This window comes from Collinsella aerofaciens (genome assembly GCF_015670745.1).
GTDB lineage: Bacteria > Actinomycetota > Coriobacteriia > Coriobacteriales > Coriobacteriaceae > Collinsella > Collinsella aerofaciens_T.
The window spans coordinates 54,671-100,832 of sequence record NZ_JADPCH010000005.1 but is presented as its reverse complement, the minus strand read 5'-3'; the positions used below and the strand labels follow the sequence as shown (position 1 = coordinate 100,832).

The window sequence follows — 46,162 nt, the reverse complement described above, 5'->3', positions numbered from 1 at the left end:
CCATCGCGCCGAGAGTACTGCGGGGTCAGCCCGTGGGAGGCCAGGGCGCCGCTGACCGGTGGACGGCACCGAGCCGTCATCCAAGATGGAGAAGGGGGAGGCCTCGCGGCCTCCTCCTTTTTTGCGTTATATACACGTTGTACTTTGGGACCTAGTTCCCCCGTATGCGCTCTTACTGTTTGGCTGTATTTTGAGTCCTTCTAGTGTATTTGAGCGATAATTACTCGCATTGGCGTTAGGGAGGGCTTGATGTTTACCGTATTTGTCTTGGGCAATATTGCTTCGGGTAAGTCGACTGCCTGCCGCTATTTCGAATCTCGTGGCGCTATGCTAATCGATCTGGATGAGCTTGCAAAATCGCTGTATGTGCCGGGCTCTGATATCGTCAATGCTCTCGCGGATGAATTCGGTTGGGACATTTTGGATGAGGATGGCGGCATTCGCCGCAACATCCTCGCTTCTCGAGCTTTTGCTTCTCCTGATTCGGTCGCACGGCTCAATGGCATTGTGCATCCCGTTCTCATTGAACAGCTTTCGCTTAGGATTCTCGATCCGGTTTGTTGTACGGTTTCGTCTCCCCGTTATCCCTTTGCGGTGGTCGAGGTTTCTGCTCCGACTGGTTTTGAGGATGCATTTGGCTTGGCTGATGAAATTTTGGTCATCAGCGCCCCTTTGTCAGTTCGTCGCGAGCGCGCTATTCAACGTGGCATGGAGCCATCTGATTTCGATGCCCGTTCTCCTTGCCAGCCCGAAGAGTCTGCGCTGTGCAATCTCGCTACAACTGTGATTGACAATGCGGCAGACGATAACTCGCTCTTTGAACAACTGGACGCATGGCTTTCGTGCCATGGGTTCGGGGATGTAGTGGATAAGGAGGAGGCCGATGCCTAAGACACGTTTCCTTACGTGGTATCGCCTTATACCGCTGGCTACCGTTTTTGCCTTCGGCCTTATCTCATTCGTTTACTCGTATGCTCCTGCCGCTTTCTTTAAGCCGCTGTATCCGATTGACTACGAGGCGTATGTAAAGCAATCCGGTATTTCGCATAATCTGGATCCGTATCTGGTGTGCGCTGTCATTAAGTCTGAATCGAATTGGGATTCCGAGGCCGAGTCGAATCAGGGTGCTCAGGGATTGATGCAGCTGATGCCCGAGACTGCCCAGGATATGATCGCCAAAGGCCTTGTCGACGGTGGCGAGTATTCGGCCGACAACCTTAACGATCCGGCTACGAATATCGAGTTTGGCTGTGCGTATCTCTCGTATCTTCTAGCGTATTTTAACGGGTCGACTGACAGTGCCATTGCCGCCTATAACGCCGGCATGGGCAATGTCGACGGATGGGCGCAGCAGAGTACGTCGCTTCATAATGCAATCACCTTTCCCGAGACGCAGGCTTATCTGATCCGCGTCAATAATGCCTGGGTTCGATATAAGACTCTCTATCCCGATCGGTTCGTATAGGACTAAGCCCACCGCCTGCGTATACTGCAGATGTATGAGTTAGGAGTATCCATGGCGGAATTTGAAGTAGAACGCGTTGGTGGTGAACTTAAGCGCTTTGGCGTTGAGGGCGCTGATGTGCCGTTTAAGGTCGTGTCACCATACGAGCCCGCTGGTTCCCAGCCTAAGGCCATTGAGTCGCTTGTACGGGGCGTGAGGGACGGAGACCGCTATCAGGTTTTGCTGGGTGTGACTGGTTCGGGTAAGACTTTTACGATGGCCAAAACCATTGAGGCCTTGGGTAAGCCGACCCTTGTCATGGCTCCGAATAAAACGCTCGCCGCTCAGCTTGCGAGCGAGCTCAAAGAGTTCTTTCCCAATAACGCTGTGGTCTACTTCGTCTCGTACTACGACTACTATCAGCCCGAGGCGTATGTGCCACAAAGCGATACATATATCGAGAAAGACTCCTCGATTAACGAAGAGGTCGAGATGCTGCGCCATCAGGCGACCGCGTCACTGCTCTCTCGACGTGATGTGATCGTTGTCGCATCGGTCTCGTGTATCTATGGCATTGGCTCTCCTGAGGACTATGCGGGTCTGGCTCCAAACGTCGACAAGAAGGTGCCGCTCGAGCGCGATGACTTTATCCATGCGCTTATCGACATTCAATATGATCGCAATGACTATGACCTGGCGCGTGGCACGTTCCGCGTGCGCGGCGATGTTGTCGACGTGTATCCGCCTTATGCTGAGCATCCGTTGCGGTTTGAGTTCTTTGGCGACGAGGTCGAGCTGATTGCCGAGATCGATGAGGTCACCGGTGAGATGCTTCGTGAGTACGAGGCCATCCCCGTATGGCCGGCATCACACTATGTGACCGAGAAGCCGAAGGTCAAGGCGGCTCTGAAATCGATCAGCGAAGAGTGCGAGAAGCGCGTGGCGGAGCTCAAGGCGACCGACAAGTTGCTCGAGGCGCAGCGTCTGCAGCAGCGCACCGATTATGATCTTGAGATGCTCGAGACGATGGGCTTTTGCAACGGCATCGAGAACTACTCGCGTCATCTGGACGGTCGCAAGCCGGGTGAGCCGCCGTTTACCCTAATCGATTACTTTCCCAAGGATATGCTCTGCATCATCGATGAGAGCCATGTGACGGTGCCGCAGATTCGCGGCATGCACGAAGGTGACCGCTCGCGTAAGGTGACGCTGGTGGAACACGGTTTTCGCCTGCCCTCGGCGCTCGATAACCGCCCGCTTCGTTTCGATGAGTTTGAGGCAAGGATACCCCAGTTCATCTACGTTTCGGCAACACCGGGCGACTATGAGCTGCGGGTTAGCCAGAACGACGTTGAGCAGATTATTCGTCCGACCGGTCTGCTCGATCCCAAGATCGATGTGCGTCCGGTTCGCGGTCAGATTGACGATCTTGAGGACGAGATTCGCGAGCGCGTTGCCCGCAAGGAGCGCGTGCTGGTGACCACGTTGACCAAGCGCATGGCCGAGGACCTGACCGACCATCTGCTTGATGCGGGCATTAAGGTCAATTACATGCATTCTGATACGGCGACAATGGACCGTGTCGAGATCCTGCGAACGCTGCGCGAGGGCAAGATCGATGTTCTCGTTGGCATCAACCTGCTTCGCGAGGGCTTGGATCTTCCCGAGGTCTCACTGGTGGCAATTCTCGATGCCGATAAGGAAGGCTTCTTGCGCAACCGCCGTTCGCTGATTCAGACGATTGGCCGCGCGGCCCGTAACGCCGATGGCGAAGTCATCATGTATGCGGACGTTGTGACCGATTCGATGAAAGAGGCCATCGAGGAGACGCAGCGCCGTCGCGAGATTCAGATGGCATATAACGAAGAGCATGGCATTGTGCCCAAGACAGTGCGCAAGGCCATCAACGACATCTCAAGTTTTATTGCCGAGGCCGAAAAAACCGTGGGTTCCAAGGGGCGCTCGAAGGGCGATTCTCTTGGTCATGGCGCATTCTATACGCCCGATGAGTCGGGCGAGGGCGGCGTGCCGGAAACGGTGGCGCCCGAGCAGACATTTGCGGAGCAGTTGGAAGAACTGCCGCATGACGAGCTTGTGCGGATCGTCGAAACCATGGAAGAGGATATGCGCAACGCTTCTGCCGCCATGGACTTTGAGGAGGCGGCGCGCCTGCGCGATGCCGTCGTTCAGATTCGGGCGATGCTCGAGGGCGCGTCTGAGGACGAGACGATCGAGCGCTTACGTTCGCAGGCCCGCAAGGGTTCCACCTTCGCATCGGGCAGAAAACGCCAGGGTGCACGGTTTAAGAAATAGCGAACAGGCCCCGAGTTCCCTGTGGAGCTCGGGGCCTGTGTCTTTTGCGCGCTGGAATTCGTGCGTTAGAGGTCCGCGATCAGGGCTTCGGCACAACGGATGCCGTCGGTGGCCGCGCTCATGATGCCGCCAGCATATCCAGCTCCCTCACCACAAGGGTAGAGGCCCGGGGTCGACACGGCATGGCACGTTCGGTCCCGGGTGACAGTGACAGGTGAGCTCGAACGAGTCTCCACGCCGGTAAGAACGGCATCGGGACGGTCGTAGCCTCGTAGCTTTTTTCCGAGTAGGGGAAGTCCCAGGCGGAGCGACTCGACGATATGCTGCGGCAGGGCTTCGTCAATTGCCGTCCAGGTCACACCGAGCGGATAGGTGGGCTTTACCTTTCCGGGCGCCTTGCTGGCGCGTCCTGCGAGGAAATCTCCGACGAGTTGTGCCGGTGCGTTCCAGTTGGAACCGCCCAGGCGATAGGCGGCCGCCTCGCAGGCACGCTGGAGCTCGATGCCGGCGAGCGGGTCATCGTTGGGAAGGTCCTCAGGCGTGACGTTAACGAGCAAGGCGGCATTTGCGTTGCGTCCGTCGCGGGCATTGAGGCTAGCGCCGTTGACGCACAGGTGGCCCTGCTCGGAAGAGGCGGCGACAACCTGTCCGCCGGGGCACATGCAAAACGAGAACACGCTGCGGCCGTTGGGAAGATGGGCGACGAGCTTGTAGGGGGCTGCTCCGAGGGCAGGATGTCCCGCCAAGGCTCCATATTGGGCTCGGTCGATGTCGCGCTGCGGATGCTCGATGCGAACGCCCATGGCAAAGGTCTTTTGTGCGAGGGCCACGTTGTGGTCCTTAAGGAGCTCAAAAATATCGCGAGCAGAATGCCCGCAGGCGAGGATGAGGTGCTTTGTCTCGATTGGCTCGCAAGCGGCGTCTTGGGACGATTGGACATCAATACCGGTAATGGCGCCAGACGCGTCGATGTGAATGTCGACGAGCTTTGTTCGATAACGGACGACACCTCCGAGCTGCTCGATGCGCTGGGATATAGCGGTGACAACCGTGGGAAGGATGTCGGAGCCAATGTGCGGCTTGGCATCCCACAGAATATCGCGGGGCGCGCCCGCCTCGACGAAGGTTTCGAGGATAAGGCGATGGGCGGGATTTTTGGTTCCCGTATTGAGCTTGCCGTCCGAGAAGGTCCCCGCGCCGCCCAGGCCAAACTGGATATTGCTCTCGGGGTCGAGAATGCGCTCCTTTAGAAAGAGATCGATCGCATGCGAGCGGCGAAATGCTGGGTCGCCGCGCTCGATGAGCAAGGGCTTAAGACCCGCTTCGGCAAGGGTGAGTGCAGCGAAAAGGCCAGCGCATCCGGCGCCGACAACGACAGGGCATTCTTGAGGTGCGTCGGAGACGGGGGAGGGGAATGAGGGCCCATCGTCCTCTATCGCGCGTACGCGCGAGCGGTCACGCTCGGCGACGCTGTCGACCGCTTCTCGCTCGAGGTGGGGACTAGTCAGCTCAACACGAAAGCTCAGGATAAAATGGACGTCTCGTTTTTTGCGAGCGTCGATTGACTTGCGGTGGAGCTCGATGGACTTGATCTCGGAGTCCTTGCAACGTAGGACGCGCTTGGCGACTCGCTTGCCAACAATGAGGCAGGCATTTTCATCGCCGGCTTCATCGAGCGACGCGTTGACTTGGGTGATTTCGATCATCGAGGTCTCCTTAGAGGCAAGAAAGAGGCCGTCCGGTATCCCAGACGGCCCGAATGCGTTTTTGATTATAGACTGCGCGGCTACAGGCTGCTTGCGGCGCGAATGCCCGAGAGCCAGGCCCACGCAAGGTTAAAGCCTCCGCAATCGGCGTCGATGTCGAGCGCTTCGCCGCAGATGTAAAGCGGGGCGTCGACAGCGCTGCGCGCGCGTAGACTGGGTATTGAGATGCTCTCGACAGATACGCCACCACGCGTGACCTGCGCCGAGCGCTCCTCGGCTGTTCCCTCGACGAGCAGCTTAAAGTGTTTGAGGATTGAGACCAGATGGATGACATCGTTGGAGCCTGGATGGCACTGCTCGAACGTCGTGCAGACGACGCGGGAGAGTTGCGGGGCGAGCATGCCGTCGAGCCAACGGGGATCGCGGGGCGAAAAGCCGCCGAGCAGCTCAACGCGCCGGTTGAGCATATCGAGCAGCTCGTCTTTGGAGAGGTCGGGGAAAACGTCGAGCAGGATCGTATCGCCGCGCTGGATACGACGGGAGAGGTTGAAGACAGCGACGCCCGAGATGCCGAAGGCTCGAAACAGTACTTCACCGTCTTCGTGCCAGAGCTCACTATGGTTACGGGTGAGCGTCAAGCGGGCGCGGACGCGCAGACCATCCAACGTCTTGAGTGCCGCCCGATCGCCAACGACCGTTGCCGATACGGGGCAGAGGATGGGGCGCAGCGAGGTGAGGGGGAGGCCAAACGTATCGGCGATACCGGTGGGGTTGCCGCCCGTGGCGATAATTACGGCATGTGCCTGCAGGGCTTCGTTCTTGCGAGGGACATCGGCGAGTGCCTTCCGAAGCGAGCGGAGCTCCGATTTTCGGTCGTCGTGCTTTTTTGCCTTTAGCGCCCGCGCTGGACGGTTTATTTGGAGTGCCCAGCCTTCGGGATCTTTGCGCGCCGTGGCAATATTGGCTCCGCAGATTAAGGTGATACCTAGGCGGTCGCAAACGTTGAGAAGCGCGTCGCGCACCGATTCGGCGCGAAGGGAGCGCGGGTACAGCCGGCCTTCCTCGGAGGTTGTCATGATGCCCAGCGAGGAGAAGAAACCCATAAGCTCTTGTTCGGGCTGGGTCCTCATGACAGATTCGACGAATGCGGGGTGGTTATACCGCTGAGGATCAATCGATTCGTTGGAGAGGTTGCAACGGCCGTTACCGGTCGCAAGGAGCTTAAGGCCGCAGGCGACATCGCACTCAACGATGCAGACGCTTTTGCCAGCACGTGCGGCCGTAATGGCGGCGGCGAGGCCTGAAGCCCCGCCGCCGATTACCAGGACGTCATAGAAGGCGCTCGTGTTCACTTAGACCTCGTCGGTCTCGTGCGGGGTAATGGCCTCGACGGCAGAGACTGCCTTGGGCAACATGCCATCGGGCAGCGCGGTCTCGACCTCGCCCTTATCGCAGGCCTCGGCGAGTGACGGATTGATGGGAAGCGTGCCCAAGATGTCGAGGTTATAGCGTTCTGCGACCTCGGGGAGCTTGCTCTTGCCAAAGACCTCGATCTTCTTGCCGCAGTCGGGGCACTCAATATAGCTCATGTTTTCGACGATGCCCAGAATGGGGACGTTCATCTTCTCGGCCATGTTGACCGCCTTGGCGACGATCATCGAGACCAGATCCTGCGGGCTCGTGACGATGACGATGCCGTCGACGGGCAGTGACTGGAAGACGGTGAGAGCGACGTCGCCTGTTCCCGGAGGCATGTCGACCAGCAGGTAGTCGATGGGGCCCCATGAGGTCTCGCTCCAGAACTGCCTAATGGCGCCTGCGATGACCGGACCGCGCCAAAGGACGGGGTCGGTCTCGTTTTGGAGCAGAAGGTTGGAGCTCATGACCTTGACGCCGTGCTCGGAGATTTCAGGCAGCATGAGGTTGCCAAGGGCATGGACGTGGCGTCCGCTCATACCGAACATCTTGGGGATAGAGGGACCGGTGATGTCGGCATCGAGGACGCCGACCTTGTGGCCGTGACGGGCAAGCTCGGTGGCGATGGCACCGGTGACAAACGACTTGCCGACACCGCCCTTGCCGGAAAGCACGGCGATGACGCGTTTGACCTCGGACAGCGTATTCTCCTCAAATTGCGACGGCGACGTTTGTCCGCCGGCGGCCTGTGCGTGCTCGCAACCCATGTATGACTCCTTTGTATATGTTGGGGCCGGGGCCCCGTGATGTGACACGAGCGTCATTGTACCCTCGTTTGCGAGCGGGAGTCATTTACGATGCATTTGGGCCGAGCGTGCTTGCAATACGATGGGTCCAAGCGAATGGGCGGGCTTACTGAACTTTGCTGGCGAACTCGAGGTATTGCATGCGCTGCAGCTTGTCGATCGTCGAGGCGTATGGGCTGTCTTCAGATTCCAAGTCGTAGCGCAGCCCGTCGGCACCAAGGTAGCCGGCGACATTGATGGTGGGCACATCTGACCTTGTTGCAAGCAGGGCCTTTTGATAGTCGGTGAGCGGGGCGCCGATCTTATTAAGGGTAATGGCTGCAACCTCGTTTGCCCCGACGGTGTCGTAGACGTTGAGCTCGGTATTGCCGGCGATTTCATAGTTAGCCCAGACAAAATATGTCGACTGATAGATACGGAAAGCGTGGCTTGCCGTATCTTCCTGAGGGTACAGCTCGTCGTTGAGAGTCGTTGCGGCGCTCGGCTGATGATCGCCAAAAAAGACAAGGACAACCGGTCTGCCGATATTGCGGAGCTCGTTGATAAAGTACTCGAGGTCCCGGTCGGATGCGTTGATGCAGGTGAGATAGGTGTTGAGCGCGCTATTGGCGCCCTCGCTGGCTCCCTCGACCCAATAGTTTGTCAGCTCCTCGGCGGGAACGGTGCCATAGTCGTAGCCGCCGTGATTTTGCATCGTGACGTCAAAGATGAACTGCGGGGCTTCGTCGGTTCTAAGCAGGTCGAGTATCTTGTCGTAGGTGGCGTAGTCGCATACGCCGGCATGGTAACAGGGCGCACCTTCGAAATCGCCGATTGAAAGAAAGTCTCCAAAGCCCAGCTGCTGATAGATTTTATCTCGATGGTAGTTGACGGGGTTTTGCGGGTGCATAGCGGTAGCGGTATACCCAAGCTCCTTAAGGTCCTTTGCCAGGCTGTTGACGCCATTCATCTGATATAGCTGATAGGGGATTTTGCCTAATCCGACAAAGGCCGTTGTCGCTCCGGTCAAAAATTCGAATTCGGAGTTCGCCGTTCCGCCACCGGCGACCGAAGCGAGCATGGTGCCGCGAACAAGTGTGTCGGGAAGCGAGTTGTAGAATGCGGGGCCGGTGTACCCGGCCGCCTGGAGCTGCTCAAAGCACGAAAGGTCGCTAAAACTCTCATTCATGACGGCAACAATCGTCGGCTTGATTTCATTGAACTGGGCAACGGCCGCCGCGCGCTGCTCGCTCGAGCCATACGTGCTGTCGTAGGTGGCGGCGAGCTTCTGCTCGATGCTCTGCGCCTCATCGGGCGTATAGTCTTCGGGCTTTTCAATGGGCAACTCGTTGACCATTTCGGTGAACGAAGTGATAAAACCCTGAGACGCATACGTGGTGATGGGCTGCCAACGGTCAAATCCAAAATCCAGCGACTGCTCCAAGTCGATGTTGGAAAAGCCCAAGAGCCCCACAACGGTCACTAGCAGAAAAGCGCAGAGGTTAGCGGCGATTGCGGGGAAGACATGGGCGGGCGTACGGAGCTTTCGCGGTCGGATAAGCGAAAGAAGCCCCAGGGAAATCTCCAGCAGGGCGAGTGAGGTTACGATTCCTGCAGTGAAGGTGAACTCATATCCCTCACTTACTTCCATTGCGGTGCCCAATGCCAAAATGTCGCTCGGCAGGATGGCCTCGCCTTTAAACGTTATGACGAAGTGCTCGGCAATGCCAAGGGTGCAACAGACGACGGGCACGAGGGCCATGACGCCTCCATGACGCTGTCCCAGCAAATAAAGGGAGAGCAGAACCGTCGCGAGCAGCCCAACGGAAAACCCGAATGAGTTGGCGGGAATGCGATAGAACGTTTCGTTGCAGGCAATTTCGAGTGAAACGAACGAGAGCGCTGAAACAGCGGCGACGACAAGGATGTCGCGGCAAATACAGGCAACCGTTCCCGTCGCAAGATCGGTTTGGTCGATAAGTCCCGAAACCAAGGGCTCGACAAGAAGTATGACGGCGGCAGCACCGAGCGCCGAATAAGAAAGGACCCATAGGGAACAGTCCTCATTTACGAGCAATTGATTCGTAATCCATGCAGCTACCATGCCGAGCGGGATGAGGAGCATCGCGCACCAAAAGACGCGGGCAATGGGCGGTTTTTCGTTGTGTCTGATTGAAAAATACACGCGCACGACGACGGCGGCCACGATAAGGACGGCGATGAATATGGGCAGATTGGCCATGCCACTCGAAGTGATTTCAAGGGGGATATCTTCGGTCATGGACGTTCCTCTGTTACAGCAAATTAAGTTCAGTTTTAGATTACTCTAACCTTTCCACGGCATTTCGAGAAACAAAGCACCCGACACGCAAAGCAAAAGGTCTGCGAATCTTGTATTACGAACATCTGTGCGCGTTGAGTGCGTTAAACTCATCGACAGTGTGATTTGAGGTTATAGGAGGCAAGGAGCTTCCATGTCTGATTCTTCTATCGTTATCCGTGGTGCGCGCGAACACAACCTGCGCAATATCGATGTTTCCATCCCGCGCGACGAGCTCGTGGTCATTACCGGTCTTTCGGGCTCGGGCAAGAGCTCGCTGGCGTTTGACACGATCTATGCCGAGGGTCAGCGTCGCTACGTGGAAAGCCTGTCGAGTTATGCGCGCCAGTTTTTAGGCCAGATGGACAAGCCCGATCTAGACTCGATCGACGGCCTTTCGCCGGCCGTCTCGATCGATCAGAAGACGACGTCCAAGAATCCGCGCTCGACGGTGGGTACTGTAACTGAGATTTATGACTACCTTCGCTTGCTTTTTGCACGCGTGGGCACGCCACACTGCCCCGAGTGCGGTCGCGTTATCGAACGCCAGACCACCGACCAGGTCGCCGATAAGGTCCTGGCAGCGGGAGAGGGTCGTCGTGCGTTTGTGCTGGCACCGGTGGTGCGCGGGCGCAAAGGCGAGTACGCAAAATTGTTCGAGGATCTTCGGGCTGAGGGCTTTAGCCGCGTGCGTGTCGACGGCGAAGTACGCTCGCTCGACGACCCCATCGATCTGGACAAAAAGTTCAAGCACGATATCGAGGTCGTAGTCGACCGCATCGTGATTCGGGAAAACTCTCTGGGCCGTATCGCCGAGTCGGTTGAACAGGCGACTGCCTTGGCACACGGCAATGTGAACGTGTACATGCTGCCCGATCGCGATGCTCCCGAGGGAACCGAGGGCGAGCTGCTGGAGTATTCGTTGGCTCTGGCGTGCCCGGAGCACGGGCACTCCATCGACGACCTACAACCCCGCGACTTTTCGTTCAACGCGCCCTATGGTGCGTGTCCCGAGTGCGATGGTCTGGGCTTTAAGAAAACGGCCGATGCCGAGGCGCTGATTGAGGACCCGTCGAAGTCGATTGCCGATGGGGTCTTTGGAAGCCTGTTCGGCAATTCGAACTACTACCCCCAGATCTTCGCCGCGGTCTGTAAGCACTTTAAGGTGAGCGCGGATACACCGTGGGAAGACCTACCTCCGCGAGTGCGCCGTGCATTTTTGGATGGCATGGGCGACAAGAAGATTTCGGTGGACTATCAAAAGCTCGACGGTCGTCGCAGCCAGTGGGACACCAAGTTTTCGGGCGTGCGCAATATCCTGTACGAGCGCTATACCGAGACGACCAACGAGAACACTAAGGCGCGCCTGGAGAAGTACATTCGCGAGGAGCCGTGTTCGAGCTGCCATGGTGCTCGCCTGCGCCCCGAGATGCTCGCCGTCACCGTGGGCGGCAAGTCCATTTATGAGGTTTGTTGCCTGTCGTGCCGCGAGTCGCTCGAGTTTTTTGAGGACCTTGAGCTCACCGAGCGTCAACAATTCATCGGCGGTCGTATCGTCAAGGAAATCCTGGAACGCTTGCGTTTTCTGGTTGATGTCGGCCTTGATTATCTGACGCTCGATCGTGCTTCGGCGACGCTTTCCGGCGGTGAGGCGCAGCGCATTCGCCTGGCTACGCAGATCGGTGCGGGCCTCATGGGCGTTCTCTATATTCTGGACGAGCCTTCGATTGGTCTTCACCAGCGCGACAACGAGCGGCTGATTAAGACACTCGAGCGCCTGCGCGATATCGGCAACACCGTTATCGTCGTTGAACACGATGAGGACACGATTCGCGCTGCCGACTATGTGATCGATATGGGGCCAGGCGCGGGCGTCAACGGCGGGCACGTGGTCGCCGCGGGAACGCCTGCCGATATCATGGCGTGCCCCGATTCCATGACGGGTGCTTATTTGACCGGCAAGCGGATGATCCGCGTGCCAGACGAGCGCCGCAAGCCCGGCCGCGGCTGCCTTAAGATCACGGGCGCCCGCGCCAACAACCTCAAAAACGTTACCGCCAAGATTGAGTTCGGTACGCTCACAGTCGTTACCGGTGTTTCGGGATCGGGCAAGAGCTCCCTGGTCACCGATACGATTGCGCCCGCGCTTACGAATGCCATCCACCGTTCGACGCGTCCCGTGGGTCCGTACAAGAAGATTGAGGGCATCGAGTGCATCGATAAGGTGATCGACATTGACCAGTCGCCGATCGGTCGCACGCCGCGTTCGAACCCTGCGACCTATATTGGCCTGTGGGATGATCTGCGCGCGCTGTTTGCGAGCACGCCGGAGTCGAAGGCGCGTGGCTACTCGCCGGGACGCTTCTCCTTTAATGTGAGCGGCGGACGCTGCGAGGCGTGCAAGGGCGACGGCCAGATCAAGATTGAGATGCACTTTCTTCCCGATATTTATGTTCCCTGCGAGGCTTGTGGCGGCAAGCGCTATAACCGCGAGACGCTCGAGGTTACCTATCGTGGCAAGACTATCTCGGACGTACTTGACATGAGCGTGGCCGAGGCACTGGCTTTCTTTGGGAATATTCCGCAGATCAAGCGAAAGCTTCAAACCCTGTATGACGTCGGCCTAGGTTATGTGAGCTTGGGCCAGCCCGCCACGACGCTCTCGGGTGGTGAGGCGCAGCGCGTAAAGCTCGCCAAGGAGCTTCATCGCCGTCAGACGGGTAAGACGTTCTATATTTTGGACGAGCCTACGACCGGTCTTCATTTCGAGGACGTTCGCCAGTTACTTGATGTGTTGCAGCGTCTAGTCGATGCGGGCAATACGGTGTTGGTGATCGAGCACAACCTCGATGTCATCAAGGTCGCCGACCGTCTGATCGATATGGGTCCCGAGGGTGGCAACGGTGGCGGAACTGTCGTGGTCTCGGGTACGCCAGAGCAGGTTGCGGCATGCCCGCAGAGCTATACCGGCAAGTTCTTGGCGCCGTTGCTCAAACGCGATAAGGAGCGTCAAGCGCAACTCGATGCCTAATACATAGGTGTTTTTGAAACATGAGCGCCGCCGATTCCTTGCGATTCGGTGGCGCTCTCTTTGTCGAGATAGCGTATGCCGCGCAAATGGACATATACTTAAAAATTGCGTTCTTATATGAGGGAAAGGATATGCCATGCCGAAGGCCGTGAAGACGCCAAAGACCAACGCCATGCGTGAGCTGGAAAGCGCCGGCATCCCCTATGTTCTCCATACGTACGAAGACGATGACGACGAATCGTCGGGGCTGGGCGTCGCGATTTCCGAGCAGCTTGGCGAGGAGCCCGGTCAGGGATTTAAGACCCTGGTCTGCACGACGCCGTCCAACGACCATGTCGTGTGCTGCATTCCCGTTGCCGACGAGCTCGACCTCAAGGCCGCCGCGCGCGCCGCAGGCGAAAAGTCGCTGACCATGATGCATGTCAAAGATTTGCTTGCCGCGACGGGGTATGTCCGCGGCGGTTGCAGTCCGGTCGGTATGAAAAAACGCTTCCGGACTCTGATCGATGAGACATGCGTCCTTTGGGATACCATTTTTATCTCGGGTGGCAAGCGCGGCTATCAGCTTGAGCTTGCTCCCGATGACTTAGTTGCATTTTGCGGGGCGACGGTTGCCCCGATCACGAGAGAGGACTGAGCGATGCCGCAGGAAGAATCAAAGCGCGGAGCTCACTTTGCAAAAGGGTCGGCTCCTCAGACGCCCGCGCCCGAGGCCGCTTCGTTCGATAACGAGATTCGAAACGCCTGGTCCGCTGCCGCTGACCCGGGCGAGACGGCCGTATACTTGCGTGCCGCCGGTGCCGGCACGGCACTTCCCCGTACGGTTCTTTCTTCGGCTCGTCCCGATGAGACGGCTGTCTTTTTGGCCGCCGCTCAATCGAGCGCCAGCGTGATGCCGATCGCCTCCGAGGCTCCTCGTGAGCCGCGTCCCGATGAGACGGCGGTGTTTTTGATGGCAGCCCAGGGAAAGAGCACACCGCAGAGCGCTCCTGCCGCTCATTCCGCCAAGCCCACGGCTCATGATGATGGCGAACCGCTTCTTTCGGATGACGAATGGTCGCCGCTTGGTTCGACCGATCCCGTCGAGGGCGTGGCCATCGACGGTGATGACGACTGGGACCCTCTGTCGTTTTCTGCCCGAACCGTCGCCGCCAATGAAGTTGACACGGTGTTTGGCGACCATGCCATATTCGATGATGATGCCGTATCCGGTAACAACATGCCGAACAGCGATGACGCCGCACCTGCTGATGACGCCGTTTTGGTTGACGATCCCTTTGCGATGACCGGCTCCTTTGCCGTCGTGGACGATTTGCCGCCACAAGATGAGGTTTATGAGGACTCTCAGGACGACGTAGACGATATGGGTTCGTCGGACTACTCCACGGTTGGTCGTTCTGCTGGCCTTATGACCGTGCTGACCATCGTGTCGCGTGTTACCGGGTTTATCCGCACGTGGGCCATGGCGGCCACCATCGGTATGTCGCTGCTCTCGTCCTCCTATCAGGTTGCCAACAACCTGCCCAACATGCTCTACGAGCTCGTGATGGGCGGCATGCTCGTTACGGCGTTTTTGCCGGTGTATATGGGTGTGAGGCGCGAGCAGGGTCGCGAGGCATCGAACGAGTATGTCGGCAACCTGCTTGGTATTCTGCTTCTGCTGCTGGGCGGTATCTCGCTGCTGGGCACCGTGTTTGCTCCCGGCTTTATTTGGACGCAGTCGTTCCTTTCGGGCGATGGCGGCAGCATGGATACCGCTGCGTTCATGTTCCGCTTCTTTGCTATTCAAATTCTGTTTTATGGCTTGGGCTCGGTGTTCTCGGGCGTTCTCAACGCACACCGCGACTATTTCTGGTCGACGTTTGCCCCGGTTCTCAACAATGTCATCGTCATCGCCAGCTTTATGGGCTTTGCTCCCGTGTCTGCACAATTTGGCGAGCAGGCCGGTATTATCTTGATCGCAGTTGGTACGACCCTCGGCGTCTTTGTCCAGATGGCCTGCCAGATTCCCGCGCTTGGCAAGCATGGCGTGCATCCTCATATCCTTATCGACTTTAAGGATCCCGCGCTGCGACAGACGATCGCGCTTGGTATCCCGACGCTGCTCGCCACGGTGTGCATGTTTGTCTCGACCTCCATTACCAATGCCGCCGCGCTGGTGGTGCAGCCCGAGACCGGCCCTTCCGTCATCGCATATGCGCGCCTGTGGTACACATTGCCCTATGCGCTGATCGCCGCCTCGCTTTCGACGGCACTCTATACCGAACTCTCTCACGATGCGCAGGAGAAGGATTACGACAGCGTCCGCACGGGCATTTCGCGCGGTGTCGCCCAGATGCTCTTCTTCCTGATTCCGTTTGCGATGTATCTGATCGTCTTCGCCCGTCCGCTCAACATGATCTACTGCGCCGGCAAGTTCGATGAATCCGGTGTGGCGCTGGTGTCGGAGTTCCTTATCTATCTGGCACTTTCCCTGCCGCTCTACGGCGTGGTCGTGCTGATGCAGAAGAGCTTCTCGGCCCTGCTCGATATGAAACCTTATAGCCGCTATTGCCTGTACTCCGCTATCGGCCAGGCCGGTTCGGTGCTGCTGTTTGGCGTGGTGCTGGGCTACGGTATGCCGGCAATTGCGCTTTCGTACGTCGTTGACTACGTGGTCTTGGTCGGATGCTCACTGTGGTGGCTGCGCCGTCGTCTGCATGGCCTTCAGGTCAAGTCTATCCTGCATGGCGGTTTCTTCGGCCTACTGTTCGGTGGCTTGGGCGCTGCCGCGGGCGCCGGCGTCATGTGGGCACTTGAGCACTTTGTCGGAGCGCTTGGCAGCTCGATCCTCATTACCCTGGGCTACGTTTGTGTTGCAGGCGTCGTCTCGCTCGCTGTAACTTTTGGTCTTGCCTTCGTCTTTAAGATGCCCGAGGTCTCGGCGCTGCTTCGTCGCAAGTAGGTGCGCGTGGCAGGTCACGACAACATTCCAACACTTGCCGAGCAGGTTTCGCGCGTTCCCACGCAACCCGGCTGCTACCTTTGGAAAGATGCCAAGGGTGATGTCATCTATGTGGGCAAGGCAAAAAACCTGCGTGCCCGTATGCGTCAATACGTGACGCTGCAGGACGAGCGTCAAAAGATCCCGCTCATGATGCAGCTGGTGGCGAGCTTCGACTATATCGTGGTGGAGACCGAGCACGAGGCATTGGTGCTCGAGCGCAATCTGATTGGCCAGTACCATCCGTACTTTAACGTCGATCTCAAAGACGATAAAAGCTATCCCTTTATCGCCATTACCAAGAGCGACTTGTTTCCGGCTATTAAATACACGCGAGAGCGTCATAAACCGGGAACGCGCTATTTTGGCCCCTATACCGATAGCCGTGCGGCGCGTGAGACCATCGATACGCTACGCAAGGTTATTCCTATTTGCTCGGCATCCTGTGCGGAATGGCGCCGCTGCCGCCGCATCGTCGAATCTCATAAGGGCGAAGAAGACATCGTCAATATGATTTGCGCGCAAAACGGGCGTCCCTGCTTTGACTACCATGTCGGGCGCGGGCCGGGCGCATGCATCGGCGCGATTTCCCCTGCCGACTATGCCAAGAACGTCAAACGTGTCGAACGTTTCTTGTCGGGCCATCGCAAGGATGTCGTTGACGAGCTTACGTCCGAGATGACGGAGGCAGCCGAGACGCTCGATTTTGAGCGTGCGGCGCGCGTCAAGCGTCGCCTGGAAGTCATTAGGGGCCTGGACGATCGCCAACAGGTCGTTTTTCCATCGAGCGTCGATATCGACGTCATCGGCTTCTATCGCGAAGAGACTATCTCTGCCGCCTGTGTCTTTGTCGTTCGCGAGGGCCGAACGGTTCGAACTTGTGAGTTCATCCTCGATAAAGGCCTGGATGTCGACGAGGAAGAGCTTCAATCGGGCTTTCTTAAGCGCTATTACGACGAGACGGCTGATATTCCAGCCGAGATCAATCTCTCTGTCGAGCTTGAGGACGCCGAAGCGTTGGGGGAGTGGCTTGCGGGCAAGCGCGAACGCTCTTGCCATCTCCATAGGCCGCAGCGCGGCGAAAAGCACCGCCTGCTCGATATGGCTTCCAAAAATGCGCGCCATGCCCTCATGCGCTACATGATGCGCACGGGGTATGCTGACGATCGCACTAATCAGGCGCTCCTGGAGCTCGAAAGCGCGCTGGCGCTGCCTGCGCCGCCGTTGCGCATCGAGTGCTTCGATATCTCGACGTTGCACGGCACCTTTACCGTCGCTTCGATGGTGGTATTTACCAACGGCCGTGCCGACAAGGGCCAGTATCGTCGCTTTAAAATTCAGGCCGAATTGGACGAGGCGAACGACTTCGTATCGATGTCCGAGGTTCTGGGGCGTCGCTATGCTCCCGAGCGCATGGCGGACGAGCGCTTTGGCTCGCGCCCCGATTTGCTCGTTGTCGATGGCGGCAAACCGCAATTGACCGCTGCAATTAAGCAACTTGAGGCGCTTGGCCTCGATATACCAGTTTGTGGCTTGGCAAAGGCCGATGAGGAAGTTTTCGTGCCGTGGGACGAGACCCCCGTCGTGCTGCCGACCGGCTCCGCTTCGCTTTATCTGATCAAGCAGGTTCGCGATGAATCCCACCGATTTGCGATTACGTTCCATCGCGAGTTGCGCGATAAGGCTATGACGGTTTCGGTGCTTGACGACGTTCCGGGCGTGGGACCCACCAGAAAACGTGCCATTATGCGCCATTTTGGCTCGATGAAGCGTTTGCGCGCGGCAAGCGAGCAGGAGATTGCGGAAGTTCGAGGCGTTCCGGCCGATGTCGCCAAAGCGGTCCACGAGGCACTTGTTGCATGGAATGCCGAGCGCGCCCAAGCATCGGCCAGCCGTTCCGAAAACTAAACGCGCTTCTAAACAACTGATATACATGATTGGCTGATTTTCAATCATTTATTTCGCGGCGATTACCTGCTGATTTCGGGTTTTATTAACGCTAAAACGTTTGACTAGCCATGGTGAATAACCCTGCTATCCTGCGGGTTGACGAAGACTGATATCTCACCTCGTCGATACATACTGTCTGTCGAATCGTTTGTCAATGAATTCGGTGAACGGTAGTAAATACCGTTCAAGCGTATGTATGTATCGGTCGCCGAGCGCGGCACCCAAGTTGGGTTTGTCGGTAGGTAAGGTATATATCGTCCGCAAGTTGCGCGGGGGCAAGTCTAGGTGCTCCCGGGTAAGATTCTCTATTGATAGGAGAAGACATGGCCATCATCAACAAGGGTATGTCCAGGCGTTCGTTCCTCGGCCTCACCGGCAGCGTCGCTGCTGTCGCAGGGCTTGGTCTCACCGGCTGCGGTGGCAGCTCTAGCGACGAGGGTTCCGCTTCCGGTTCCACCGATTCCGCCAACCGTGGCGGCGGCGTGATCACCGCTGGTTCCGCTTACGCTCCGTCCAGCTTCGACCCCGCCAGCACCGGCTCCGCTGTGGGCCTGGGTGCTAACTGGCACGTCGTCGAGGGCCTCTACGGCATCGATTACCACGACTACAGCACCTTCAACGAGCTCGCCACCGACGACCCCAAGTCTGTGGACGACACCACTTTCGAGGTTACCATCCGCAAGGGCGCCAAGTTCTCCGATGGCACCGAGGTCACCGCTGACGATGTCGTTGCCTCCTACACCGCTTGCGCCGCTTCCGCTACCTATGCTCCGTTCTTCCAGCCCTTCGAGTCCATCGAGGCTAAGGACGCCAGCACCGTGACGGTCAAGACCAAGGTCCCCAACTTCTCTCTGCTCAAGGATCGTCTTGCCATCATCCGCGTTACCCCGGCCACCCAGACCGAGGAGGATCGCGCCAAGCAGCCGATCGGCTCCGGCCCCTGGATGTACGACTCTATCTCCGATACCGAGATCACCCTGGTTCCCAACCCCGAGTACAACGGTGAGTATGCTGCCGAGGATAAGAAGATCCAGTACAGCATCCTGACCGACCCCACCGCTCGCGTTACCGCTCAGCAGGAGGGCTCCACGCTCGTTATGGAGCTCGTTACCGCTGACGCCGTCGACCAGCTCGAGAGCGCCGGCTGCAAGATCGATAACGTTCAGGGTTTCGGCACCCGCTTCATCATGTTCAACGTCGCCAAGGAGCCTTGGAACAACGTCAAGGTCCGTCAGGCTGTCATGTATGCGCTCGACACCGAGAAGATGGTCAGCAACACCTTCGCCGGCCTTGCCACCGCTGCCAGCTGCTACCTGCCCAAGAGCTTCACCAATTATCATGAGGCTTCCACGGTGTACAAGACCGACGCCAAGAAGGCTAAGAAGCTCATCGAGGAGTCCGGCATCACCCCGGGTGCCATCACCCTGCGCACCACCGACAACGAGCAGATCAAGGGCATGGCCGCCCAGGTCAAGAACGACCTCGACGCTCTCGGCTTTGAGGTGACCATCCAGACCGATACCTCGCCGGCCACCTACGCTGCCATCGACGGCGGCGAGGCCTACGATATCCTCCTTGCCCCTGGCGATCCTTCCTGCTTCGGCGCTGACCCCGACCTGCTGCTCAACTGGTGGTATGGCGACAACGTCTGGATGCAGACCCGTTGCCCGTGGAAGGAGTCCGCTGAGTGGCAGAAGCTTCACGGTCTCATGGACGAGGCTCTTGCCGCCGAGGGCGACGAGCAGCAGAAGAAGTGGAACGAGTGCTTCGACATCATCGCCGACAACGCCGTTCTGTACCCCGTTGTCCACGTCAAGACCGTCTCCGCTTCCTGGGACGATCCGTCCACCGCGCCCAACGGCGAGGCTCTCGACGGCTTCAAGGGCATCGGCACGACGAGCATGTCCTTCAGGGGCGTTGCGACCGTCAAGGCGTAAGACTCGCTTGAGTCTGTATGCAGGATGTCGGCCGTTGGGACCGTATCCTCATAGTTGAAACAAAGACCCGGGCGGCAACGATGTCGCTCGGGTCTTGTAATGAGTATCCGTACTCATATACCAGTTGGTCCTACCGACAAAAGAAAGGGGAGAGAACGTGAACAACTTGCTACGTTTGATTGGAAGGCGTCTTGTGGCGCTGCCGATCATGGCATTGGGCGTCACCGTCCTGGTGTTCTTCCTTATGTCGTTCTCCAAGACCGACCCCGCCTACACGGCGTTGGGTGACGGTGCCTCGCCCGAGGCGGTTGCCGAGTACCATGAGAAGTATGGTCTGGACGACCCCTGGCCTGTGCGCTACGTGCGCTATATGGGCGATTTGATTCATGGCGACATGGGTACCTACGGCGCTGCCCGCAACTCCGTTGCCAAGCGCATCTCCACGGCCCTGCCCGTCACGATGCAGCTGACCTTCATCGGTCTTGCCATCGGTGCGGTCGTTTCGTTTTTGCTCGGCGTCATCGCGGCACTGTATCGCGACAAATGGCCGGACCAAGTGATCCGCGTCTTTTCCATCGCCGGCTTGGCAACCCCGTCGTTCTGGCTTGCCGTTCTGTTGATCCTGCTGTTCTCTTCCTACCTTAAGGTGCTCCCGGCATCGGGTGCTCTGCCTCACTTCACCACGAATCCGGTTGGCTATCTGGGACGTATGATCATGCCCGCTATCGCCTTGGCATTTCCGCTGACGGGCCAGATGACTCGTATCGTGCGTACCGCCATGGTCGAGGAGCTCGACAAGGACTATGTCCGTATGGCTCGTGGCGCCGGCGTTCCCGAGAAGGTCGTCGTCGGCATCAACGTCCTTCGCAATGCGCTGATCACCCCGGTCACCACCCTCGGTCTTAAGATCGGCTACCTCATGGGCGGCGCCGTCGTCATCGAGGTTATCTTCAACCTCCCCGGCATGGGCACTGCGATTCTGCAGGGCGTTCAGGGCAACGAGGCGAACCTGGTTCAGGGCGTCGTTATCGTCGTTGCTCTTGCCTTCATCATCATCAACATCGTGGTTGACATGCTCTACCTGCTCATCAACCCGCGCATCAGGACGGTGTAGATTATGGTAAAGATTCGAGAGAAGCAAACCGAGCAGCTCGAGAAGGCTGCCTCCAAGGGGCTCAAGCTCGGTGGCTGGAAGAAGATGACGCTGTCTTCTAAGATTGCCGCCGTCGTGCTGGTGCTGGTCGCCCTGACTGCGATTTTGGCGCCCCTTCTTGCCCCCTATAGCCCGGTCGAGATCTTTACGGCTCGCCAGGCTCCCGGCAACGGATTTATCTTCGGTACCGACGATAAGGGTCGCGACATTCTGTCGCGCATGCTCTACGGCGGACGTTACTCGCTGATTATCGGCTTTGGTGCTACCGCCATGGCTTTGGTCTGTGGTTCCGTTGTCGGCGCTCTTGCAGCGGTTTCGCGCAAGTCTATCTCTGAGGCGATCATGCGTATCCTGGACATCATCATGTCCATCCCGGGTATCGCCCTCGCAGCCGTTTTCGTTTCCATCCTGGGCAATTCCGTGCCGTCGATCATCTTTGCGATCGGCTTTATGTACACCCCGCAGATCGCCCGTATCGTGCGCGCCAACATCGTGTCCGAGTACGGTGAGGACTATGTCCGCGCGGTCATCGTGTCCGGCGCCAAGGCTCCGTGGATTCTGATCAAGCATGTTCTGCGTAACTGCATCGCTCCGATTATGGTCTTCACCGTTACCCTGGTCGCCGACGCCATTATCTTCGAGGCCTCGCTGACCTTCATCGGCGCCGGCATCCAGGAGCCCACCGCTACCTGGGGCAACATTCTCGCCGACGCACGCGGTGGCGTGCTCGCTGGCCGTTGGTGGCAGGCACTGTTCCCGGGCCTGGCCATCATGATCACCTGCCTGGCGCTCAACATCCTCTCCGAGGGCATTACCGACGCCATGGCCGCTGCTCCCTCCGCCGCCCTGGATCCGACCGATTCCTCCAAGCGCCGCGAGGCCGACCTGCTGGTTTCCGACCCCGTTCGTGCCTACAAGGAGCAGGCTCAGTCCCTGTCCGCCCGTCTTGGCGCACTGCGCGATGTCGAGCTCAAGCGTAACGACCGCCATGTGCCCGATGAGTCCGTTGAGCCGATCCTTTCGGTCCGCGATTTCTGCATCCAGTTTGAGCACCACGGTGATATCAACGTCGTCGACCACGTTAACTTTGACGTCCGTCCCGGCCAGACCATGGGCCTGGTAGGCGAGTCCGGCTGCGGTAAGTCCATCACCACGCTGGCCATCATGGGCCTGACCGACGATGACGAGCATCTTTCCGGCGAGGTTCTCTGGGAGGGCCGCGACCTGCTCAAGATGAGCAAGAAGGAGTGGTTCGGCCTGCGCGGTACCGATATCGCCATGGTCTATCAGGACGCCCTGTCCTCGCTCAACCCCTCCATGCTCATCTCTGCCCAGATGAAGCAGCTCACCAAGCGCGGCGGCACCCGTAGCGCCGAGGAACTCCTGGAGCTCGTGGGCCTCGACCCCAAGCGTACGCTCGAGAGCTATCCGCACGAGCTTTCCGGTGGTCAGCGTCAGCGCGTTCTGATCGCTATGGCCCTTACCCGCGACCCCAAGCTGGTTATCTGCGACGAGCCCACGACCGCTCTGGACGTTACGGTCCAGAAGCAGGTCATCAAGCTGCTCAACGACCTTCAGGCCAAGCTCGGCTTTGCCATGATCTTCGTTTCGCACGACCTGGCGCTGGTCGCCGAGGTCGCCCACAACATCACGGTTATGTACGCCGGCCAGGTTATTGAGCAGGCGCCCACCAAGGAGCTGCTCACCAACCCGATTCACGAGTACACCCGCGGCCTTCTGGGTTCCGTCCTGTCCATCGAGAGCGGTTCGGGCCGCCTGCACCAGGTGCCCGGCGCCGTTCCGAGCCCGCGCGATTTCCCCAAGGGCGATCGCTTCGCGCCCCGCTCGAGCCATCCGCGCATTGGCCTGGACACCCGTCCGGTCTTCAAGCGCGTGCCCGGCACCGAGCACTTCTATTCCGAGCTCCCCGACGAGGTGCTCAAGGCAAATGGTTTGACCCCTCACGCGGAGGTGATGTAGATGAGCGAGACCGCAGTCAACGGCGTCGAGCCGATCATCTTCCTTGATGACGTCCACGTCACCTTTAGGACCCGTACCGGCTCGATTCTGCACCCCAACCTGGTTCACGCCGTCCAGGGTGTAACGATTAAGCTCATGCCCGGACAGACCATCGGCATCGTCGGCGAGTCCGGTTGCGGAAAGTCCACCACGGCTAACGTCATGTGCGGCCTGCAGGCCCCCACGAGCGGCAAGGTCTACTTTAAGGGCAAGGACGTCACCAAGCGTACCGCCGAGGACCGTCGCCACATGGGTCGCGTCATCTCGGTCGTGTTCCAGAACCCGGCCACGGCGCTCAACCCCCGCATGGTCGTTCGCGAGCAACTGCTCGACCCCATGCGCGTCCACAACCTGGGTACCGAGGCCGAGCAGGAGAAGCGCGTCAAGGAGCTCTTGGAGCTCACCGGTCTGCCCTCCTCCGCCGCCGAGGTTCTTCCCGGCCAGCTTTCTGGCGGTCAGCGCCAGCGCGTGGCTATTGCGCGTGCCCTGTCGCTGAACCCCGATGCCATCATCGCCGACGAGCCCACCTCGGCGCTGGACGTTTCGGTCCGCGCGCAGATTCTAAACCTGCTGACCGACCTTAAGAAGGAGCTCGGCCTGGCCATGGTATTTATCAGCCATGACATCCAGACGGTCCGCTACATCTCCGACGACATTATCGTCATGAATGGCGGCAAGATCGTTGAGCAGGGCGAGGCCAAGCAGGTCTTCCAGCATCCTCAAGACCCCTACACCAAGATGCTGCTTGGCGCTGCGCCGTCGCTGCTGCATCCCAAGCTCGGCGAGTAACTTCGCTTTCCCTCCCGTGCGCCCGGTTCCTTTGCCGGGCGCACCTCCGTTGCGATTTCGAAAGGTTGGGTTCACGAGCCATGTCAAGTGCTCAGGAGCTACAACATCAATTTGGTGAATATCGAGGCGCCATGCCCCGTCCATCAGATTTCGATCTCTTTTGGAAGGATCGCATGGCCGAGGCTGACGCCGTCGGGCTTGACTATGCGATCGAGGCGGCATCGGTCACCGATGCCGTGACCTGCCAGCTTTTCGATCTCTGGTATACCGGCATGTGTGGCGCTCGCCTGCACGCCAAGTACCTTAAACCTGTCTCGGACGAGCCCGTGCCATTGGTACTTCAGTTCCATGGATATCCAGGTGCGAGTCGCAGCTGGTTTGAGCAGGCATCGTTTGCGGGCATGGGTATGGCGCTGATTGCTCTCGATTGCCCTGGCCAAGGAGGACCCTCCGAGGACATTGGCGGATTTGAGGGCACAACGGTCGCGGGCCATATCGTCGCCGGTATCGACGGCGACCCGGCCAACCTCTACTATGTCCGCTTGCACCAAGATATTCGCATTCTGTGCCGTATTGTTCGCGAGCTCGAGGGCATCGATCTTGCCCGTGTGTTTGTGAACGGCGCGTCGCAGGGCGGCGGTTTGGGTATAGCGACCTGTGCGCTTAACAGCGAGCTTATCAATCGCGCCGCCATCCTCTATCCCTTCCTGTCGGATTTCCGCCTGGTCTGGGATTTGGATGCCGACGACATCGCCTACGAGGGCCTGCGCTATTGGTCTCGCTGGTTTGACGAGGACTCGACTCGTATCGACGAAGCCTATGCCAAGCTGGCGTACTTCGATTCCAAGAACTTTGCCCCCATGGTCAAATGCCCCGTGCTGTTTGGCACGGGCACAGCCGATATCGTCTGCCCTCCGGCGACGCAGTTTGCAGTCTACAACAACCTGACCTGTGAAAAGCGTCATGAGTTCTTTGAAGGCTTCGGTCACGAGGAGATTCAGGATTTTGACGATCTGATCATTCCATTTTTCTGCAAGGGAGGGGAGGCTCATGTCTAAGTGCGAGAGCAATATCGATGAGCTGATTGTCCCCGAGCTTGCGGGAATTGCTGGGACGGTTTCGTCAAGGCTCTCTGATTTCCGGGATTGGCGCGGCGATGCTTCTGCGGATGTTTCCGAGTTGGAGACAGCCGCTTCGGACCTTGAGGTTTGCGGGCTGACCGCTACGGCGATTGATTTCGCCAATCCGTGCGCGCGCTACTCCGAGGTTTCCTTTGAGCTCGGCGGGTATGTCGTGCACGGCCGTTTGATTGAGCCCTCTGGTTGCGCCCGAAGATCCGAGCTTGTTCCGCTGTGTCTGATGTTCCATGACATCGACCGACCCGTGCGGGGATGGCATCACATGACGCGGTTTGCCGCCATGGGATATGCCGTGCTTGCGCTGGACGATGAGACTATTGGATCCAGCGATCTGCAGCAGGGGATTACCTCGCCTGCTTTTGTCGAGCGTGTCCGTTGGGGCTGCGCGTTGGCGAAGGTTGCGCGCAACCTTGATGGCATGGATCCCGACCGCATCTTTGCATGGGGCGAGGGCCTTGGCGGCGGTGTCGCGCTGGCGGTTTCTGCTCTGGACGAGCGGGGCCTTGCCTGCACGGCGCTTGCCAATCCGCTTCCCAGCGGTCTCGAGACGCTGTCGCTTCGGGTTCGTGGCTCGGTGCTCATGGGCACATCGCTCATGGATACCGTGAGTGATCCCAAGGGCCAGTTTGCCGTATTCAACGGTCTTGAGTGTGACCGGAGGCATATCATCTATGCCAAATACGCTCACGAGCGCATCAATGCGTTCGAAAACGAAGTCGTCGACTTCTTTAACCAAACGTTCTATTCGTGTTCTTTGGCCTAGACGGCCTGGACACCGCCAACAAGAGTGGGCGGCATAGGGCTACCCGCCAGACAACTAAGGAGATTCTTGTGGCAACTCAGAAATTCACCGGCGTTATCCCTCCCGTCGTTGTTCCCGATACCGAAGACCACCAGCTCGACGTTGCCTCCTTTGAGCGCAGCATCAACCGCATGATCGATGCCGGCGTCGATGGCCTGTTCTTCCTGGGCTCCTCGGGCGAGGTCGTCTTCTCCACCGACGAGCGCCGTCGCCAGATTGTCGCAGAGGCCGTCCGTATCGTCGACCACCGCGTTCCCGTTCTGGTCGGCATCATCGACACCGAGACCGAGCGCATGATCGAGCACGGCAAGGTCGCTCAGGAGCTGGGCGCCGATGCGCTCGTCGCCACCTGCCCGTTCTATGCCCTGCAGGGCATGACCGAGGTCGAGGAGCACTTCCGCATCCTTCACGAGGAACTCGACCTGCCCATCTTCGCCTACGACATCCCCGTGTGCGTCCACACCAAGCTCCCCTGGAAGCTCCTTGCTAAGCTCGGCGCCGAGGGCGTCCTGGCTGGCGTCAAGGATTCCTCGGGCGATGACATCTCGTTCCGCTACCTCATTCAGGAGAACGAGAAGAACGGCCATCCGATGAGCATCCTTACCGGCCATGAGGTCGTCGTCGACGGTGCCTATCTCGGTGGCGCCGACGGTTCCGTTCCGGGCCTCGCCAACGTTGAGCCCGAGGGCTACGTTCGTCAGTGGAAGGCCGCTCAGGCTGGTGACTGGGCTACCGTCAAGGCCGAGCAGGATCGCCTCAATGAGATTTCGCACATCTGGGATGTCACCTCGGGCGTCCAGGGCTATGCCGGTGGCGTCGGCGCCTTCAAGACCGCTATGAACCTCATGGGCATCTTCGACAGCCCGACCATGCCGCGCCCGGTGAAGGCCATGACCGGTGAGAACGTCGAGGCGATTCGCAAGGTCCTCCAGGACAACGGTCTCCTTTAAAGCTTTCCCAGGCACCCGACCTCGCCGTTCAACCGTGCGGCCATGACCCATTAGGCCAATGGCCGCACGGTTTCTCGGCGATCTCGGGCACCTGGAAAACCTTTACCGCGCTGTGACGGCTAGCCTGACGGCGCATTTCCTGTAGTTGTTTTGTCTCCGAAGGAGAACGACATGGAGAACAAGTACGTCTGCTCTGTCGATATCGGCGGAACTAAGATCGCGACTGCCATCATGGAGTACCCGGCTGACGGCGGTGTGCCCCATCCCGTTTTTGAGGCTGAGGTTCCCACCGAGGCCCAGGAGGGTGGCGAAGCGGTCTTCCAGCGCATCGAGGCGTCTATCAAGGCAGCTCTTGAGGCAAATCCCGATGTCGAGGTCCTCGGAGTTGGCATCGGCGCTGCCGGTGTCGTCGACCCCAAGACGGGCGCCATCGCGTATGCCAATGAGATTATGCCCGGCTGGTCCGGCGTTCAGTTGGGGCCGCGTCTGCGCGAGGACCTCGGCCTTCCCGTTGCCGTTGTAGGCGACGTGCAGGCTCATGCTCTGGGCGAGGCCCACTGGGGCGTCGGCAAGGGCAAGTTCTCCGTCTTGTGTTTGGGCATCGGTACGGGCATCGGCGGCGCATATGTCGAGAACGGCCGCGTGATGCAGGGCTTCCATGGTGCTGCCGGCCATATGGGCCACATCGAGTGCTCGGCTGCCGCCGGCATTCCCTGCGCCTGCGGGCGTTCCGGCCATCTGGAGTCGGTTGCTTCCGGAACATCAATCGGGCGCATGTACGATGAGCGTTTTGGCCGCGTCGACCCCAGCCGTCCTTCGGTCGGCCGTGACGTGAACGACCTGTGCCGCGCAGGCGACGCAAAGGCGACCGAGGTCATTCATGACGCCGGCTTTGCGCTGGGCGCCAGCCTGGGCTCGCTCGCTAACATCCTGGACCCTGAGGTCATCGTGCTTTCGGGCGGCGTGATTCACCAAGGTCCCGATTGGCGTTCACAGACGTGGAAGGACTCGGTGCACGAGGGCTATGCCAGCCAGGCGCTCGACCCGCTTCAGGACACGCCGATTCTCATCGGCTCTCTGGAGGGCGACGCGCCGCTCATCGGTGCCGCCGAACACCTTCTTGCATCGTTGAAGTAAACATAACTACCAAGTGCGCCTTCTGAGGTGCCGCAGATTGACGTGAAAGAGGAGCGAAGCGTACTTCGGTACGCGAGCGACGGTTTGAACGTCAAGGTGCGGTGTCTCAGAAGGCTGTTTTGAGAAAGGTTGAGTCGAACATGACCGTTGATCCTTTGATCCAGTCCCTGAAGGGCAAGCTCGTCGTGAGCGTTCAGGCGTATATGGGCGAGCCGCTTCGTACGCCCGAGACCATGGCTCAAATGTCTCGCGCTTGCGAGCTTGGCGGCGCCGCCGCCATTCGCTGCCAGGGCCTTGCCGACATTGCCGCCATTAAGGGTCGCTGTGAGGTTCCCGTCATCGGTCTGTGGAAGGACGGGCACGAGGGCGTTTACATCACGCCGACGCTGCGTCACGCTCGTGCCTGCGTTGCTGCGGGTGCCGATATCGTGGCGATCGACGCCACCGATCGTCCGCGTCCCGATGGCAAGTCGGTCGAGGATACCTTCCGCCCGCTGCACGAGGAGGGTGTGCTCCTGATGGCGGATTGTGCCACCATCGAGGACATTCGCCGTGCGGTTGATATGGGCTTCGACCTGGTATCCACCACACTCTCTCACGGTGTCGCCGCCATCGACTGCACCATGGCCGATGGCCCCGACCTGCCGCTCCTGCGTCAGGCGACCGAGGAATTTCCCGGCCTTCCCATCATTTGCGAGGGTCGCGTGCATACGCCCGAGGAGGCTCGCGCTGCAATCGACGCCGGCGCGTGGGCCGTTGTCGTCGGCACCGCTATCACGCACCCCACGAGTATTACAAGTTGGTTCAAGGCTGCGCTTGAGGCGTAAGACGGGCCTTGTATCCGCTTGGGGCGGTATACTCAATAAAGGCAATTGATCGCGCGGGATCCGCTGGCCGGGTCCCGCGCTTATTTTAGGAGGCACACATGCAAAAGGGAGATGCCATGGATGCGGCGGAGCGCTCGGAGCGTATCCCCGATATCGTTATCATCACCGGAATGTCCGGCTCGGGCCGAACGCAAGCCATGCATGTGTTTGAGGACATGGGCTACTTTTGCATCGATAACCTGCCTCCGCGTCTGATCGCCCAGCTTGCCGAACTCGTCGGCATCAATACAGGCGTGGGCAGGCATCTTGCCGTCACCTGTGACCTGCGCAGCCAGGGCTTGTTCGATGAGCTGCTCGATGCCGTTGCCGCACTCGAGGAGCGTGAGATGAGCTGCGACATCGTGTTTCTCGAGGCCTCTGACGAAGTGCTGATCCGTCGTTATAGCGAAAACCGCCGCCGCCATCCCATTGCCAAGCCGGGGGAGACTACGGCCGATGCGATTCAGCGCGAGCGACTGCAGCTGCAGGGCGTTCGCGATCGAGCCGATATGATCATCGACACGAGCCGCCTGCGCACCTCTGCTCTGCGCAACAAATTGCGCATGGCGTTCTCCGAGTTGTCCGACCAGCAGCTCATGGACGTCCACGTGTTCTCGTTTGGCTTTAAGCACGGCATGCCCGTTGAAGCGGACATTATGATCGACGTCCGTTTCCTGCCCAATCCGTTCTACGATCCCGAGATGCGCACCATGACCGGTCTCGATAAGAAAGTCTCCGACTTTGTTCTGGACCATCCCAAGACCCAGGAGTTCTGGAAGGCCTGGACGCAGCTGCTCGATACGGTCATGCCCGGCTATATCGCGGAGGGCAAGCCACAGCTTTCTATCGCCATCGGTTGCACGGGCGGTCAACACCGCAGTGTTGCCATCGCCGAGGCCACGGCACGTTATTTGGAAGGCGCCCAATATCACGTGAGCATTTCCCACCGCGACCTGTCGCGCGCCAACACGAAAGCATAGGCCTGCATGTCGTTTACCGCCGAGGTGCGTGACGAGCTCGCGCGCTGCGAACCCGAATGTGAATACTGCGATTTGTCGACGCTTGCCGCCCTGACGCGTGTGAGCGGCACACTTTCGCTGGCCGGCTCCGGGCGGTATCGTTTGACGGTCGCGACCGAGACGGGCGCTGTCGCGCGCACGATGATCACACTGACGCATCGCATCCTTAAGCTCAAAACGGAATTCACCGTTCGTAAATCGGTCTTGCATAAGGTCCGTAACTATCTCATTACCCTGCCCGATCAGCCCGACCTGGACAAGGCTCTGGTGCTGCTGGGCATTCTCGACCGCAGGGGAGGGCTCGTCGCTGGTGTTCCCCGGCACATCGTTGCCCGTCCCTGCTGCAGGCTTGCCTACATCCGCGGCGCGCTCATCGCCGGCGGTTTCGTGGCCGATCCCCGCGGCGACTTTCATTTGGAGATCGCGGTGCAGGGCGAGCAGTATGCCCGGGGACTTTGCGATCTATTGGAGCAGATTGGAATCCATGCGCGCGTTAACGCGCGGCGCGGATCCTTTGCTGTCTACATTAAGAGCGCCGAGGAGATCGAGCATCTATTAAAGCTGATTGGTGCCAAGCGCAGCGTTGCCGAGATTGAGGAGGCGCGTGCGGTCAAGTTGGTTAAGAACGACGTAAACCGTCGCGTGAATGCCGAGCTGGCCAATCAGACCAGAAGTGCGGGTGCCGCCCAGCATCAGCTTGCGTTGATCGATGAACTCGAACAGCGGGGTTTGCGCGACACGCTTCCGGACGCCTTGGCGGTCTTTTGCGACCTGCGCGAGCGCTATCCCGATCTGTCGCTGCGCGATCTGGGCGAGATGGCCGACCCTCCCTTGTCGAAGTCGGCCCTCTACCATCGTGTTTTGAGGCTTGAAAAGCTCATTGAAGCAAACAGGTAGGTTAAATTATCGAATTATATACGGATTTAACTGCTATTTTATTCTTTAAAACGTTTTAACGGAAATTTGATTTTCAATTTCGAGCATTCTCGTGAAATTCAAGTCAAAAAAAAGGTATATTAGGCGAGTGGTTAGTTTGTGGGCCTCAACGGCAGGCGCTGTAGCTTGCGGGGGCCTTACGAAAGGAGACACAATGGCAGTAAAGGTTGCTATTAACGGCTTCGGTCGCATCGGTCGTCTGGCTTTCCGTCAGATGTTCGGTCATGAGGGCTCCGAGATCGTCGCTATCAACGACCTCACCTCTCCCGATATGCTCGCTTACCTGCTGAAGTACGACTCCACGCAGGGCAACTATGCTCGCGATCACGAGGTCGTCGCTGGTGAGGATTCCATCACCGTTGACGGCAAGGAGATCAAGATCTACAAGGAGGCCGACGCCAACAACCTGCCTTGGGGCGACCTCGACGTCGACGTCGTTCTCGAGTGCACCGGCTTCTACACCAGCAAGGCTAAGGCTCAGGCCCACATCAACGCTGGCGCCAAGAAGGTCGTCATCTCCGCTCCGGCCGGCAGCGATCTGCCCACCATCGTGTACAACGTCAACCATGAGACGCTGACCGCTGAGGACAACATCATCTCCGCTGCTTCCTGCACCACCAACTGCCTCGCCCCGATGGCCAAGGGTCTGAACGACTTCGCTCCCATCGTGTCCGGCATCATGACCACCATTCACGCCTGGACTGGTGACCAGATGCCGCTCGACGGCCCGCAGCGCAAGGGCAACAAGCGTCGTAGCCGCGCCTGCGCCGTCAACATCGTCCCCAACACCACTGGTGCTGCCAAGGCTATCGGCCTGGTTCTCCCCGAGCTCAACGGTAAGCTCATCGGTGCCGCCCAGCGCGTCCCGACGCCGACCGGCTCCATCACCAACCTCTACGCTGTCGTTGACAAGAAGGTCACCGTCGACGAGGTCAACGCTGCTATGAAGGCCTACGCTGCCACCATCTCCGAGACCTTCGGTTACAACGAGGACGACATCGTCTCCACCGACATCATCGGCGAGACCCACGGCTCCATCTTCGACGCCACTCAGACCATGTGCTCTGACCTCGGCAACGGCCAGACCCTCGTTCAGGTCACCTCTTGGTACGACAACGAGAACTCCTACACCTCTCAGATGGTCCGCACCATCAAGTACTTCGAGAAGTTCGTTGCTTAATTTAGCTTTTAGCGAATAGCTCGTTGAGCGTCTAAAGAAGGGCGCGGCCTTATAGGGCTTACACCCTAGGGTCGCGCCCTTTTTATAGGAAATCGTCTGCCGTAATGGGAGGCAGACACGTACGAAAGGTAGAAGCAAACATGGCCTTTACCAAGAAGACCGTCCGCGACATCGATGTCGACGGCAAGCGCGTTCTCGTCCGCGTTGACTTCAACGTGCCTATCAAGGATGGCGTCGTTGGCGACACCACCCGCATCAAGGCTGCCCTGCCCACCATCAACTACCTCGTTGAGCACAACGCTCGCGTCATCCTCATGAGCCACCTCGGCCGTCCCGATGGCACCGGCTTCCAGCCCGAGCTGTCCCTCGAGCCCGTCGCCAAGAAGCTCGCTGAGCTCTCTGGTCTGGACGTTGCCTTTGTCGCCGACACTTACGGCGAGAAGGCTGCCGAGGCTGTCGCCGCCGTCGAGCCGGGCAAGGTCCTCGTTCTCGAGAATGTCCGTTTCGACAAGCGTGAGAAGAAGAACGACCCCGAGATCGCCAAGAAGCTCGCTTCCTATGGTGACGTCTTCGTTCTCGATGCCTTCGGCACCGCTCACCGCGCCCAGGGTTCCGTTGTGGGCCCCGCCGCTTACCTGCCTGCCGTCGCCGGCTTCCTGCTCGAGAAGGAGGTCGACACGCTGACCGGCATCTTCGCCGAGCCCGAGCGCCCCTTCGTCGCTATCGTCGGCGGTTCCAAGGTTTCCTCCAAGATCGGCGTTCTCGATCACCTCATCGACTCCGCTGACACCCTGATCATCGGTGGCGGTATGGCCTACACCTTCTTCCTGGCTCAGGGTCTGTCCGTCGGTCAGTCCCTCAAGGAAGAGGACTGGGTCGAGCGCGCCGGCGAGATGCTCAAGAAGGCCGAGGAGAAGGGCGTCAAGATCCTGCTCCCCATCGACAACCGCGTTGCCGATCACTTTGGCGAGGACGCTGTCCCCGAGGTTGTCGCTTCCGACGCTATCCCCGACGACCGTGAGGGTATGGACATCGGCCCCAAGACCGAGGAGCTTTACGCCGAGGCCGTCAAGGGCGCCAAGACCGTGTTCTGGAATGGCCCCATGGGCGTCTTCGAGTTCGACAACTTCGCTCACGGCACCCAGGCTATCGCCGAGGCTGTCGCCGAGGCCGACTGCACCTCGATCATCGGCGGTGGCGACTCCGTCGCAGCTGTCAACAAGTTCAACCTGGCCGACAAGATGAGCTGGATCTCCACCGGTGGCGGCGCTTCCATGGAGCTCGTCGAGGGTAAGGCCCTGCCCGGAGTGGAGGCGCTTCTCGATGCCTAATCGCACCCTTCTTATCGCTGGTAACTGGAAGATGAACAACGACGTCGCCGAGGCCGCCAAGCTCGCCGACGAGCTGGCTCAGGCTCTGCCCGAGGTTCCGGCTGGCGTCGAGGTGCTCGTCTGCCCTCCGACCATCGACATCACCACGGTTCATGACCGCATTCAGGCTGCCCCCATCGCCCTCGGTGCACAGAACGTGTACTGGGAGGCCAAGGGTGCCTTCACCGGTGAGTCCTCTTGCGACATGCTCAAGTCCGCTGGCTGCACCTACTGCATCATCGGCCACTCCGAGCGTCGCGACTATTTCCACGAGACCGACGAGGATCAGAACAAGAAGGCCAAGGCCCTCGTTGCCGCCGGTCTTGTTCCCGTCTTCTGCTGCGGCGAGTCCCTCGAGGTCCGCGAGGCCGGCACCTATGTCGAGCACGTCGTGAACCAGGTCAAGGCTGGCCTTGCTGGTCTTGAGATCACCTGCCCCAAGCAGGTCGTTGTCGCCTACGAGCCCATCTGGGCCATCGGCACCGGCAAGACCGCTACCGCTGAGGACGCTCAGGAGGTCTGCGGCGCTATCCGTGAGACCCTCAAGGAGATGTTCGGCGAGGAGCTCGCCAACGGCATCCGCGTTCTCTACGGCGGTTCCGCCAAGCCCGGCAACATCGCCGAGCTCGTCGCCAAGCCCGACGTTGACGGCGCCCTCGTGGGCGGCGCTTCGCTCAAGGCTGCCGACTTCGCCTCTATGGTCGTCAAGGCAGGCGAGTAGGACATATGGCACAGCGTCATCTTCCTGCACTCCTGATCATCATGGATGGCTGCGGCCTTGCTCCGGCTGATGGCGAGAACGCCGTCGCCGCTGCCAAGACGCCCTTCCTTGATAGCCTGTACGAGAAGTACCCTCACACTACGCTCGGCGCTTCGGGCGAGGACGTGGGTCTTCCCGACGGCCAGATGGGCAACTCCGAGGTGGGTCACCTCAACATCGGTGCCGGCCGCATCGTGTTCCAGGAGCTTTCGCGCATCAACAATGCCATCAAGGACGGCTCCATTGCCAAGAACGAGGTTTTCGTCAAGGCTATGGATGACGTCAAGGCCGAGGGTAAGACCCTGCACCTCATGGGCCTTATGAGCCCTGGCGGTGTTCATTCTCACATGAACCACGTCGAGGCTCTGGTCAAGATGGCTGCCGAGCACGGTGTCAAGACCGTTCGCGTCCACGCCTTCATGGATGGCCGCGACGTTGACCCGCAGTCCGGTGCCGGCTACATGAGTGAGTTCTGCGCCTTCCTGGCTAAGATCTCCGAGGAGACCGGTTGCGACGCTCGCGTTGCCACCGTCTCGGGCCGTTATTGGGCCATGGACCGCGATAATCGTTGGGAGCGCATCCAGCGCGCCTACGACGTCATGGTCAACGCGTCCGATGCCGATACAGACCCCGTTGCCGGCATCAAGGCCTACTACGAGAAGGACCCGCGCGGCGACGAGTTCGTCGAGCCCTTCGCTGCCCACAACGAGGGCATCCACGAGGGCGACGCGGCCATCTTCTTCAACTTCCGTCCCGACCGCGCCCGTCAGATGACCCGCGTGTTCACGGACAAGGAGTTCGACGGCTTTGAGCGCGAGCAGATCAAGCTTTCGCACTTTGTGACGATGACCGAGTACGATCCGACGTTTGATGTCGAGGTCGCCTTCCCCAAGACGTTCCCCGAGAACGTCCTGGCCGACGTTATCGCCGCCAACGGCCTGAAGCAGCTGCACACCGCCGAGACCGAGAAGTACGCCCACGTGACGTTCTTCCTCAACGGCGGCATCGAGGAGCCCAAGGAGGGCGAGGAGCGCGTGCTCGTCGCTTCCCCCAAGGTCGCTACCTACGATCTGCAGCCCGAGATGAGCGCTCCCGAGGTTACCGAGAAGCTTGTCGCCGCCATCAACGAGGATCGCGCTGATTTCTACATCGTGAACTTCGCGAACTGCGACATGGTTGGTCACACCGGTGTCTTCGACGCTGCCGTTAAGGCCGTCGAGGCTGTTGACGATGCCCTGTCCAAGGTTGTCCCGGCGATTCTCGCCAAGGGCGGCTTTGCGCTGATCACCGCCGACCACGGCAACGCCGATCACATGTTTGACGTTGCTTCCGACGGTTCCAAGCATCCGTTTACGGCTCACACCACTAACCGCGTGCCGTTCATCATCGTTGATGAGAAGGCGAAGCTCACCGGTATCGAGGACGGCCGTCTTTCCGATATCGCTCCGACTATGCTCACCATGGCTGGTATTGAGCCTTCCGCCGAGATGACGGGTCGTGTGCTCGCCACCGAGGCCCAATAGAAAACAAATACCGTTTTCTAGTAAGGGGGTTGTCCACAACCGGACAATCCCCTTTTTGGTATTTCTGCCATTTTCACCCCGTCCTCGAGTGGCAGGTAGGGGAGAGCAGGGGGTTGTGGTACAGTACTGGAGTTTGAATTGTTCTATTAAGGAGCTTATCTATGGGTCCGTTCCAGATTCTTCTGTTTGTCGTTTGGGCTGTTTCTGCCGTGGCGTTGACGATTCTCGTCCTGATGCATTCCGGTAAGGGTACCGGCGTTTCGGATATGATCGCTAGCTCGCTGTATAACTCCAGTTCAGCCACAGGCGTTATGGAGCAGAACCTTGACCGCCTGACCGTCATCATGGCTGTCGTGTTTGCCGTGTGCGTCGTGCTGTGCATGTTCTTCTTCCCGCAGGGCATCGTGGGCTACTAAGCACGAGCCGCATAAAATACTTGAAAAGGGTTCCGCAAGTGCGGGACCCTTTTTGTTTACATATTTGTAACAGAGTCAAAATATCCTCACATACTTCGCCCAACTAAAGAAATTCTCGACCGTTAACCGGAATTAGCCCCAAATCGTGCATAAAATGCGCTAATGTATTGCAAAACGTTGGACCGTTGTGCATAACCAGCCATTGCAGCGGGCGGCGTTTTGATGGTTCGGATCGGATTGTCTCGACATGCGTCCGACTGAACATTTCTTTGTCCTATCTCATAAGGAGGATGGCATGGCTGATTCTATGTTCCACCAGCCCGTTATGGGTCGTCGCGCCTTTGTTGGCGGCACCCTCGCTGCGAGCTCCATGGCTTTTCTTGCCGCATGCGGCAAGAAGGGCGGCGACGCTTCCGGTTCTGAGTCCGGTTCGACGCTGAACTTCTACATCAACAACCCGGTCTGCATCGACCCCTACAACGTCCAGGAGGACCAGGGCACTCAGGTCGAGTACCAGCTCTTTGACGCTCTGACCTCTTACGACGCCGAGAAGGGCGAGATCGTTCCGCTGGCTTGCGAGTCTTTTGAGTCCAACGACGACGCTACCGAGTTTACCTTCAAGATCAAGAAGGCCAAGTTCCACAACGGTGACGACGTTACCTCCAAGTCCTTCAAGCTCGGTTGGGAGCGTCTGGTCAACACCAAGTCGGCTGTTGCTACCGAGTACGGCCCTTCCGAGGTCTCCTATCACCTCTCCATGGTCGAGGGCTATGACGATCTGCTTGCCGGTAACGCTACCGAGCTCAGCGGTGTTACCTGCCCCGACGATGAGACCCTCGTCGTCAAGCTGGCTTCCGCTTACGCTGACTTCCCCTTCGTCGCCTCTCATCCGGCTCTGGCCCCGGTTCCCGAGTGCGCCGAGTCCGATGTCAAGAGCTTCTATCTTGCCCCGGTCGGTAACGGCCCGTTCATGATGGACGGCAAGTGGGAGGATGGCCAGGAGATCAACGTCAAGAAGTTCGACGATTACTATGGCGACAAGGCCAAGATCGATGGCATCCACTTCCAGGTCATCAAGGACATGGAGACCGCTTACAAGGAGTTCCAGGCCGGTAACCTCGATGTCTGCGACGTTCCCGTCGCTCAGATCGATGCCGCCAAGAAGGATCGCGGCGTGTCCAAGGACGGCTACACCATGGGTGACGGCGAGCGCATGCTGCTCGGCGCCGAGCCTTCCACGTACTATCTGACCTGCAACACCACGGCCGAGCCGTTCAACAACGCCGACCTGCGTAGGGGCATCTCCCTGGCCATCAACCGTGAGGCCATCTGCAAGACCATCTTCAAGGGTACCCGTACCCCTGCCGACGGCATTGTTCCTCCGGGCATCGATGGCTACAAGGAGGGCGCATGGGAGTTCTGCGCCTACGATGTCGACAAGGCTAACGAGTACCTCGACAAGGTTGCTCCCGCTGGCGCTAACGGGGATCGTGGCATTAGCGTGACCCTGTCCTACAACCAGGACGGCGGTCACAAGGAGATCATGGAGTCCATCATCGGCGACCTCGCCAAGGTTGGCGTTACCGCTGTCTCCGATACCCCTGAGTGGTCTGCCCTGCTCGAGCAGTATCAGAACTTTAACTATCAGTTCGGTCGTCTGGGTTGGATTGCCGACTACCCGATCATGGACAACTTCCTGTATCCGCTGTTCCACTCCGACTCCCTCGGTGGCGACAACCGCTCCGGTTACAACAACCCCGAGTTCGACGCCAAGGTCGACGAGGCTCGTACTATTGTTGACGACGAGGAGCGCGTCGCTAAGATGCAGGAGGCCGACGCAATGGTCGCTGCCGACTGCCCGGTCATCCCGGTGATGTTCTACACGCACACCATCGCCGGCTCCGATCGCATTAAGCACCTCTATGTCGATCCGCAGAAGCACGCCGATCTGGGTACCGCTGAGCTCGCCTAAGAGTTTGCAGCTTCCGTGAGGGTCAAGTATTTACGTAGACCTCATGGGAAACATACAGTTCTCCCTAACCTGGGGTAAACTGGCTGATGGTAATTTTGGGATGCCGGTCTGGCGATCGGCATCCCATTTAGGTTAATCCCTAGATAGGGGAGTGGTATGGGTAAGTACATCGTTAAACGTGTGCTTCAGTTCATCCCGGTGTTTTTGGGCGTTACGCTGATTCTGTTCGCCCTCCAGAATATCGTGCCGGGAGATCCGATCAAACTGATCGGTGGAGACAAGGCTCTGTCCCCCGAGGTGGAGCTTCAGCTTCGCGTTCGCTATCACCTGGTCCAGACGGACGAGGACGGCAACGCGATCCTTGACGAGAACGGCGACCCCGTTCAAACGTCGCTCGTGGACCGTTACTTGTATTACATGAACGGCCTGCTTCATGGCGATCTGGGCAATTCGTACCAGCGTAAGCTGCCGGTTACGGAAATCTTTGCCCAGAAGTATCCGTATACGGTCAAACTAGCCGCGTGCGCCATCGTGCTCGAGGCAATCATGGGTATCGGTGCGGGTATCATTTCGGCGGTAAAGCGTTATTCCTTCTGGGATATTTTGGTTACGCTCACCACGTCGATCCTCGTTGCTGTCCCGGCCTTCTGGCTCGGTATGTTGCTGCAGCTGTTCTTTGGCGTCATTCTCAAGGACGCCACGGGCGGTGCATTCTCCATGCCGATCTCGGGTGCCGGCGGTTCCAGCTCTCAGTATCAGGATTGGATGCACTATGTGCTTCCGACCATTACGCTGGCTTCGGTTTCGACCGCTTATGCTGCCCGCATTATGCGCTCGCAGCTGCTTGATGTCATGAACCAGGATTACATCCGTACGGCAAAGGCCAAGGGTCTCTCCAATCGTGCGATCATCATCAAGCATGCGCTTAAGAATGCACTCATCCCCGTCGTTACCTATATTGGTGTCGACTTTGGTGGCATGCTTTCGGGCGCCATCCTGACCGAGACGGTCTTCAACTGGCCTGGTATCGGCTATGAGGTCTATCGCGCCATTAGCATGCGTGACTGGCCCATCGTTATGGGCGGCGTTACGCTCATCGTTGTCGTCGTCATGGTGATCAACCTGCTCGTCGACATTAGCTATGCATTCCTCGACCCGCGCATCCGCCTTGGCGGTCCGTCGGATAAGGCCTAAGGGAGGTACGTCTCATGCAGGAAACTGATTCTCAGTCTCAGGAGCAGGCTACCGCCACTAAGGCCGCATCTGCTCCCGCCAAGTCCCGCACGCTGTGGGGCGACGCTTTTAAGCGTCTTCGTAAGAACAAGCTCGCCGTTATCGGTGTCTGCTGGATCATCATCGTCGTTGTGGTTGCACTGACCGCAGATCTGTGGGCTAAGCCCTGGCTCGGTTCGCCGACGGCTTCCGACTCGACCACCATGGCCGAGACGTCGCTGCTGGCTCCGTGTGCAGAGCACCCGTTTGGCACCGACGCCCTTGGTCGTGACATTCTCGTCCGTGTTATCTACGGTGCGCGCGTTTCGCTGTCCGTCGGCATTATGGCCACCGCGATCTCCACGCTGATCGGTCTGGTCATGGGTGCTCTGGCCGGTTTCTACGGCGGCATCTGGGATACGATCATCATGCGCTGTGCGGACATCTTCCTGGCGTTCCCGTACGTGCTGTTCGTTGTCGCCATGATCGCCGTTATCGGTCGTGGTCTTCAGAACGTCTTTATCGCCATTGGTATTCTCGGCTGGCCTTCGATTGCGCGCGTCTTCCGCTCTGCAATCTTGACGGTCAAGGAAAACGACTATGTTGACGCTGCGCGCGCGATGGGTGCATCTGATGCTCGTATCGTCGTGCGTCACATCTTCCCGAACTCCGTCGCTTCCATCGTGGTTTACGCGACCATGAACATTGGTGGCGCCATTCTGACCGAGTCCGCTCTGTCCTTCCTCGGTATGGGCGTCATTCCGCCTACGCCTTCGTGGGGTTCCATGATTCAGGACGGTCAGCAGTATCTGCTGACTGCTCCCTGGATGATGATCATGCCCGGTCTGGCAATTCTCTCGACGGTGCTCGCCTTCACCCTGCTGGGTGACGGTTTGCGCGACGCCCTCGACGTCAAGATGAAGGACGCATAAGGATGAAGAAGAACAAGAACTATGTGGACCTGAAGGACCAGCCGGTTCCCGAGGGCCAGCATCTGCTCGAGGTCGATGACCTTAAGATGTATTTCCATACCGAGGACGGCGTCGTTCGCGCTGTCGACGGTGTGTCCTACACGCTCGATCGCGGCGAGACCCTGGGTGTCGTCGGTGAGTCCGGCTCCGGTAAGTCCGTGACCGCCATGACCATCATGGGCCTCATCTCGATGCCTCCGGGAAAGATTGAGGGCGGCGACGTTCGCTATCGCGGTCGTTCTATCCTCGAAATGACCGAGGAAGAGATGCAGCACATTCGCGGTAACGATATCGCGATGATCTTCCAGGATCCTATGACCTCCCTGAACCCGGTTTATAAGATCGGCAAGCAGGTGGGCGAGGGCCTTCGTCTGCACCGTGGCTACTCCAAACAGGAGGCGCTCAAGCGTGCCACCGAGCTTCTGGACCTTGTTGGTATTCCCGAGCCCGAGAAGCGCGTCAATGAGTATCCGCACCAGTTCTCTGGCGGTATGCGTCAGCGCGTCATGATCGCTATGGCTCTTGCCTGCGACCCCGATATTCTGATTGCCGACGAGCCCACGACTGCCTTGGACGTTACCATTCAGGCTCAGATTATTGAGCTTATGCAGGAAATGCAGGAGAAGAACGGCAACGCCATCATCATGATCACCCATGACCTGGGTGTCGTCGCTGATATGGCCGACAAGATCATGGTTATGTACGCTGGTCGTCCCGTCGAGTTCGGTACTGCTGAGGAAATTTTCTACGAGAGCCGTCACCCCTATACCTGGGGCCTTATCCGCTCCATCCCGGAGCAGGCCATCGAGGAGAAGAAGCCGCTGACGCCGATTCACGGCAACCCGCCTTCGCTCATGAACCTGCCTGAGGGCTGCGTCTTCTCTCCTCGCTGCCCCTATGCGACGGACAAGTGCCGCAAGCAGCGCCCCGAGCGCGTTGTCACCGAGTCTGGTCATTACTCTGCGTGCCACTACTCCGGTGACCCCGAGTTCCTCAAGAACGCTCCTGAGACGTCCCGTACGCGCAAGGATTCCAAGAAGGGAGGCGAGGCGTAATGGCAGATACCAACGAGCGTACTCCGCTGCTGAAGGTCGAGCACCTCTCTAAGGAGTTTCCCGCTGAGTCCGGCATGTTCGCCAAGCGCTTCTCCAAGCGTGTCGTCTCTGCTGTGAATGACATTTCGTTCGAGATTTATCCGGGCGAGACCTTTGGCCTGGTCGGCGAGTCTGGTTGCGGTAAGTCCACCACGGGCCGTACCATCATGCGCCTGACCAAGCCGACCGCCGGTAAGGTGTTCTTCCAGGGTAAAGATGTTGCCGAGATGAGCAAGCATGAGATCAAGGACATGCGTCGCGAGATGCAGTTTATCTTCCAGGATCCTTATGCTTCGCTGAATCCCCGCATGACCATCGGCGAGATCGTCTCCGAGCCCATGACCATTCACGGCGTGGGCACCAAGGAGGAGCGCATTGAGCGTGTCCGCGAGCTTCTCGACGTTGTCGGACTGAACCCCGAGCACATCAACCGCTATCCTCATGAGTTCTCCGGCGGTCAACGTCAGCGTGTCGGCATTGCCCGCGCGTTTGCCCTGAAGCCCAAGCTGATTATCTGCGACGAGCCGGTTTCCGCTCTGGATGTGTCCATTCAGGCCCAGGTTCTGAACCTGCTCAAGGAACTGCAGGACAAGTTCGGTACCGCGTATCTGTTTATCGCTCACGACCTGTCCGTCGTGCAGCACATTTCCGATCGCGTTGCCGTTATGTATCTGGGTAAGATGGTTGAGGTTTCGGACTGGAAGACGCTCTATAGCGAGCCTCACCATCCGTACACGCAGTCGCTGCTGTCTGCCGTGCCGGTTCCCGATCCGGATATCCAGAAGACCCGTAAGCGCATCATCCTCGCCGGCGATCCGCCGTCACCGCTGGATCCGCCGACCGGCTGCCGTTTCCACACGCGCTGCCCGATCGCGCAGGGTATCTGCTCCGAGAAGCTTCCCGAGTTTAAGGAAGTCGCACCGGGTCACTGCTGCGCGTGCCACTTCGCGGAGCCGTTCCCGATCAAGGAATCGCACATCGACCTGTAGTCGGTTGTTCTCGTCCGGGCCCGCCCTGCGGTAACTCGGCAGGGAGGGGTGCGATTCCTTGATCGCTCACTTAATCTGATGAGAAATTGAGTGAGGCCGGAGCTTTAGCTCCGACCTCCCCATATAAGGGCTCGGCAAAGCCGAGCCACCAAATTTGCATCAGCCCCCAGAACATGTTTGAGAACTGTGCCTGAAGCATGTGTCCCTAGGGCAGGAATGAGGTTGCTTTCAAACGCATTCCGCAGGGGGCGGCATTATTTTGTAGCGCGAAGCGCAGATCAAAATAATGCCGCATGCCCGAGGACGCGTTGGAAAGCAACCTCATTCCTGCCCGAACAGGTCAGTCTATCTGCGCATTTACAAATTCGTAAACTTTTTTGAAAAAAGTGCTTGCACAGTTCTCGAATCATAGGTTATTATCTTCCTCGTTGAACGCGCGGGTCCAACAAAACGAACCGTGAATCAACAACATAGCATGTCGGAGTGGCGGAATTGGCAGACGCGCTAGCTTGAGGTGCTAGTGACCGCTTTTTGGTCATGCGGGTTCAAGTCCCGCCTCCGACACCATCGCATTTGAGAAGCCTCTTCGGAGGCTTTTTTGTTACCGATAGACGGTGGGGTCCACGATGGAAACGCTTGAACGCAACGAGTGGGCAGACGTTGCCCAACTAGTCGAGATCACGAGCGATGCTGTCATCATCTGCGAGCTCGACGGAACCATTCTGCATGTGAATAATCGCTTACTTGGTTTGATGTGCGAGGAACGCGCCGACGTCATTGGTGGAGATGTTAAAGACGTCCTGTACTCGTCCGCTTTTGAACGTGCGACGGAACATCGTCTGCCATTTGAAACTGATGGCTCCGAGAACGAACTGATGCTCAAGCTGAGTGACGGCTCCTTTATCCCCGTCTTGGTTCGTGCGGGCTCCGTAACGCCTCCACGCATCTTTGGGCGCCGCGCGCCACGTGTCCTGGTGGCGCTCCATAGCATCGAAGAACAGTATTCGCACGACCGTCAGCTCAAGCGTGCTCTTTCGGAGCTTAGAGTGGCTAACAAGCGCCTCTCTGGCACGCTCTCGGTCATTATGAGTACCGTGGGCTCCGATGAGCTGCCCAGCCTACTTGATACCGTTTTGAACCAGCTTGTAGGAACGCTCGATGCTTCGGGTGCTGCTATCTATTTTTCTGAGAGTGGCGGTTTTAAACTTCGCGGTGTTTCCAAGGAGCTGTACGACAGCTACCTGCCTGAGTTTTTGCCGTATGGCGCTGGCATTCCGACGTATGTTTTTCGTGAGTCGCGTGCCTGTCGCTTGTCGATTCAACAGGACCTTAAGGGTGATAAGGCCGCCTCCGGTATGTTTATGGACCTGGACAATCGTTCTAAGCACCTGTTGCGCATGCAGGATATGCCTCCGTACCGCAGCGAGATCTGTCTTCCCGTTTTTTACGGTACGCAGATCCTTGGCGTGCTGGAAGTTGGTTGGAAACGCCCTCAGGCACCGCTCGCCTATGACGTTAATGTGCTCGAGGTCATTTGCGATTACCTGTCTATCCAGCTGGTCGGTATGGCATCGAGCCTTCGCTCCCGTCGCACGGCCGAGCTTGGCCGCTCGCTCAATGTCTTGCGTGATGAGTTGTTTACCTTTCTAGACGATTCTGCCGCGGCTACCCAGGCGGTATCGTCCGAGATCTGCAATATGCTTAACTGCCATTTTTGTCCTGTTGAGTATGACGCCAGTCTGGATTCCTACGTCATAGATTTTGAAGGCGGCAGTCGCGTTGCCTTGCCGGACGACCCTGAGAAGCTTTTCTTTTCCACGACGGCGCCAGCGGCACGTCTGGGGGCTGGCCCTGATGGCTTTGAGGCATCTGTTTTGGGCGGTACGAGTGCCGAGGACCTTAAACACGTTCGTATAACTCGCGTTGACGAATCGATGCCTATGGGAGGCTGGCTTAGGGCGCATGGTCTGCCTTGTCAAGGTCTCTACGTCGACTCCGGCATCGAGGCGGGGCGCCCGCGCTCTGAGGGTGATGGCAAGCACAGTAACGACGCGATTGTTCCTGCTTCTGTTGCGAAGAGCCCGACGACGCGCGCGCTGCTGCTTCGTGATGGTAGCCAAGAGCCGATTGATGACCTTGAATATGACTACTTGGTGCACTTAGCGCATGACTTTGAACTGATCTACGAGGGCGAATCTCAAAAGCGCGAGGAGCGCCATATCGCTCAGACCCTTCAGATCGGCATGAGAAATTCCCTGGGGGATGTTCCGGGTATCGCAACCGATTCGGTGTACCTGTCGGCCACGAACTCGGCGTTGGTCGGCGGCGATTTCTATACGCTCATCCGTCTTCCCGACGACTGCGCCGTCATGATTTTGGGTGATGTGTCTGGCAAAGGCATTGAGGCCGCATCGATGTCTGCGCTCGTCAAGACGGCCCTGACGGCATATGCCTGGGAGGGCGCTGGACCGGCCCGCATGGCACGCTCCCTTAACAGCATGCTCATGGGCTTCTCGAGGGTCGAGACGTTCGTGACGGCCTTTATCGCCAAGATTGACCTTAAAGCCGGACGCGCAACGTATTGTTCGGCGGGCCATCCTCCGACCATGGTCATCAGGCCAGAGTCGATGCCGCTGGGTGGTGGCGAGGCCCGTGGGGGAGAGGTCGAGCTGCTTGGATGCCAATCGGGCGTAATCGGTGCCTTTGAGAGCATGGTGTACGAGACAGGCGTGTTTACGTTCGCTCCCGGCGACATGCTCTTCATGTATACGGACGGAACGATTGAGGCCCGCGACCGCACCGGAGCGTTCTTTGGCGAGCAGCGCCTTCGTGACCTTCTGCTCTCTGTCTCGGGTGAGGGCGTATCGGGAATCTGCGGCAAGGTCTTGGGCGAGCTTGACCGATTTACCGAATCGGCGCTGGACGATGACATTGCATTGGTGTCCCTTGAGTTTTTACAGGGTCGTTCATAGACGACGCTGGGCGGGCTGAATCCGCACGGTTGGGGAAACGAATGCATCGAGTGGGCTTTTTTGGGGAACCATGGTCGTATGAATGAGTGGAATGACATAGCGGTTTTGACGCCACCAGGCGATATCGACATCGCCACGGTGCCTGCGCTGCGTCGGCGGTTGGATGCTTTGATTGGCCGCGGCGTGCGTCGTGTTGTCATCAACTGTCAGGCTGTTAGCTTTATCGATTCGACGGGCTTGGCATTCCTGCTTACGCGCGCTCGTGAGCTCATGAGGCGAGAAGGCCTGCTTTCGCTCGTCAATGCATCAGGTGAAGTTGTTCGCTTTTTGGAGATTGCTCGTCTTGTCGATATCCTTCATGTCGCGGGGCCGGCACGGGAGTCTATTCCCGCCATTCCGGTGGGGGAGCTGCCTCGCTGGAGTAAGAGCGTCGAGGTCCGTCAGGGTATCGAGAATCTTCCATACTACCGACATCGCATCGCCGAACTCCTTGAATCGCTTCCGTTGCGCCGTGACGAGCGCTACGATGTCGCATTGGCGTCGGGGGAGGCGCTGGGTAATGCCTATGACCATGCGGGCGGTATCGGGTGCGTCCTGACGGTTCAGGCCTATGGCGATCGCGTTGTGGTTGAGGTGCTTGATCGGGGTGCCGGCTATTCTATCGATGAAACGAGCGAACCGGTCGCATCTGAGGAGCGCGGCCGTGGCATCAAGCTTATGCGTATGCTCGTCGATAACGTGGAGGTTGCTCGTCGTACGGACGGCGCCGGCACGCGCGTGCAGATGGTGAAGCTGTTTAGCGGAGCGCTGGAATCGTGTGCCTAGCCAATCGCTTTAGCGCGTTTAGCTACTAAGAACATGCGGCAGACAAGTTTTTTGAAAAAAGTACTTGCGTCTTTTGGACAACTCGCGTAAATTAATAACCCGCAAGCGGACATGGCTCAGTTGGTAGAGCACAACCTTGCCAAGGTTGGGGTCGCGGGTTCGAGCCCCGTTGTCCGCTCCATT

Annotated in this window: 34 protein-coding genes and 2 tRNA genes; 32 read left to right on the top strand and 4 right to left on the bottom strand. The window is 58.6% G+C overall.

From position 1 onward, the window contains the following. Positions 1–249: 249 nt before the first annotated feature. Genes coaE through uvrB form a run of 3 tightly spaced genes read left to right on the top strand, consistent with a single transcriptional unit; the run spans position 250 to position 3,757 of the window. Complete coding sequence (gene coaE, locus I4W07_RS03245; RefSeq protein WP_196025596.1) at positions 250–891, top strand: dephospho-CoA kinase; 642 nt, start codon at positions 250–252, stop codon at positions 889–891. Beyond that, positions 884–1,465 carry a lytic transglycosylase domain-containing protein gene (locus I4W07_RS03240; RefSeq protein ID WP_196025595.1) on the top strand — a complete coding sequence of 194 codons (582 nt, stop codon included), beginning with the start codon at positions 884–886 and terminating at the stop codon, positions 1,463–1,465. The genes coaE and I4W07_RS03240 overlap by 8 nt, the downstream gene beginning before the upstream one ends. A gap of 51 nt (positions 1,466–1,516) precedes the next feature. Next, on the top strand, positions 1,517–3,757 hold the full coding sequence (uvrB, locus tag I4W07_RS03235) for an excinuclease ABC subunit UvrB (RefSeq protein ID WP_196025594.1): 2,241 nt from the start codon (positions 1,517–1,519) through the stop codon (positions 3,755–3,757). Positions 3,758–3,822: 65 nt separating this feature from the next. Here uvrB and I4W07_RS03230 read toward each other — a convergent pair whose 3' ends face one another. The 4 genes from I4W07_RS03230 to I4W07_RS03215 form a co-directional block, all read right to left on the bottom strand. Further along, complete coding sequence (locus I4W07_RS03230; RefSeq protein WP_161116050.1) at positions 3,823–5,463, bottom strand: NAD(P)/FAD-dependent oxidoreductase; 1,641 nt, start codon at positions 5,461–5,463, stop codon at positions 3,823–3,825. 80 nt (positions 5,464–5,543) lie between these two features. Next, the gene (locus tag I4W07_RS03225) at positions 5,544–6,815 is read right to left on the bottom strand and encodes an NAD(P)/FAD-dependent oxidoreductase (RefSeq protein ID WP_196025593.1); all 1,272 of its coding nucleotides are present in this window, start codon (positions 6,813–6,815) and stop codon (positions 5,544–5,546) included. Further along, positions 6,816–7,646, bottom strand: a complete 831-nt coding sequence (locus tag I4W07_RS03220; RefSeq protein ID WP_196025592.1) for an Mrp/NBP35 family ATP-binding protein — start codon at positions 7,644–7,646, stop codon at positions 6,816–6,818. Positions 7,647–7,791: 145 nt separating this feature from the next. Next, on the bottom strand, positions 7,792–9,945 hold the full coding sequence (locus I4W07_RS03215; protein ID WP_196025591.1) for an LTA synthase family protein: 2,154 nt from the start codon (positions 9,943–9,945) through the stop codon (positions 7,792–7,794). A gap of 193 nt (positions 9,946–10,138) precedes the next feature. On the opposite strand from I4W07_RS03215, the gene uvrA reads away from it, so the two are divergent. The 29 genes from uvrA (at position 10,139) to I4W07_RS03070 (ending at position 46,160) form a co-directional block, all read left to right on the top strand. After that, on the top strand, positions 10,139–13,015 hold the full coding sequence (gene uvrA / locus I4W07_RS03210; RefSeq protein WP_196025590.1) for an excinuclease ABC subunit UvrA: 2,877 nt from the start codon (positions 10,139–10,141) through the stop codon (positions 13,013–13,015). A gap of 136 nt (positions 13,016–13,151) precedes the next feature. Next, entirely contained in the window at positions 13,152–13,652 is a 501-nt protein-coding gene (gene ybaK, locus I4W07_RS03205) for a Cys-tRNA(Pro) deacylase (RefSeq protein WP_118081932.1), read from the top strand. 3 nt (positions 13,653–13,655) lie between these two features. Beyond that, on the top strand, positions 13,656–15,959 hold the full coding sequence (gene murJ / locus I4W07_RS03200) for a murein biosynthesis integral membrane protein MurJ (RefSeq protein WP_230317449.1): 2,304 nt from the start codon (positions 13,656–13,658) through the stop codon (positions 15,957–15,959). A gap of 6 nt (positions 15,960–15,965) precedes the next feature. Next, complete coding sequence (gene uvrC / locus I4W07_RS03195) at positions 15,966–17,906, top strand: excinuclease ABC subunit UvrC (protein WP_328291085.1); 1,941 nt, start codon at positions 15,966–15,968, stop codon at positions 17,904–17,906. 365 nt (positions 17,907–18,271) lie between these two features. Then, the gene (locus I4W07_RS03190; RefSeq protein WP_006236162.1) at positions 18,272–19,885 is read left to right on the top strand and encodes an ABC transporter substrate-binding protein; all 1,614 of its coding nucleotides are present in this window, start codon (positions 18,272–18,274) and stop codon (positions 19,883–19,885) included. A 157-nt stretch (positions 19,886–20,042) separates the two neighbouring features. Beyond that, positions 20,043–20,999, top strand: a complete 957-nt coding sequence (locus I4W07_RS03185; RefSeq protein ID WP_035138896.1) for an ABC transporter permease — start codon at positions 20,043–20,045, stop codon at positions 20,997–20,999. Between the two features lie 3 nt (positions 21,000–21,002). Next, a complete protein-coding gene (locus I4W07_RS03180; protein ID WP_006236160.1) occupies positions 21,003–23,018 on the top strand; it encodes a dipeptide/oligopeptide/nickel ABC transporter permease/ATP-binding protein in 2,016 nt (671 codons plus the stop codon). Next, entirely contained in the window at positions 23,019–23,846 is an 828-nt protein-coding gene (locus I4W07_RS03175) for an ABC transporter ATP-binding protein (protein ID WP_006236159.1), read from the top strand. A gap of 80 nt (positions 23,847–23,926) precedes the next feature. Next, positions 23,927–24,904, top strand: a complete 978-nt coding sequence (locus tag I4W07_RS03170; RefSeq protein ID WP_196025588.1) for an acetylxylan esterase — start codon at positions 23,927–23,929, stop codon at positions 24,902–24,904. Further along, positions 24,897–25,748, top strand: a complete 852-nt coding sequence (locus I4W07_RS03165) for an acetylxylan esterase (protein WP_196025587.1) — start codon at positions 24,897–24,899, stop codon at positions 25,746–25,748. Before I4W07_RS03170 ends, I4W07_RS03165 begins: the two co-directional genes overlap by 8 nt. A 68-nt stretch (positions 25,749–25,816) precedes the next feature. Further along, positions 25,817–26,737: a dihydrodipicolinate synthase family protein gene (locus tag I4W07_RS03160; RefSeq protein ID WP_196025586.1), complete on the top strand. Its 921-nt coding sequence runs from the start codon at positions 25,817–25,819 to the stop codon at positions 26,735–26,737. Between the two features lie 171 nt (positions 26,738–26,908). Next, positions 26,909–27,874: an ROK family protein gene (locus I4W07_RS03155; protein WP_006236155.1), complete on the top strand. Its 966-nt coding sequence runs from the start codon at positions 26,909–26,911 to the stop codon at positions 27,872–27,874. A 140-nt stretch (positions 27,875–28,014) separates the two neighbouring features. After that, positions 28,015–28,701: an N-acetylmannosamine-6-phosphate 2-epimerase gene (locus I4W07_RS03150; RefSeq protein ID WP_006236154.1), complete on the top strand. Its 687-nt coding sequence runs from the start codon at positions 28,015–28,017 to the stop codon at positions 28,699–28,701. Between the two features lie 98 nt (positions 28,702–28,799). Next, a complete protein-coding gene (gene rapZ, locus I4W07_RS03145) occupies positions 28,800–29,720 on the top strand; it encodes an RNase adapter RapZ (protein WP_022094878.1) in 921 nt (306 codons plus the stop codon). A 6-nt stretch (positions 29,721–29,726) separates the two neighbouring features. Continuing rightward, positions 29,727–30,656, top strand: a complete 930-nt coding sequence (whiA, locus tag I4W07_RS03140) for a DNA-binding protein WhiA (protein WP_196025585.1) — start codon at positions 29,727–29,729, stop codon at positions 30,654–30,656. A 193-nt stretch (positions 30,657–30,849) separates the two neighbouring features. Next, entirely contained in the window at positions 30,850–31,875 is a 1,026-nt protein-coding gene (gene gap, locus I4W07_RS03135) for a type I glyceraldehyde-3-phosphate dehydrogenase (protein WP_022094880.1), read from the top strand. Positions 31,876–32,015: 140 nt separating this feature from the next. Next, positions 32,016–33,206, top strand: a complete 1,191-nt coding sequence (locus tag I4W07_RS03130; protein WP_022094881.1) for a phosphoglycerate kinase — start codon at positions 32,016–32,018, stop codon at positions 33,204–33,206. Continuing rightward, the gene (tpiA, locus tag I4W07_RS03125) at positions 33,199–33,966 is read left to right on the top strand and encodes a triose-phosphate isomerase (protein ID WP_022094882.1); all 768 of its coding nucleotides are present in this window, start codon (positions 33,199–33,201) and stop codon (positions 33,964–33,966) included. Before I4W07_RS03130 ends, tpiA begins: the two co-directional genes overlap by 8 nt. Before the next feature lie 5 nt (positions 33,967–33,971). Beyond that, a complete protein-coding gene (gpmI, locus tag I4W07_RS03120) occupies positions 33,972–35,528 on the top strand; it encodes a 2,3-bisphosphoglycerate-independent phosphoglycerate mutase (protein WP_196025584.1) in 1,557 nt (518 codons plus the stop codon). A 161-nt stretch (positions 35,529–35,689) separates the two neighbouring features. After that, complete coding sequence (gene secG / locus I4W07_RS03115) at positions 35,690–35,944, top strand: preprotein translocase subunit SecG (protein WP_006236144.1); 255 nt, start codon at positions 35,690–35,692, stop codon at positions 35,942–35,944. Between the two features lie 295 nt (positions 35,945–36,239). Next, positions 36,240–37,916: a peptide ABC transporter substrate-binding protein gene (locus I4W07_RS03110; protein WP_230317448.1), complete on the top strand. Its 1,677-nt coding sequence runs from the start codon at positions 36,240–36,242 to the stop codon at positions 37,914–37,916. 156 nt (positions 37,917–38,072) lie between these two features. Beyond that, positions 38,073–39,110 carry an ABC transporter permease gene (locus tag I4W07_RS03105; protein ID WP_117637996.1) on the top strand — a complete coding sequence of 346 codons (1,038 nt, stop codon included), beginning with the start codon at positions 38,073–38,075 and terminating at the stop codon, positions 39,108–39,110. Between the two features lie 14 nt (positions 39,111–39,124). Further along, positions 39,125–40,060 carry an ABC transporter permease gene (locus tag I4W07_RS03100; protein WP_035138881.1) on the top strand — a complete coding sequence of 312 codons (936 nt, stop codon included), beginning with the start codon at positions 39,125–39,127 and terminating at the stop codon, positions 40,058–40,060. 2 nt (positions 40,061–40,062) lie between these two features. Beyond that, a complete protein-coding gene (locus I4W07_RS03095) occupies positions 40,063–41,154 on the top strand; it encodes an ABC transporter ATP-binding protein (protein WP_022094887.1) in 1,092 nt (363 codons plus the stop codon). Further along, entirely contained in the window at positions 41,154–42,182 is a 1,029-nt protein-coding gene (locus I4W07_RS03090; RefSeq protein WP_022094888.1) for an ABC transporter ATP-binding protein, read from the top strand. The genes I4W07_RS03095 and I4W07_RS03090 overlap by 1 nt, the downstream gene beginning before the upstream one ends. 477 nt (positions 42,183–42,659) lie before the next feature. Then, a tRNA-Leu gene (locus tag I4W07_RS03085) sits at positions 42,660–42,749 on the top strand. A 59-nt stretch (positions 42,750–42,808) separates the two neighbouring features. Continuing rightward, a complete protein-coding gene (locus tag I4W07_RS03080) occupies positions 42,809–45,154 on the top strand; it encodes a GAF domain-containing SpoIIE family protein phosphatase (protein WP_196025582.1) in 2,346 nt (781 codons plus the stop codon). Positions 45,155–45,232: 78 nt separating this feature from the next. Further along, positions 45,233–45,979, top strand: a complete 747-nt coding sequence (locus tag I4W07_RS03075) for an anti-sigma factor antagonist (protein ID WP_055286928.1) — start codon at positions 45,233–45,235, stop codon at positions 45,977–45,979. A gap of 105 nt (positions 45,980–46,084) precedes the next feature. Continuing rightward, positions 46,085–46,160 (top strand) — tRNA-Gly (locus I4W07_RS03070). Positions 46,161–46,162 lie beyond the last annotated feature (2 nt).

Excerpts from the sequence above, each read along its gene's own strand:
- coaE (WP_196025596.1), top strand. The coding sequence starts at position 250 with ATGTTTACCGTATTTGTCTTGGGCAATATTGCTTCGGGTAAGTCGACT.
- I4W07_RS03240 (WP_196025595.1), top strand. The coding sequence starts at position 884 with ATGCCTAAGACACGTTTCCTTACGTGGTATCGCCTTATACCGCTGGCT.
- uvrB (WP_196025594.1), top strand. The coding sequence starts at position 1,517 with ATGGCGGAATTTGAAGTAGAACGCGTTGGTGGTGAACTTAAGCGCTTT.
- I4W07_RS03230 (WP_161116050.1), bottom strand. The coding sequence starts at position 5,463 with ATGATCGAAATCACCCAAGTCAACGCGTCGCTCGATGAAGCCGGCGAT.
- I4W07_RS03220 (WP_196025592.1), bottom strand. The coding sequence starts at position 7,646 with ATGGGTTGCGAGCACGCACAGGCCGCCGGCGGACAAACGTCGCCGTCG.
- I4W07_RS03215 (WP_196025591.1), bottom strand. The coding sequence starts at position 9,945 with ATGACCGAAGATATCCCCCTTGAAATCACTTCGAGTGGCATGGCCAAT.
- uvrA (WP_196025590.1), top strand. The coding sequence starts at position 10,139 with ATGTCTGATTCTTCTATCGTTATCCGTGGTGCGCGCGAACACAACCTG.
- ybaK (WP_118081932.1), top strand. The coding sequence starts at position 13,152 with ATGCCGAAGGCCGTGAAGACGCCAAAGACCAACGCCATGCGTGAGCTG.
- murJ (WP_230317449.1), top strand. The coding sequence starts at position 13,656 with ATGCCGCAGGAAGAATCAAAGCGCGGAGCTCACTTTGCAAAAGGGTCG.
- I4W07_RS03190 (WP_006236162.1), top strand. The coding sequence starts at position 18,272 with ATGGCCATCATCAACAAGGGTATGTCCAGGCGTTCGTTCCTCGGCCTC.
- I4W07_RS03180 (WP_006236160.1), top strand. The coding sequence starts at position 21,003 with ATGGTAAAGATTCGAGAGAAGCAAACCGAGCAGCTCGAGAAGGCTGCC.
- I4W07_RS03175 (WP_006236159.1), top strand. The coding sequence starts at position 23,019 with ATGAGCGAGACCGCAGTCAACGGCGTCGAGCCGATCATCTTCCTTGAT.
- I4W07_RS03170 (WP_196025588.1), top strand. The coding sequence starts at position 23,927 with ATGTCAAGTGCTCAGGAGCTACAACATCAATTTGGTGAATATCGAGGC.
- I4W07_RS03165 (WP_196025587.1), top strand. The coding sequence starts at position 24,897 with ATGTCTAAGTGCGAGAGCAATATCGATGAGCTGATTGTCCCCGAGCTT.
- I4W07_RS03155 (WP_006236155.1), top strand. The coding sequence starts at position 26,909 with ATGGAGAACAAGTACGTCTGCTCTGTCGATATCGGCGGAACTAAGATC.
- I4W07_RS03150 (WP_006236154.1), top strand. The coding sequence starts at position 28,015 with ATGACCGTTGATCCTTTGATCCAGTCCCTGAAGGGCAAGCTCGTCGTG.
- rapZ (WP_022094878.1), top strand. The coding sequence starts at position 28,800 with ATGCAAAAGGGAGATGCCATGGATGCGGCGGAGCGCTCGGAGCGTATC.
- whiA (WP_196025585.1), top strand. The coding sequence starts at position 29,727 with ATGTCGTTTACCGCCGAGGTGCGTGACGAGCTCGCGCGCTGCGAACCC.
- gap (WP_022094880.1), top strand. The coding sequence starts at position 30,850 with ATGGCAGTAAAGGTTGCTATTAACGGCTTCGGTCGCATCGGTCGTCTG.
- I4W07_RS03130 (WP_022094881.1), top strand. The coding sequence starts at position 32,016 with ATGGCCTTTACCAAGAAGACCGTCCGCGACATCGATGTCGACGGCAAG.
- tpiA (WP_022094882.1), top strand. The coding sequence starts at position 33,199 with ATGCCTAATCGCACCCTTCTTATCGCTGGTAACTGGAAGATGAACAAC.
- gpmI (WP_196025584.1), top strand. The coding sequence starts at position 33,972 with ATGGCACAGCGTCATCTTCCTGCACTCCTGATCATCATGGATGGCTGC.
- secG (WP_006236144.1), top strand. The coding sequence starts at position 35,690 with ATGGGTCCGTTCCAGATTCTTCTGTTTGTCGTTTGGGCTGTTTCTGCC.
- I4W07_RS03110 (WP_230317448.1), top strand. The coding sequence starts at position 36,240 with ATGGCTGATTCTATGTTCCACCAGCCCGTTATGGGTCGTCGCGCCTTT.
- I4W07_RS03105 (WP_117637996.1), top strand. The coding sequence starts at position 38,073 with ATGGGTAAGTACATCGTTAAACGTGTGCTTCAGTTCATCCCGGTGTTT.
- I4W07_RS03100 (WP_035138881.1), top strand. The coding sequence starts at position 39,125 with ATGCAGGAAACTGATTCTCAGTCTCAGGAGCAGGCTACCGCCACTAAG.
- I4W07_RS03095 (WP_022094887.1), top strand. The coding sequence starts at position 40,063 with ATGAAGAAGAACAAGAACTATGTGGACCTGAAGGACCAGCCGGTTCCC.
- I4W07_RS03090 (WP_022094888.1), top strand. The coding sequence starts at position 41,154 with ATGGCAGATACCAACGAGCGTACTCCGCTGCTGAAGGTCGAGCACCTC.
- I4W07_RS03080 (WP_196025582.1), top strand. The coding sequence starts at position 42,809 with ATGGAAACGCTTGAACGCAACGAGTGGGCAGACGTTGCCCAACTAGTC.
- I4W07_RS03075 (WP_055286928.1), top strand. The coding sequence starts at position 45,233 with ATGAATGAGTGGAATGACATAGCGGTTTTGACGCCACCAGGCGATATC.